This is a genomic window from Kitasatospora sp. NPDC051170 (assembly GCF_044455705.1).
In the GTDB taxonomy this organism is placed as follows: Bacteria; Actinomycetota; Actinomycetes; order Streptomycetales; family Streptomycetaceae; genus Kitasatospora.
The window spans coordinates 240811-298481 of sequence record NZ_JBITFA010000007.1; the positions used below are offsets into that span (position 1 = coordinate 240811).

The 57671-nt window shown below is 75.7% G+C and carries 30 protein-coding genes (2 of these 30 only partly in view); 17 read left to right on the plus strand and 13 right to left on the minus strand.

Translation table 11 applies throughout. The annotated features are described in order from the left end of the window. From ACIBCA_RS17695 to ACIBCA_RS17705, 3 genes are all read right to left on the minus strand, one after another. Positions 1–9169 carry the 5' portion of an SDR family NAD(P)-dependent oxidoreductase gene (locus ACIBCA_RS17695; RefSeq protein WP_396283799.1) on the minus strand. It extends 1454 nt beyond the left edge of the window, so only the first 9169 of its 10623 coding nucleotides appear in the window; it begins with the start codon at positions 9167–9169; its stop codon lies off the left edge, out of view. 91 nt (positions 9170–9260) lie between these two features. Next, positions 9261–10292: a 3-oxoacyl-ACP synthase III family protein gene (locus ACIBCA_RS17700; protein WP_396283800.1), complete on the minus strand. Its 1032-nt coding sequence runs from the start codon at positions 10290–10292 to the stop codon at positions 9261–9263. Between the two features lie 64 nt (positions 10293–10356). After that, positions 10357–10896: a hypothetical protein gene (locus ACIBCA_RS17705; protein WP_396283801.1), complete on the minus strand. Its 540-nt coding sequence runs from the start codon at positions 10894–10896 to the stop codon at positions 10357–10359. A gap of 276 nt (positions 10897–11172) precedes the next feature. Between ACIBCA_RS17705 and ACIBCA_RS17710 the strand changes: the two genes are divergently transcribed. The 3 genes from ACIBCA_RS17710 (at position 11173) to ACIBCA_RS17720 (ending at position 14390) form a co-directional block, all read left to right on the plus strand. Next, entirely contained in the window at positions 11173–12372 is a 1200-nt protein-coding gene (locus ACIBCA_RS17710) for a cytochrome P450 (RefSeq protein ID WP_396283802.1), read from the plus strand. Then, positions 12369–12590 carry a ferredoxin gene (locus ACIBCA_RS17715; protein ID WP_396283803.1) on the plus strand — a complete coding sequence of 74 codons (222 nt, stop codon included), beginning with the start codon at positions 12369–12371 and terminating at the stop codon, positions 12588–12590. Before ACIBCA_RS17710 ends, ACIBCA_RS17715 begins: the two co-directional genes overlap by 4 nt. A 357-nt stretch (positions 12591–12947) precedes the next feature. Beyond that, positions 12948–14390, plus strand: a complete 1443-nt coding sequence (locus ACIBCA_RS17720; protein ID WP_396283804.1) for a DHA2 family efflux MFS transporter permease subunit — start codon at positions 12948–12950, stop codon at positions 14388–14390. Positions 14391–14455: 65 nt separating this feature from the next. Here ACIBCA_RS17720 and ACIBCA_RS17725 read toward each other — a convergent pair whose 3' ends face one another. The 6 genes from ACIBCA_RS17725 to ACIBCA_RS17750 all read right to left on the minus strand — a co-directional run bounded on the left by ACIBCA_RS17725 (position 14456) and on the right by ACIBCA_RS17750 (position 22210). Beyond that, positions 14456–15610, minus strand: coding sequence for an acyltransferase family protein (locus tag ACIBCA_RS17725; RefSeq protein ID WP_396283805.1), 1155 nt, complete (start codon positions 15608–15610; stop codon positions 14456–14458). 225 nt (positions 15611–15835) lie between these two features. Next, positions 15836–16828, minus strand: coding sequence for an aldo/keto reductase (locus ACIBCA_RS17730; RefSeq protein WP_396283806.1), 993 nt, complete (start codon positions 16826–16828; stop codon positions 15836–15838). Between the two features lie 95 nt (positions 16829–16923). Continuing rightward, the gene (locus ACIBCA_RS17735) at positions 16924–17754 is read right to left on the minus strand and encodes a BTAD domain-containing putative transcriptional regulator (protein ID WP_396283807.1); all 831 of its coding nucleotides are present in this window, start codon (positions 17752–17754) and stop codon (positions 16924–16926) included. Between the two features lie 91 nt (positions 17755–17845). Beyond that, entirely contained in the window at positions 17846–19102 is a 1257-nt protein-coding gene (locus ACIBCA_RS17740; RefSeq protein ID WP_396283808.1) for an LLM class flavin-dependent oxidoreductase, read from the minus strand. Between the two features lie 23 nt (positions 19103–19125). Beyond that, positions 19126–20250 (minus strand): LLM class flavin-dependent oxidoreductase, encoded by a 1125-nt coding sequence (locus tag ACIBCA_RS17745; protein WP_396283809.1) that lies wholly within the window; start codon positions 20248–20250, stop codon positions 19126–19128. Positions 20251–20497: 247 nt separating this feature from the next. Beyond that, positions 20498–22210 carry an AAA family ATPase gene (locus ACIBCA_RS17750; RefSeq protein ID WP_396283810.1) on the minus strand — a complete coding sequence of 571 codons (1713 nt, stop codon included), beginning with the start codon at positions 22208–22210 and terminating at the stop codon, positions 20498–20500. Between the two features lie 287 nt (positions 22211–22497). Between ACIBCA_RS17750 and ACIBCA_RS17755 the strand changes: the two genes are divergently transcribed. The 4 genes from ACIBCA_RS17755 (at position 22498) to ACIBCA_RS17770 (ending at position 26153) form a co-directional block, all read left to right on the plus strand. After that, entirely contained in the window at positions 22498–23352 is an 855-nt protein-coding gene (locus tag ACIBCA_RS17755; protein ID WP_396283811.1) for a 2-oxo acid dehydrogenase subunit E2, read from the plus strand. After that, the gene (locus tag ACIBCA_RS17760) at positions 23349–24467 is read left to right on the plus strand and encodes an alpha/beta hydrolase (protein WP_396283812.1); all 1119 of its coding nucleotides are present in this window, start codon (positions 23349–23351) and stop codon (positions 24465–24467) included. Before ACIBCA_RS17755 ends, ACIBCA_RS17760 begins: the two co-directional genes overlap by 4 nt. Before the next feature lie 94 nt (positions 24468–24561). Then, positions 24562–25383, plus strand: coding sequence for a BTAD domain-containing putative transcriptional regulator (locus ACIBCA_RS17765; RefSeq protein WP_396283813.1), 822 nt, complete (start codon positions 24562–24564; stop codon positions 25381–25383). Next, complete coding sequence (locus ACIBCA_RS17770) at positions 25380–26153, plus strand: thioesterase II family protein (RefSeq protein WP_396283814.1); 774 nt, start codon at positions 25380–25382, stop codon at positions 26151–26153. Before ACIBCA_RS17765 ends, ACIBCA_RS17770 begins: the two co-directional genes overlap by 4 nt. Before the next feature lie 72 nt (positions 26154–26225). Here ACIBCA_RS17770 and ACIBCA_RS17775 read toward each other — a convergent pair whose 3' ends face one another. From ACIBCA_RS17775 to ACIBCA_RS17785, 3 genes are all read right to left on the minus strand, one after another. Next, entirely contained in the window at positions 26226–26765 is a 540-nt protein-coding gene (locus ACIBCA_RS17775) for a putative immunity protein (RefSeq protein WP_396283815.1), read from the minus strand. A 241-nt stretch (positions 26766–27006) separates the two neighbouring features. Beyond that, on the minus strand, positions 27007–46200 hold the full coding sequence (locus ACIBCA_RS17780; RefSeq protein ID WP_396283816.1) for a type I polyketide synthase: 19194 nt from the start codon (positions 46198–46200) through the stop codon (positions 27007–27009). A gap of 155 nt (positions 46201–46355) precedes the next feature. Then, entirely contained in the window at positions 46356–46610 is a 255-nt protein-coding gene (locus tag ACIBCA_RS17785; RefSeq protein WP_396283817.1) for a DUF6059 family protein, read from the minus strand. Positions 46611–46847: 237 nt separating this feature from the next. Between ACIBCA_RS17785 and ACIBCA_RS17790 the strand changes: the two genes are divergently transcribed. The 8 genes from ACIBCA_RS17790 to ACIBCA_RS17825 all read left to right on the plus strand — a co-directional run bounded on the left by ACIBCA_RS17790 (position 46848) and on the right by ACIBCA_RS17825 (position 55520). Then, the gene (locus ACIBCA_RS17790; protein WP_396283818.1) at positions 46848–48755 is read left to right on the plus strand and encodes an HAD-IIIC family phosphatase; all 1908 of its coding nucleotides are present in this window, start codon (positions 46848–46850) and stop codon (positions 48753–48755) included. Next, positions 48752–48985 carry a phosphopantetheine-binding protein gene (locus ACIBCA_RS17795; protein ID WP_396283819.1) on the plus strand — a complete coding sequence of 78 codons (234 nt, stop codon included), beginning with the start codon at positions 48752–48754 and terminating at the stop codon, positions 48983–48985. The genes ACIBCA_RS17790 and ACIBCA_RS17795 overlap by 4 nt, the downstream gene beginning before the upstream one ends. 76 nt (positions 48986–49061) lie before the next feature. Beyond that, positions 49062–49601 (plus strand): NADPH-dependent FMN reductase, encoded by a 540-nt coding sequence (gene ssuE, locus ACIBCA_RS17800; RefSeq protein ID WP_396283820.1) that lies wholly within the window; start codon positions 49062–49064, stop codon positions 49599–49601. Between the two features lie 224 nt (positions 49602–49825). Next, positions 49826–49918: an Ms4533A family Cys-rich leader peptide gene (locus ACIBCA_RS17805; RefSeq protein WP_324607629.1), complete on the plus strand. Its 93-nt coding sequence runs from the start codon at positions 49826–49828 to the stop codon at positions 49916–49918. Positions 49919–50064: 146 nt separating this feature from the next. Then, positions 50065–51783, plus strand: coding sequence for an ABC transporter substrate-binding protein (locus ACIBCA_RS17810; protein ID WP_396283821.1), 1719 nt, complete (start codon positions 50065–50067; stop codon positions 51781–51783). Positions 51784–51820: 37 nt separating this feature from the next. Next, the gene (locus ACIBCA_RS17815; protein WP_396283822.1) at positions 51821–52840 is read left to right on the plus strand and encodes an ABC transporter permease; all 1020 of its coding nucleotides are present in this window, start codon (positions 51821–51823) and stop codon (positions 52838–52840) included. Next, positions 52837–53826 (plus strand): ABC transporter permease, encoded by a 990-nt coding sequence (locus ACIBCA_RS17820; protein WP_396283823.1) that lies wholly within the window; start codon positions 52837–52839, stop codon positions 53824–53826. Before ACIBCA_RS17815 ends, ACIBCA_RS17820 begins: the two co-directional genes overlap by 4 nt. Beyond that, positions 53823–55520 (plus strand): ABC transporter ATP-binding protein, encoded by a 1698-nt coding sequence (locus ACIBCA_RS17825; protein WP_396283824.1) that lies wholly within the window; start codon positions 53823–53825, stop codon positions 55518–55520. Before ACIBCA_RS17820 ends, ACIBCA_RS17825 begins: the two co-directional genes overlap by 4 nt. A gap of 58 nt (positions 55521–55578) precedes the next feature. On the opposite strand, the gene ACIBCA_RS17830 is transcribed toward ACIBCA_RS17825, so the two are convergent. Next, positions 55579–56121: a hypothetical protein gene (locus ACIBCA_RS17830; RefSeq protein WP_396283825.1), complete on the minus strand. Its 543-nt coding sequence runs from the start codon at positions 56119–56121 to the stop codon at positions 55579–55581. 149 nt (positions 56122–56270) lie between these two features. On the opposite strand from ACIBCA_RS17830, the gene ACIBCA_RS17835 reads away from it, so the two are divergent. After that, the gene (locus ACIBCA_RS17835; protein WP_396283826.1) at positions 56271–57281 is read left to right on the plus strand and encodes an ArsR/SmtB family transcription factor; all 1011 of its coding nucleotides are present in this window, start codon (positions 56271–56273) and stop codon (positions 57279–57281) included. 174 nt (positions 57282–57455) lie between these two features. After that, on the plus strand, positions 57456–57671 hold the start of the coding sequence (locus ACIBCA_RS17840; RefSeq protein ID WP_396283827.1) for a PQQ-binding-like beta-propeller repeat protein. It continues 1365 nt past the right edge of the window; 216 of the gene's 1581 nt are visible here — the first part of the coding sequence; it begins with the start codon at positions 57456–57458; its stop codon lies off the right edge, out of view.

A 57671-nucleotide genomic window follows, 5' to 3' on the forward strand; every position in this document is an offset into this window, starting at 1 on the left:
CCCGGGCGACCGGCCAGGCGGTGATCGGCGGCAGGGTCAGCGCCCCGCGCTCGAACAGCTCCAGCAGGGCGGCCAGCAGTTCGCCGATCCGCCGGGGGCCGGCCTCCAGCAGGTCGAAGGAGCGGTAGCGCACGCCCGGGTGCTCCTCGGCGATCCGCTCGGGATCGCGGAGGTCGGCCTTGCCCATCTCGACGAAGCGTCCGCCGCGCGGCAGCAGCCGCAGGGAGGCGTCGACGAAGTCCCCGGTGAAGGAGTTCAGCACCACGTCCACCCCGGCGCCGCCGGTGGCGGCCAGGAAGCTCCCCTCGAAGTCGAGGGTGCGGGAGGAGGCCGTGCGGGCCGGGTCGACGCCCAGCGCGGCCAGGGTGTCCCACTTGCCGGGCCCGGCCGTCCCGTACACCTCGGCGCCCAGGTGGGTGGCGAGCTGGACGGCGGCGATGCCGACCCCACCCGCCGCCGAGTGCACCAGCAGCCGCTCGCCCGCGCGCAGCCCGGCCAGGTCGACCAGGGCGTAGTGGGCCGTCAGGTAGGCGGCGGGGACGGCGGCGGCCTGGGCGAAGGTCCAGCCGGCCGGGATGCGGGCCAGCAGCCGGTGGTCGGTGACGGCCACCGGGCCGATGCCCCCGGACACCAGGCCCGTGACCCGGTCGCCGGGCCGGAGGTCCGTCACCTCGGCGCCGACCTCGGTGACCACCCCGGCCGCCTCGGTGCCGAGCAGGGCGCGGTCGGGGTAGACGCCCAGGGTGATCAGCACATCCCGGAAGTTCAGCCCGGCGGCCCGTACGGCGATCCGGACCTCGCCCGGGGCGAGCGGGCGGGCGGCGTCCGGGGCGGGGAGCAGGGCCAGCGCGTCCAGGGTGTCGCCGGTGGGGGCGAGCCGCCAGGGGCCCTCCTCGGGCGGCGCGGTGAGCTCGGGGCGGGCGGGCAGCGGCAGGACGGCCGGGGCGAGCACCGTGCCCCGGCGCAGGGCCAGTTGGGGCTCATCCAGGGCGAGGGCGGCGGCCAGGGCCGTACGGGAGTCGGGGTGGCCGTCGGTGTCCAGCAGGCGGAAGCGGCCGGGGTGCTCGGTCTGGGCGCTGCGCAACAGGCCCCACAGGGCGGCGGCGACGGGCTCGACCGGGCTGTCGGCGGGATCCGCGTGCTGGGCGTCGCGGGTGAGGACGGCGAGGCGGGTGTCGGCCAGGTGGTCCTGGGCGAGCCAGCGTTGGAGGAAGCCGAGCAGGGAGGTGGTGGCGGCGACGAGGTCCGGGTGGTCGGGGAGGGTGAGCGGCAGGACGGCGGTGGCGGGCGGGTCGGTGGTGAACAGGGCTGCGGGGTCGGGCAGTTCGGTTCCTTCGGTGTATTCGGTGCCTTCGGTGCCTTCGGTGCCTTCGGTGCCTTCGGTGCCTTCGGTGCCTTCGGTGCCTTCGGTGCCGAGGCGGTGCTCGGGCAGCGCGGCCCAGGGCTCGGAGGGTGCCTCCGCCGGGGGAACGGGGGTCCAGTCGAGGTGGTACAGGCCCTCGGACCGCCCGGCCGGGCGGGCGGCGGCGGCGAGGGCGCCGGGGGCGAGCGGGCGCAGGGCGATCCGCTCGACGGCGAGCACCGGGCCGCCGAGCGGGTCGGTGGCGGTCAGCGCGACGGAGTCGGCGCCGTGGCGGGTCAGGCGTACGCGCAGGCTGGTGGCGGCCGTGGCGGCGAGGGTGACGCCCGTCCAGGCGAAGGGGAGGGCGGTCGGCTGATCGGTGGTGGCGGCGGTGACCGCAAGCGGGTGGAGGGCGGCGTCCAGCAGGGCGGGGTGGAGACCGTAGCGGGCGGCGTCCGGGCGTGCGGGCTCGGGGAGTTCGACCGTCGCGTAGACCGTGTCCCCGTCGCGCCACAGGGCCTGGACCCCCTGGAAGACCGGGCCGTAGTCGTAGCCGCGCTCGGCGAGGTCCGGGTAGAGGGCCTCCGGCTCCACGGGCGCGGCACCGGGCGGCGGCCAGGCACGGGGCCAGTCCTCCGGGGCGGCCTCCGGTCCGGCCGGGAGGAGCAGGGCGGTGGCGTGCCTGGTCCACGGCTCCTGCGGTCCGGCGGCGGCCGGCCGGGAGTGGACGGCCAGAGCACGGACACCGTCGGCGTCGGGCGGTTGGAGGGTGGTCTGCAGGTGGACGGCTTCGCCGCCGAGCAACAGCGGTGCCTCCAGGGTCAGTTCGGACAGGGCCGGGACGGCGGCCCGGTGGCCGGCGTGCAGCGCGAGTTCGACCAGGGCGGTGGCGGGCAGCAGCGGGACGCCGGTGACGGCGTGGTCGAGCAGCCAGGGGTGCGTACCGGTCGACAGGCGGCTGGTGTAGAGCGCGGTGCCGTCCGGCAGGTCGGTGGTGGCGCCCAGCAGCGGGTGCTCGGCGCTGTGCAGGCCCAGGTGGCCGGGGTCGCTGACGTCCGGGGCGGGGTCGAGCCAGTAGTGGCGGTGCTGGAAGGGGTAGGTGGGGAGTCCGGGTGGGGTGGTGGGGGTGGTGACGGGCCAGGTGAGGCGGTGGCCGTGGAGTTCGACGGCGGCGAGGGCCTGGAGGAGGGGTTGGTCGTCCTCGCGGTTGCGGCGCAGGGTGCCGGTGACGAGGGTGTCGGGGGTTTCGGTGGTGGTCAGGGTGTCCTGGAGGGCGAGGGTGAGGACGGGGTGGGCGCTGGCCTCGACGAAGGTGGTGAAGCCGTCGGCGGCGAGCGCGCGGACGGTGTCCTCGAAACGGACGCGGCTGCGCAGGTTGCGGAACCAGTACTCGGCGTCGAGGGTTTCGGTGTCCAGCGGGGTGGCGGTGACGGTCGAGTAGAAGGGGATCTCGGCCGTCCTCGGCTCGATGGCGCCCAACTGGTCCAGGAGGGTGGCGTGGAGGGATTCGACGTGGGCGGAGTGGGAGGCGTAGTCGACGGGGACCTGCCGTACCCGGACCTCGTTGGCCTCGCCCCAGGCGACGAGTTCGGTGATCGCGGTGGCAGTGCCCGAAGCCACCGTCGAGGACGGGCCGTTGACGGCGGCGACCTCCAACTCCCCGCTCCAGCGGGCGATCAGCTCCTCCACCTCGGACACCGGGAGCGGCACGGAAGCCATGCCACCCTCGCCCGCGATCAGCCGGATCGCCCTGCTGCGCAGAGCCACCACCGCTGCCGCGTCGTCCAGACTCAAGGCTCCTGAGACAGCCGCCGCGGCGATCTCGCCCTGCGAGTGGCCGACCACCGCGTCGATCCGGAGGCCGTAGGAGCGCCACAACCCTGCGAGGGACACCATCACCGCCCACAGCACCGGCTGCACCACATCCACCCGCTCCAACAGAGCGGGATCACGCAGAGCCTGCTCCAACTCCCAGTCCACATAGGGCTCCAGCGCCCGACCCGCCTCCGCCAGAAGCGAGGCGAACACCGGCGACGACTCCGCCAGAGCCACCCCCATCCCCACCCACTGCGACCCCTGACCCGGGAACACCAGCACCACCCCGCCCGGCGAACCCGCCAACCGGCCCGACACCACCGCAGGGTGGTCGGCCAGGGCGCGAAGTGCGGCCACCGCCTCGGCGCGATCGCCCGAGGTGACGGCGGCGCCGTAGCCGTGCCGGGCGCCCCGGGTGAGCGTCCAGGCCGCCACCTCCGACAGGGCGGTCTGCGCGCCCGGGCCCTCCAGCCAGTCCGCGAGCCGCTCGCCTGCGGCGGCGAGGGCCGCCTCGGAGCGCGCCGACAGCAGCACGGGGACCGCCGCCGAGAGCTCGCCACCGGTGGCCGCCGCCGGGTCCACCGGGAAAGCCACGGAGGCCGCGACGGGGGCGGGTTCGGCCGCCGGGCCCGCCTGCGAGCGTGCCGGGAGGGGCACAGGACTCGGGACGGCCGGGGCCTCCTCCAGGATCACGTGCGCGTTGGTGCCGCTCATCCCGAAGGCCGACACGCCCGCGCGGCGCGGACGCTCGCCCGGCGCCCATGCGACGGGCGCGCGCAGCAGCTCCACCGCGCCGCTCCCCCAGTCGACGGCGCCGGTCGGCTCGCCGGCGTGCAGGGTCGCCGGCAGGACGCCGTGCCGCAGCGCCTGCACCATCTTGATGATGCCCGCCACCCCGGCCGCCGCCTGGGCGTGCCCGATGTTGGACTTCACCGACCCCAGCCACAACGGCCGCTCCGCCGACCGCTCCCGCCCGTACGTCGCCAGCAGGGCTTCCGCCTCGATCGGGTCGCCGAGGCGGGTGCCGGTGCCGTGGGCCTCCACCGCGTCCACGTCCGCCGCGCCCAGCCCGGCCGCCGCCAGGGCCGCCCGGATCACCCGCTCCTGCGAGGGGCCGTTCGGCGCGGTCAGGCCGTTCGAGGCGCCGTCCTGATTGACCGCCGTGCCGCGCACCACCGCGAGCACCGGGTGGCCGTTCGCCCGGGCGTCCGACAGTCGTTCGACCAGGAGCAGCCCGACGCCCTCGGAGAAGCCGGTGCCGTCCGCGTCGGCCGAGAAGGCGCGGCAGCGGCCGTCCGGGGACAGCCCTCGTTGGCGGCTGAACTCGATCAGGGTGTCCGGGGTGGACATCACGGTGGCGCCGCCGACCAGGGCGAGGCTGCACTCGCCGGAGCGCAGCGCCTGCCCCGCCAGGTGCAGGGCGACCAGGGAGGAGGAGCAGGCGGTGTCCACCGTCACCGCCGGGCCCTCGAAGCCGTACGTGTAGGCGATCCGGCCGGAGGCCACGCTGCCCGCGCTGCCGGTGCCGAGGTAGCCCTCGGCCTCGGGGGCGGAGCCGCGCACCCGGCCGCCGTACTCGGTGTAGATCAGGCCGGTGAAGACGCCGACCGGGGTGCCGCGCAGCGCGGCCGGGTCCAGGCCCGCGCTCTCCAGCGCCTCCCAGGACGCCTCCAGCAGCAGCCGCTGCTGCGGGTCCATGGCGAGGGCCTCGCGCGGGTTGATGCCGAAGAATGTTGGGTCGAAGTCGGCGGCGCCGGCGAGGAAGCCGCCGTGCCGGGTGTAGGAGGTGCCGGTGTGCTCCGGGTCCGGGTCGTACAGCGCGTCCACGTCCCAGCCCCGGTCGGCGGGGAATCCGGAGATCGCCTCCCGGCCCTCGGCGACCAGCCGCCACAGCTCCTCGGGGGAGCCCACCCCGCCCGGGTAGCGGCAGGCCATCCCGATGATCGCCAGGGGTTCGTCGGCGGCGGCACGGGAGCGGGCGGGCGCGGTGGCGGGCGCGGTGCCACCCCGGCGCAGCAGGTCGCCGAGGTGCTCGGCGAGGGCGCGCGGGCTGGGGTGGTTGAAGACCAGGGTCGGCGGCAGTGTGAGACCGGTGGCGGCGGCGATCCGATCGCGCAGCTGGACAGCGGTGAGGGACTCGAAGCCGAGGTCGCGGAAGGCCCGGTCGGGGTCGAGCTCGGCGGGGGTGGCGTAGCCGAGCACGGCGGCGGCCTCCGCGCGCACCAGCTCCTGCACCCGCCGCGCCAGATCCCCGGCGGGCAGGCCCCGGAGGCGCTCGGCCGAGCCGCTCTCCCCCGCCGTGCGTCCGGCGGCCCGCCGGGCCGGGGTGCGGGTGGGGCGGGCCGGGCCCCGGGAGGCGGGGGCGGTCAGCCGGTCGGCGTCCACCGGGCGCAGCACCAGGGTGTCGACGGTGAGGACGGGCGCGCCCTCGGGGTCGACGGCCCGGACTCGGAGGGTGTCCTGCTCCAGGCGGTCCAGCCGCACGCGGAGCGCGGTGGCGCCGACGGCGTGCAGCGTGAGGCCGTTCCAGGCGAACGGCAGCCGCAGGACGGCGGGGCGCTCCGGCTCGTCTGCGGCGGCCTCGGCCGCGACGTCGGCCTGGAGGGCGGCGTCGAGCAGGGCGGGGTGGAGGCCGTAGCGGGCGGCGTCCGGGTGTGCGGGTTCGGGGAGTTCGACGGTCGCGTAGACGGTGTCGCCGTGCTGCCAGGCGGCGCGCAGGCCCTGGTAGGTGGGGCCGTAGCCGACCTCGGCGGCGGCGAACCGCCGGGCAGCGGTGGCGAGTTCGAGCGGGACGGCCCCGGCGGGGGGCCAGTCGGCGGGGAACTCGTCGTCGGGTTCGGACGGCTCGGCGGCCAGGGTGCCGGTCGCGTGATGGGTCCAGTCCCCGGCGCCGCCGTGCTCGGGGCGGGAGTAGACGTCGAAGGTGCGGCGACCGTCCTGCTCGGCGGCCGGGACGAGGACCTGGAGATCCAGCACCGCCTCGCCGAGGGTCAGCGGCGCCAGCAGGACGAGTTCCTCCACGCCGGACGCCCCGGCGGACTCGGCGGTGGCCAGGGCGAGTTCGGCGAAGCCGGTGCCCGGGAACAGGACGGTCCCCGCGACACTGTGCTCGGCCGACCAGGGGTGGCTGCGCAGGGACAGGCGGCCGGTCAGCACGAGCCCGCCGTCGTCGGCGCGTTCGACGGTCGCGCCGAGCAGGGGGTGGGCGGAGGCGTCCGGGCCGCCGGTGGGGGTGGGGGCGTCGAGCCAGTGGCGGCGGTGCTGGAAGGGGTAGGTGGGGAGTCCGGGTGGGGTGGTGGGGGTGGTGACGGGCCAGGTGAGGCGGTGGCCGTGGAGTTCGACGGCGGCGAGGGCCTGGAGGAGGGGTTGGTCGTCCTCGCGGTTGCGGCGCAGGGTGCCGGTGACGAGGGTGTCGGGGGTTTCGGTGGTGGTCAGGGTGTCCTGGAGGGCGAGGGTGAGGACGGGGTGGGCGCTGGCCTCGACGAAGGTGGTGAAGCCGTCGGCGGCAAGCGCGCGGACGGTGTCCTCGAAACGGACGCGGCCGCGCAGGTTGCGGAACCAGTACTCGCCGTCCAGGGTCGAGGTGTCGAGCGGGGTGGCGGTGACGGTCGAGTAGAACGGGATGTCGGAGGACTTGGGGCGAATGTGGGCCAGCACGTCCCGGATCGTGGTGCGGAGGGCCTCGACGTGGGCGGAGTGCGAGGCGTAGTCCACCGGAACCTGCCGTACCCGGACCTCGTGGGTCTCGCCCCAGGCGACGAGTTCGGTGATCGCTCCGGCGGTGCCGGAAACCACCGTCGAGGAGGGGCCGTTGACGGCCGCGACCTCCAACTCGCCCTCCCAACGGACGATCAGCTCCTCCACCTCCGCCACCGGCAGCGGCACGGAAGCCATGCCACCCTCACCCGCGATCAGCCGGATCGCCCTGCTGCGCAAAGCCACCACCGCTGCCGCGTCGTCCAGACTCAACGCGCCCGACACCGCCGCCGCGGCGATCTCCCCCTGGGAATGGCCGACCACCGCATCCACGTGCAGACCGTAGGAACGCCAGAGACCGGCCAGGGACACCATCACCGCCCACAGCACCGGCTGCACCACATCCACCCGCTCCAACAGAACGGGATCACGCAGAGCATCCGCCAACTCCCACTCCACATAGGGCTCCAGCGCCCGACCGGCCTCCGCCAGGAGCGAGGCGAACACCGGCGACGACTGCGCCAGAGCCACCCCCATCCCCACCCATTGCGAACCCTGACCAGGGAACACCAGCACCACCCGGCCCGGCGAACCCGCCGCGCGGCCCGACACCACCGCCGGGTGAGCCGTCTGCGCGGCCAACGCCCGGAGCCCGGCGAGCAGTTCGTCCCGATCCGAGGCGACGAGGGCGGCCCCGAGCCGGTGCCGGGCGCCCCGGGTGAGCGTCCAGGCCGCCACCTCCGACAGGGCCGTCTCCGCGCCCGGCCCCTCCAGCCAGTCCGCGAGCCGCTCGCCGGCCGCGGCGAGAGCCGCCTCGGAACGCGCCGACAGCAGCACGGGGACCGCCGCCGAGGGCTCGGCCGGAGCCTCGTGGGAAGCCGTCGCCACAACAGTCCGCGCCCCGGGCGGAACCGGCTCCGCCGTCACACCCGCCGGGGCCTCCTCCAGGATCACGTGGGCGTTCGTCCCGCTGATCCCGAAGGCCGACACGCCCGCACGGCGCGGACGCTCGCCCGGGGCCCACGCGACGGGCGCGCGCAGCAACTCCACTCCGCCGGAGGTCCAGTCCACCTCCCCCGTCGGCTCGTCCACGTGCAGGGTCGCGGGCAGGACGCCGTGCCGCAGCGCCTGCACCATCTTGATGACGCCCGCCACCCCGGCCGCCGCCTGGGCGTGCCCGATGTTGGACTTCACCGACCCCAGCCACAACGGCCGCCCCGCCGACCGCTCCCGCCCGTACGTCGCCAGCAGCGCCTGCGCCTCGATCGGGTCGCCGAGGCGGGTGCCGGTGCCGTGGGCCTCCACCGCGTCCACGTCCGCCGCGCCCAGCCCGGCCGCCGCCAGCGCCGCCCGGATCACCCGCTCCTGCGAGGGGCCGTGGGGGGCGGAGAGCTGGCTGCTGGTGCCGTCCTGGTTGACGGCGGAGCCGCGCACCACGGCGAGGACGGGGTGGCCGTTGGCCCGGGCGTCGGAGAGGCGTTCGAGGAGCAGCAGGGCGACGCCCTCGCCCCAGCCGGTGCCGTCGGCACCGGCGGAGAACGCCTTGCAGCGGCCGTCGGGGGAGAGTCCGCGCTGGCGGCTGAACTCGACGAAGGTGTTGGGGGTGGCCATCACCGTGGCCCCGCCCGCGAGGGCGAGCGTGCACTCGCCGGAGCGCAGGGCCTGGGCGGCGAGGTGCAGGGCGACCAGGGAGGAGGAGCAGGCGGTGTCCACCGTCACCGCCGGGCCCTCGAAGCCGTAGGTGTAGGCGATCCGGCCGGAGGCCACGCTGGGCGCGCTGCCGATGCCGACCTGGCCCTCGACGGCGGCGGGCAGCGGGTTGAGCCGCGAGCCGTAGTCGTTGTACATGATCCCGGTGAAGACGCCGACCGGGGTGGAGCGCAGCGCGGCCGGGTCCAGGCCCGCGCTCTCCAGTGCCTCCCAGGTGGTCTCCAGCAGCAGTCGCTGCTGCGGGTCGATGGTGCCGCTCTCGCGGGGGCTGACGCCGAAGAACTCCCCGTCGAATCCGGCCGCTTCGGCGAGGAAGCCGCCGTGCCGGGTGTAGGAGGTGCCGGTGTGCTCCGGGTCCGGGTCGTACAGGGCGTCCAGGTCCCAGCCCCGGTCGGCGGGGAACTCCGCGATGGCGTCCCGGCCTTCGGCGACCAGCCGCCACAGCTCCTCCGGGGACCGCACCCCGCCCGGGTAGCGGCAGGCCATCCCGACGACGGCGATCGGCTCCGTGTACCTGGCCTCGGCCTCTTCCAGTCGCAGGCGGGTGTCCTGGAGGCTGGCGCTGACCCGCTTGAGGTAGTCGCGGAGCTTCTCGTCGTTCGACATGGCGTGCTCTGCCCTTCGATGGCTCGGGGAGGGTGGCGGGGCGGCGGGGCCGGCGGGGGCCGGGGGCTGGAGGGCCGGGGGGCCGGTGGGGTCAGACCCGTTCCAGGGCGAACCCGGACTTGATCCACTTGCTGGACTCGACGGCGATGGCGGCGGCGCGGTCGCCCGGGGCGAGCTCGGGCAGGACCTGTTCGAGTTGGAAGAAGACCAGGGCGTTGCCGGTGTTGGCGGTCTCGCCGACGCAGCTGATCTCCTCGGCGTGCTCCAGCCCGAGCCGCTCGACGATCCGGGCGGTCATCCGGGTGGACAGCTGCGGCGGCAGCAGGTGCGTCACCTCGTCCTCCCGCCAGCCGGTTTCGGCGAGCAGCCGGTGCAGGATCTGCTCCGCGAACAGCGGGACGGTCTCCTCGATCGCCTTGTAGTCCTCCCGCGCCGAGGACCGGTCGCTGTGCCGGTCGACGGGGCCGAACCACTCCAGCACCTGGCCCGGGGCCCTTCCCCGGCCGGAGAGTTGGACGAAGGAGGCGCGGACGGCGGTCGGGCCTGCCGCCGGGTCGGCGCTGAGCACGGCGGCCCCGGCGGCGTCGCCGAAGAGCACGTAGTTGACCAGTTCGGCCGGGGGGACGGCGCGCAGGTCGGCCTCCAGGTCGTAGTGCTTGGCGATGACGTCGCCGCCGAGCACCAGGGCGGTGCGGTGGCGGCCGGTGGAGAGCAGCTGCCGGGCGACGTCGATGGCCTGGACGGCGCCGGAGCAGCCGGACTGGAGCTGGTAGGTGGCCACGTCGTCGATGCCGAGCCGGTCGGCGACGACGTTGACGGTGGCCGGCATCAGGGTGTCGGGGGTGGCGGTGCCGAGCACCACGAGGTCGATGTCGGCGGGGTCGGTGCCGGCCGCGGCGAGCGCGCGCGCTCCGGCGGTGGTGCCGAGGTCGGCCAGGGTGTCGCGCTGCTCGCCGCTCTCCAGGTCGAGGGCGAGGTGGCGGGTGCGGGTGCCGATGAAGGCGTCCACCCACTGCTCCCAGAGCGCGTCCATGCCGAAGCGGCGGCCCAGGGCGGCGTTGTCGATGGGCGGGCCCGGCAACGCGGTGCCGGCCGCCAGGAGGCGGATCTCTGCGGGGTCCATCTGCGGTCTGCTCCCAGGCGCGTCTAGGGCGTGTCGGCCGAACGGCGGTTCGGCGCGGGGGTGTTCAGCTGCGGTAGAGGACGATCGCCGAGGCGTAGGACTTGTGGGTCTCGACCGGACGGAACTGGCGGAACCCGACCGCCCCGCGCAGCGGGCCGGCCACCGCGACGGCCTTGATGGTCTGCTGCTCGCCGAGGGTCAGCCGGGCGTCGTCGACGACGCCGCCGGTGCGGATGACGTTGCCGTCGAGCAGCCGGATCTCCTCCGAGAAGTAGCCCAGGAACTGGCCGTCCGGGCCCTTGCGCAGCATCCGCCCGTACCCGTTGGTCGTCCCGACCAGCGCGCCCTCCTGGTCGCGCAGTTCGTACCGGACGTGGGCGATGTCCTCCAGCGTCGGGGTGGCCCCGCTGAAGTCGGAGTTGGAGGAGTCGTAGCTGACGAGGGTCTCGGCGAGGTCGGTCAGGTAGAGCAGGTTGGCGGGCTCGCCGACCCGCGGGTTGGGGCCCTTCGGGGCGAGCGGCGGCACCGCCAGTCTGGCGAGCAGCCAGCCCCGCAGGGCGTCCGCGGCGGGGGCCAGCGGGCCGGGGAGGGTGATCGATGCCATGCTGCGACTCCGTTTCGGAACGGGAACGGGAGGACGCCGGGGAACGGCGTTCCGATCACGCTAGGCAACGGAGCTAAACCGGCTCGGCGCGTCCGCTGAACCGCCCCCGCCGCCGCGCGAATGCGCCGCTGAATCCGCGACAAACGACCGTTGAATTCCCACGGATTTCCGCCGGAACCGCCGTGGCCCGCGCCCGGGGAACGGAACTAGCATGCGCCGGAGCAAGTGGAATTCCCCCCCGGAAATGATTCCGGGTCATCCGACCGGGAGGCCGCGTTGTCCGCCAGTTCCGCCGAAGCACCGTCGTTCCCGGTGCGCCGCACCTGCCCCTACCAGCCGCCGGACGTGTACCGGGAGATCAGCGACCGGGGCCCGATCAACCAGGTCACCCTGTGGAACGACCGCCGGGTGTGGCTGGTCACCGGCTACGAGGAGGCCCGCCGGCTGCTCGCCGACGACCGGCTGTCCTCCGACCGCAGCTACGACGAATACCCCACCATGGCCCCCCACCTGGGCGCGCCCGCCGCCCGCAAGCTCGTCCTGGTCGGCGAGGACCCGCCGATCCACCGCCACCACCGGCGGCTGCTCAACCCCGAGTTCAGCCTCAAGCACGCCCGGGCGCTGCGCCCCGACATCGAGCGGATCGTCAACGGACTGATCGACGGGATCGAGGAGCTCGGTGCCCCCGCCGACCTGGTGGAGCACTTCGCGGCGCCGATCCCCTCCCTGGTGATGTCGGCGCTGCTGGGCATCCCGTACGAGGACCACGCCTTCTTCCAGTCCGCCACCGCCGGGGTCATGCAGGGCCGGGACCCGGCGCACACCGAGGCGTCCGCCGCCGAGCTGGTCCAGTACCTGGACCGGCTGGTGACGGCCCAGGAGCGCGAGCCGGACGAGAACCTGGTGGGCCGGCTGGTGGCCCACGTGGAGAGCGGCGAGCTGAGCCACGACGAGGTGGTGCAGCTGGCCATGGTGCTGCTGATCGCGGGCCTGGAGACCACCTCCTCGATGATCCCGATCAGCGTGCTGGCCCTGCTGGAGCACCCGGAGCAGCTGGCGGCGCTGCGCGACGGCGAGGTGCCGGCCTCCGTCGCGATCGAGGAGCTGCTGCGGATCACGGCGGTGACGGACTTCGGCGGGGTGCGCTGGATCACCGACGACATCGAGATCGACGGCCTGGTGCTGAAGGCCGGGGACGGTCTGGTGGTCTCCTCCACGATGACCAACCGGGACGAGCGGGTGCACGCCGAGCCGTACGAGGTGGACCTGGCCCGGGCCAGCCGCCAGCACCTGACCTTCGGTTACGGCATCCACCAGTGCCTGGGGCAGAACCTGGCCCGGCTCCAGCTGGAGATCGCCTTCGAGACGCTGGTGCGCCGGCTGCCCGGGCTGCGGCTGGCGGTGCCGGCCGAGGAGCTGGTGATGCGCCGCACCGGCACCATGCAGAGCGTCGAGCGCCTGCCGGTGGCCTGGTGAGCGCCGGGGTGCGGGTCTCCACCGACCGGGACCGCTGCATCGGCGCGGGCCTGTGCGTGCTGACCGCGCCGGACGTGTTCGAGCACGACGACGACGGGCTGGTGACCCTGCTGGAGCCCGAGCCCCCGGCCGAGCGGGAGCAGGACGTCCGGCTCGCCCACCAGCTCTGCCCGGCGCGGGCGCTGACCGTGGATCCGGCCGGGCCCGAGCCCGCCTGACCCGCCGCCACCTAAAGCCGCCGGGAACCCTCCCGGTTCCCGGCCGGCGGGGAAGAACCGCAGGTCACCGATGCCCGGCCGGCGGCCGGACGCCCCGCCGAAGGCCGTCGGCCCGCATTCCGGGCCGGCGGCCTTAACGCCGTCTAAGGAACGATGGCCGACGACCCTCACTTGTTTATACGCTCTTTCAGCACGCCGGTGTTCTGGACGCCGGCCTTCCCGCACGGCGGGCGCTCGGACGTCGGTGATCATTCGCCGCTCCTCCCGGACGGCCCTCCGCATTTCCGCGGCCACGGACGAACGCGAATTCGCGCCCCCTCGCCCGCCTCTTCTCCCCTGCTATCGCTAAGGAATGAAATGACGCAATCGGCCGAGAATCGGCTGGACGGTCCGCTGGTCAAGCTGATCGTCGTCATGGCGCTCGCGTCGGTCACCGCGACGCTGAACGCGACCATCGTCGGGGTCGGGCTGAGCCCGCTCGCCGACAACTTCGACACGACGCTCACCACGGCCGAGTGGGTCATCACCGGCTACCTGCTGGCGGTGGCCGCGACCATCCCGGTGACCGGCTGGGCCGTGGACCACTTCGGCGGCAAGAAGGTCTGGGTCTTCGGGCTGGTGCTCTACACCCTGACGGCCGTCGCCTCGGCGCTGTCCTGGAACATCGCCTCGCTGATCACCTTCCGCATCCTCCAGGGCGTGGCCGCCGGCATCATCGAGCCGGTCATGATGACGCTCACCGCCCGCGCGGCCGGCCCGGCCCGGCTGGGCCGGGTGATGGGCCTGCTGGCCCTGCCGATGACGCTCGGCCCGGTGATCGGCCCGATCCTCGGCGGCGTCATCGCGGACAACCTGCACTGGAGTTGGCTGTTCCTGGTGAACGTGCCGATCGTGCTGGCGGCACTGGTGTTCTCGTTCAAGGTGGTGCCCGCCGACGTGCCCGCCGAGGGCGAGCGCGCGACCTTCGACGTGCTCGGCACGGTGCTGCTGAGCCCCGGCTTCGCGATCCTGGTGTACGGGCTGTCGCAGACCGCCCACGAGGGCTTCGGCTCGGCCACGGTGATCGTCTCGCTGCTCATCGGCGCCGCGCTGGTCGCCGGGTTCGTGGTGCACGCGCTCACCACCCGCCGCACCCCGCTGATCGACGTACGGCTGCTCGCCAACAAGGGCTTCACGGCCGCGGTGGTCGCGATGGCGCTCACCGGCGCGGCGGTGTTCTCGCTGTACGTGCTGCTGCCGCTCTACCAGCAGCAGGTGCACGGGCAGAGCCTGATGGCCAGTGGGCTGCTGCTCGCGCCGTTCGGCGTCGGCACCTTCCTCGGGATGCCGCTGGCCGGGCGGCTCAGCGACAGGCTCGGCGCCAACCTGCTGGTGCCGGTCGGCGCCGCGCTGGTGGTGCTCGGCACCCTGGGCAACGCGCTGTCCTCGGGGAGCACCAGCCAACTGGTGCTGGGTCTGTACGCCCTGGTCTCGGGCATCGGGCTCGGCTGCGTCGGCGCGCCGACGCTGGCCTCGCTGTACCGGACCGTTCCGCTGGAGAAGACCTCGGGGGCGACGAGCACGATGCTCTCGCTCAACCAGGTCGGCGGCTCCTTCGGCGTGGCGCTGGTGGCACTGCTCGTCCAGCGGGGCGTCGCGAACGGCGAATCCGTCCGGAACGCGTTCTCCACCACCTTCTGGTGGGAGCTGGCGATGACCGCGGTCATCGTGGTCGTGGGTCTGCTCCTGCCCGGCCGGCCGAAGGCGTTCGAGGCCGGCCCGGTGGTGGAGGAGGTCACCGGCGAGCCGGTGACCTCCTGACCGCTCGACAGCCCGACAGCTCGAACCGCTCGACAGCTCGACAGCTCGACAGCTCGACCCGAAGGTCAGCCCGTACGCCCGCCGGTGGGCACCCGCTCCGGCCGCTCCCCGCGAGCGGCCGGGCGGCTCCACCGGCGCATCGCCGGGGCCTCCACGAGGCGGTGGACCAGCCAGGACACCCCGATGGTCACGGCCAGCAGCACCACCCCCAGGCCCGCGAGTTCCGGCACCGACCAGACCCTGCTCTCCCCGAGGGCCAGCCGGACGTAGTGCAGCACCAGGTGGTGCGTCATGTAGAAGGCGAAGGAGATCTCGCCCAGCCACACCGCCGTCGCACCCCGGAACGGCGAGCGGCCGCCGGTCGTGTCCGCCCGGGCCGCGGCCGCGACGAACAGGGCCAGCGGCAGCGCGAGCGTGGCGGAGAGCCCGTACACCGTGGGCACCAGGGCCAGTTGGGCCGCCGCCCCGGCCGCGACCAGCAGCCCCGCGCCCGGCATGCCGAGCCCGATCCAGCGGCCGGCCAGCACGATCCGGGCCAGCAGGATGCCGAGGACGAAGTCCAGGGCACGCACGGCGGGCAGCGCCACCAGGAACCAGTTCTGCGTCAGCGTCATCTCCAGCCCGGGCAGCCGGGGCTCGGAGGGGAACAGGTGGTCGGCGGCGAACGGGAGCAGCGCGATCGCTCCCGCCACGCCCCCGACCCAGGCCCAGAGCCGCTCCGGCCGGATCCGCCGGATCAGGGCGTGCAGCCAGGGGAAGGCCAGGTAGAAGGCCAGCTCCACGCTGAGCGACCAGCTGGGCAGGTTGACCGCCCGCATCACGTCCAGGTCCGGGACCCAGGCGTTCAGCAGGAAGAAGCTGGGCAACAGCCGTGCGGTGGTGAGCAGTTCGCCGGCGGCGAGGGCCAGCAGCAGCGCCGCCAGCCAGGTCGCCAGGTGGGTCGGGAAGACCTTCACCAGCCGGCGGCGCCAGAACCGCGTAGCGCTGTCGCCGGGCCGGGCCGACCAGGTCATGACGAATCCGCTGAGGATGAAGAAGAACTCCACTCCCAGCCAGCCCAGGCCGAAGGCGTAGCGGAACACCGCCCCGGTCGGGCCGGGGGCGAGGTAGCCCTCGACCGAGATGTGGGTGAAGTAGACGAGCAGGGCGGCGCCGAAGCGCAGCCCGGTGAGGGACGGCAGGCGCGGGAACGCGGTGCGTCTGTCGAGGGGTTCGGTCATCGCGAATCCTTGCGGGAGGACGGACGGAACGGGCGGTGACCGCCGGTGCGGCCCCGCCCTGGTCCCGTCAGCCTCCATGGGGCGCCTAAACCCCTCCTGCCCCAGGAGCTAAACCTGCTGCCGCCGCCGCCTTGCCGTGCCCTCGCCGTGCCCCTGCCGTACCCCTGCGGACGGACAGCCGTGCGCACCGGACGGGGGCCCCGTCCGGTGCGCACCCGCAGGCCGTCAGAGGTCGACGAACTGCCGGCTGAATGCGGTGAGCCGGTCGCCGGCGACCTGCCCGGCGGGCACCGCCGCCTCGATCGCGGCCAGTTCCTCGGGGCCGAGGGGCAGCGTCGCGGCGGCGAGGTTCTCCTCCAGGTGGTCGATCCGCCGGGTGCCGGGGATCGGGACCACGTCCTCGCCCCGGTGGTGCACCCAGGCGAGTGCCAACTGGCCGACGGATACGCCGAGTTCGATGGACAGCGGCTCCAGCCGGTCGACCAGGGAGAGGTTGCCGGGGAAGTTCTCCGGGGTGAATCGCGGCTGGGCGACGGTCCGGAAGTCCTCCGGCCCGAACACCTCCGCGGCCCGGTAGCGCCCGGTCAGCAGGCCCCGGGCGAGCGGCGCGTTGGGCACGATGCCGATGCCCAGCTCCCGGGCGAGCGGCACGACTTCGCTCTCCAGCTCGCGGGAGAACAGGGACCACTCGGTCTGTACGGCGGCCAGCGGGTGCACGGCGTGGGCCCGGCGGATGGTCGCCGGGGCGGCCTCGGAGAGCCCGATGTACCGGACCTTCCCGGCCTCGACCAGCTCGGCCAGCGCGCCGACCGTCTCCTCGATCGGCACCGAGGGGTCGATCCGGGCCGGGTAGAAGAGGTCGATGTGGTCCAGGCCGAGGCGCTGGAGCGAGGCGTCGGCGGACTGCTTCACGTAGGCGGCGTCGCCGCGCACCGCCTGCCCGATCCCGTCACCGGTGCGCACCACGCCGAACTTGGTGGCCACGACGGCCTCGTCGCGCCGGCCGGCCACCGCCCGGCCGACCAGCTCCTCGCTCAGCCCGTGCCCGTAGACGTCGGCGGTGTCGATCAGGGTGACCCCCAGGTCGAGCGCCCGCCGGATGGTGGCGACGGCCTGCTCGGGGTCGGTAGGGCCGTAGAACTCGCTCAGGCCCAGGGCGCCGAGCCCCTGGGCGCCGACTTCGAGGCCGCCCAGGCGGCGGGTGGGGACATCGTTCACGCGAATCGCTCCGTCATCGCTCGGGGTTCCGGTTCGGCCTCCCCCAGCCTGCCGAAGGGGGCTAAACCGCACCCAAACGGCCCCGTGACGGCGGATCAGGCGCGGGCGGCCACGGCCGTGGGCACGGGCGCGCGCCGGGCACCGCCCTCTCCCCGGCCCTCACCCCGGCCCTCACCCCGCGCCTCGCCGCGTACCTCCAGGATGGTGCGCTGCAGGTTGCGCAGCCAGCAGCCCGGCTCCAGGCCCAGCTCCCGGTTGAGGGTGTCCCGAGCGGAGTGGTAGACGCCCAGGGCCTCGGCCTGCCGGCCGGAGCGCCACAGGGCCAGCATCAGCTGGGCGTAGAAGGTCTCCTGGAGCGGGTGCTCACGGATCAGGCAGCGCAGCTGGGGGACCACCTCGCGGTCCCTCGAGAGCATCAGCTTCGACTCCACCAGCAGCTCGCTGCACTCCAGTTGGAGCTCCTGCAGCCAGGCCGCGAAGGTGTTGACCACCGGCCCGGCCTGAAGGCCCCCGAGCACCGGGCCGCGCCACAGGGCGACGATCCGCTCCAGCAGCTCGCACGCCTCCTCGTAGCGCCGCTCGCGCATCATCGCCCGGGCGGTCGGCAGCTGTTCCTGGAGGGTCTGGAAGTCGACGGCCTGCGGCGGCGTCCACAGGACGTAGCCGGGCGCCCGGGTGATGACCGGATCGGGCTCGCCGAGGCGGCTCAGCAGCTTGCGCAGCTGCGAGACGTACACGTAGACGGCGTCCCGGGCGCGCTGCGGCGGATCGGCGGGCCACAGCTCGCGCACCAGGTCGTCCACCGAGACGACCTGGCCCATCCGGGCGAGCAGGACGGCCAGCACCGCCTCGGTCTTGCGGGAGCCGATCGCGACCGGGCCGTCCGCGTCGCTGACCCTGAGCGGGCCGAGTACCTCGTACCTCACCGGTGCTCCTCCTCCGCGCGCGTCTGCCGCACCCGTCGGCGCAGCCGTCGTTCGACGGCCTGTCAGGGCGTCAACGGCGCACGGCGGAGGGCTATTCCCGCCGTGGCGGCGGATCCGACGGACCGTCGGGCAGGCCGAGGTTCGCCCGCAGCGTAGCGCCGTCGCGGTACCCGGTGCGCAGCACTCCGCGTTCCTGCAGGTGCGGGACCACCCGGTCGGTGAACTCGTCGAAGCCGACCGGGTTGAGGTGGCCGGCCAGGATGTAGCCGTCGGCGGCGCCGCTCTGCACGTTCGCGTCGATCCGGGCGGCCACCTCGGCGGGCGTGCCGACGAAGGTGTGCCGCAGCAGGGTGCGGATCGCCAGTTCGCGCAGGGACAGGCCCTCGGCGAGCGCCCGGGCGTGCAGCGCCGCGGCGGGCGAGCCGGGCGGGGCGGCGGGTGCGGGCGGCGGGTCGTCGGGGTCGCGGCCGGACAGGTCGGCGCCCCACAGCTGGCCGATCCGGGTGAGCGCGATCGCCGGGGTGATCTGGCGCAGCGCCACCTCGCGGGAGCGTTCGGCCGCCTCCTGCGCGGTGTCGCCGAGGATGAACCCGGCGCCCGGCATCACCTTGAGCGCGTCCGGGTCCCGCCCCAGCGCGCGGGCGCGGGCCCGCAGGTCGTCCCGGAAGCGGCGCCCGGCCTCCGGCTGATCGTGCAGGCCGAAGACGACGTCGGCGTGCCGGGCCGCGAACTCGCGCCCCTCCGCCGAGTCCCCGGCCTGCACCAGGACGGGGCGGCCCTGCGGGCCCGGCGGCAGGGTGAAGCGGCCCTCCAGGTCGAAGTGGGCGCCCCGGTGCCGGTAGGGCGCGAGTCCCCCGCGCCAGAGCGTGTCGGCGGCCCGGACGAACTCCTCGGCGCGGGCGTACCGGTCGGCGGGGGCGAGGAAGGCGCCCCGGCGGAAGTTGACCCCGGCCTCCGGATCGGCGGTGGTGACGATGTTCCAGCCCGCGCGGCCGCCCGAGAGGTGGTCCAGGGAGGCCAGCTGCCGGGCGAGTTCGTACGGCTCGTTGTAGGTGCTGCTCATCGTCGGGACGAGCCCGATGTGCCGGGTGACGGCGGCCAGGGCGGACATCAGGGTCGGGCTGTGCGGGCGGCCGGCCACCTCCAGGTCGTCCAGCTTCCCGGCGTGCTCGCGCAGCCGCAGGGTCTCGGCGATGAGGAAGAAGTCGAACCGGCCGCGCTCGGCGGTCCGGACGGCGTGCCGGAAGGAGGCGAAGTCGATCTGGCTGCCCGAGCGGGGGTCGTCCCAGACCACCCAGACGCTGTGCGGGAAGGTGGCCGCGAGCAGCACCTGTCGGCGTGGGGGCATCGCGCCGTTCTCCTGGGGGGCCATCAGTTCAGGTGTCCGACGGGGAGGTCGCCGGGCAGGTCGCCGGGGGGCTCGCCGGGCAGGCTGCCGGGGAGCTTGCCGGGGTCCGGCAGGCCGAGGCGGGCGCGCAGGGTGGCCCCCTCGTAGCGGCGGCGGAAGACGCCGCGCGCCTGGAGCTCGGGCACCAGGCCCCGGACGATCCCCGGCAGGTCCCGCTCGGGCGCGGCGGGCAGCAGCCGTACGCCGTCCAGCCCGGCGGAGCGCCAGGCGAGCAGCGAGTCGGCGAACGCCTCCGGGGTGCCGGCGAAGGAGCCGGGGCCGGCCGGGGTACGGGCGAGGGCGCGGCGCGGGTCGGTGTCCAGCGCCACCGGGCGGTCGGCGAACAGCAGCAGCGGCGGCCCCGGGCGCCGTACCTCGGCCTCGGCGGCGCGCAGGGCCTCGACCTGGGCCCGGGCGTCGTCCCGGTCGGCCGCCGTCAGCAGCGCGAGATCGGCGCACCGGGCGGCGAGGCGGCGGCTGTCCTCGTCGCGCACCGCGACCAGGACGGGCGGGCGCCCCTGCGGCGGGCGCGGGGTGATGGACGGGCCCCGGACGGCGAACCGGCGGCCCCGGTGGTGGATCGGGCGGACCCGGGAGCGGTCCAGGAAGCGGCCGGTGGCGGCGTCGCGGATCTCCGCGCCTTCCTCCCAGCTGTCCCACAGGGCGCGGATCACCTCGACGGCCTCCTCCGTCTCCGCGAAGCGCTCCGCCCTGCCCGTGGGGAGGCGTCCGGCGTTGCGGTCCTCGGCCCGGTCGAGCCCGGGCCGCACCAGGGCGGCGGCGCGGCCGGTGGTGACGAAGTCCAGCGTGGCGAGCCCGGTCGACAGGTGGAAGGGCTCGGCGTGGGTCGGCGTGACGGTCGGGGCGATCCCGATCCACCGGGTGGACGCGCCCAGGGCGGCGGCGAGTTGCAGCGCCTCCGGCCGGGGCCCTCCGTCCGGCGCGGGACCGTGGGCGTCGTCCAGCGTCAGCAGGTCCAGCAGCCCGCGTTCGGCCTCGGCCGCCAGCGCGCTCCACGCCTGCGGCGGCAGCGGTCCCTCCCGGACGGGCCCACCGCCCGGGACGCCGTCCAGGGCCACCGCCAGCCGCAGCGCCGCTCCCGCCGTCATGTCACACCACCGCACTCTCCCCCGCCCCCGCTCGGGCGGGCCCGCCTCCACCGCCCGCCCCCGGCGGGGACGGGCCAGGCACGGGACGCTAGCCGCGGCCCGGCGGGGGCGGCAATCGCCGCCCGGCCCGGGTTCAGGACCGGTTCAGGCCCGGGTCAGCGGCGGGTCGGCGATGGGTCGGCGATGGGTCGGCGGCGGCGGTGCCACGTGTCACGAGACCCGGCCCGGGCGCGGGCCCCGGCCCCGGTCACGCCACCCGGCTGTGCTCCTCGACCACCAAGCGGACCAGCGCCGCACGCGAGCCGATTCCCAACTTCCGGTAGGTGCGGGCGATGTGCACCTCGACCGTCCGGGCGCTCACCCCGAGGCGGTCGGCGATCTCGCGGCTGCGCAGGCCCGTGCCGACGAGTTCGGCGATCTCCCGTTCCCGGCCGGTGAGCAGGTCGAGGGTCGGGCCGCCGGGCGAACCGGCCGCGGTCGGCTCGCCCGGCGCGGGCGGCGCGGCGGCCGCCGGGGCGCGGGTCGTCCGGGCCGGGGCGTGCGCCTGCTGGGGCGTCCGCTCGGCCGCGGCCCCGTCCGAGCGGTCCCCGCTCCCGAGTTCGCCGCCACCGAGGCGCGCCGTCGCCTCGGTGAGCAGGCGCCGCGATCCGGTGCGGGCCGCCACCTCGTCCGCCGCGGCCAGCAGCCGGCGGGCCACCCCGCCGTCGGCCGGGCCCTGGCGCCCGAACGCGCTGAGGGCGGCGCCGAGCCAGTGCACGGCCAGGTCCGTGTCCCCGGCGCGCAGGGCCGTCCCGGCCGCCTCGGTGAGCACGGCCGCGTCCCTCGGGTCCAGCCCGGGGGTGGAGCGTTCGATGTGCGGGGCGATCCGGTCGGCGGGCGCGCCCCGGGCGGTCAGGACCCCGATGGCCCGGCGGTGGGCGTCGACGCGCCAGCAGTTGTCGGTGCCGTCGTAGACCAGCCACCGCACCAGCGGGTGGCGGAAGCCGCTGTGGGGGCTGCCGGCGAGCGGTCGCAGCAGGTCCAGGCGGCGCAGTTCGTCGAGGGTGTGGCACGCCTCGTCCTCGGTGGTCCCGGCGACGGCGGCGACGCCGGGCGAGTCCAGCTCGGTGCCCAGGACCGAGGCCGCGGCCAGGACGAGCCGCTGGCGCGGGCCCAGGGCGGCGAGTTCGGTCACCAGGTGGCGGGCCAGACGGTCGGGCAGGGCGGCGTCCGGCGGCAGGCCGCGCAGGTCGGCGAGCGAGCCCTCGGGGCGGCCGGAGAGCCGGCCGGGGCAGATCCGGGCCAGGGCCAGCAGGTAGAGCGGGTTCCCGTGGCCGTCCCGGTGCAGGGCGCGCGTCCGGGGGTCGGTGGCGGGCAGGTCGAGCAGTTCGGCGGTCCGGGCGAGGTCGAGCCGGCCCAGTTCGATCCGCCGGGTGGTGCCGAGCTGGCTGCCGCGGGCCAGGGCGGTGCGCAGCCGCTGCGGGGACTGGCGCGGCCGGTGGGCGACGACCATCGCGAGCGGGGCGCGGGCGGGCCAGCGGATCAGCCCGTCGAGCAGCGCGAGCGAGCCGGGGTCGGCCGCGTGGACGTCGTCCAGCACGATCAACAGGCCCCGGCAGGTGTGCTGTTCGAGCAGAGCGCGCAGCCGGTCCGAGGTCGGGCAGCCGTCCGCCTGGACGTCCACCGACTCGGCGATCCGCCGGAGCATCGCGATGAGTTCGTCGCGCAGCCCGGCCCGGTCGGCGAGGCCGATCCAGCCGCGCAGGATCTGGACGAACAGGCTTCCGGGCACGTGCTGTTCGGCCGGGTCGGCCAGCGCGCGCAGGACGGTGAAGCCGCGCACGGACGCCTCCTCGGCGAGCGCGGTGAGCAGCCGGGACTTGCCGCTGCCCGGGTCTCCCGCGAGGTCGACCATCCGCTGGTGACCATGCATCACCTCGTCGAGCACTGCGTGGAGTTGGTGCAGTTCCGCGCGTCTCACGGTGTCCGTGCGGGCACGGCCACGGATCGCGACGCGGGCTTCTCGGTCTTCTCGGCCTTCTCGGGTCTCCTGGAACGTGAACACGGTTGCTGCCCCTCCCCCGTGACGGGCGAAACTGGCGAATCCCCCCAACCACGATCGATCGTATCTTCGAACGGCGATCAACCCGGTTGACGAAACAAGGAATTCACGAATCCCGCGACCGCCTCCGAGCTCACGTTTCAGGCCGCGTTTGGCGCCGTACGCCAGGCTCGGCCCCTCGACCGACCCGACCCGAGGGGCGCGTGATGACCAGTCCGACCGGAGCCGAGCCGCGGCTCGCACCGCCGGCGCGCGAGCGGCGGCACACCCTGTACTTCCTGGAGGCGATCCGGGACTTCTCGCCGGTCTTCCTGGACACCGAGGTGGACGCCACCCGGCTGCTCGCCCACCGGGCCGCGGCCCGCGAAGCTGGGCAGCGCCGCTCGGTGGTCGGCTACCTGCTGGTCGCCGCGGGCGAGGTCCTGGCCCGGCACCCCGAGGCCAACTCCGCCTACCGGGGCGGCCTGCGCCCCCGGGTGGCCACCTACCCGACGGTGTCCGGGAAGGTCACCCTCGACCGCACCCTCGGCGGCACCCGGGTCGTCCTGTCCACCGTCGTCCCCGAGCCGCACACCGCGGGCCTGGCCGAGGTGCAGCGCCGGCTGGACCGGGTGCTGGACGGCGACCCGGCCGAGCTGCCCGAGTTCGCCGGAGTCCGGGCCCTCCACCGGCTGTCCTGGCTGCGCGGCCGGCTGCGCTTCGCCCGCGCGGCCCGCGACCTGCGGCTCCGCCCGCTGATCACCGGCACCTTCGCCGTCACCTCGCTCGGCCACCGGCCCGTCGACGGCTTCCACTCCGTGGGCGGCACCACGATCACCCTGGGCCTCGGCCGGATCGCCGACCGCCCGGCGGTGCGGGACGGCGAGATCGTCGTCGCCCCGGTGTTCCGGCTCAGCCTCGCCTTCGACCACCGGGTCGTCGACGGCGCGGAGGCCGCGGACGTCCTGGCCGAGATCCGCACCGCGCTGGAGGAGTGGCCCGATCCCGAAGCGCTCGAGCCCGGCGAGTCCGACGAGTCCGGCGAGTCCGACGAGCCCGTCGCCTCGGAGGTGACGGCATGACGTCCCTGGCCCCGGCGAACGACCTCGCCGAACTCAAGCGCTTCGTGGTCGCGCAGGCCACCTCCCAGGGCATCACCCCCGCCGAGTACGGAGCCGTCCTGGACGGCGTCGTGGACGACGGAGACGGCGGCCCCGGCTCCTGGGTGCGCCGCTGGAGCGAGGCCGGCGAGCGGCTGGAGCGCGAGGGCAGACTGCTGGAGGCCGGGCGCTACTACACCATGGCCCGCTTCCCGTACCCGTCCGGCTCCGCCCGCCGCGAGGCCGAGGCGCGCGCCCGCGAGGTCTTCGCCCGCTGGGCCGCCGACTTCCCCGGCATCGAGCGGATCGAGGTGCCCACCGCGGCCGGCCCGGTCGCCGCCTGGGCGGGCGGGCTGTCGGCGGGCGGACCGTCGGCGGGCGGGCTGTCGGCGGACGCCCCCAAGCCCCTGCTGCTGATGTCCGGCGGGATCATCAGCCTCAAGGAGCAGTGGGCGCCCGTCCTGCTCCAGCTGGCCGAGTTCGGCCTGGCCGGGGTGGTCACCGAGATGCCCGGCGTCGGCGAGAACCCGCTGCCGTACGACCTGACCGCGCCCGCGCTGCTGCCCGCCGTCCTCGACGCCGTCGCCGACCGCGCCGACACCACGCGGACGTTCGCGCTGGCGCTCAGCTTCAGCGGCAACCTGGCCCTGCACGCCGCCCTCGCCGACCCGCGCATCCGCGGCGTGGTCGGCGCGGGCCTGCCGGTGCACGACTTCTTCACCGACCGGGCCTGGCACGCCACCGTCCCCCGGGTCACCGTGGACACCCTCGCCCACCTGGCCCGCACCGACGCCGGATCGGTCTTCGACGCCCTCGCCCCGCTCGCCCTCGGCCCGGACCGGCTCGGCGCCGTCGACGTCCCCGTCGCCCTCGTCGCCAGCGCCCGGGACGAGATCATCCCGCCCTCCGACACCGACCGGCTGCGGCGCTCGCTGCGCAGCCTGCGCCTGCGGGTCCACGACGACGTCCACGGCTCGCCCCGGTTCTTCCCCCAGACCCGGCTCTGGACGCTGCTCACCGTGCTGCGGATGAGCGGCGGCCCGCTCGACCGGCGCCTCGCGCTCGGCGCCCAACTGCGCGCGCTGGACCGGCTTTAGCCGCTCTTGGGCCGTCCGTACGTAGTTCCGCTGATGTGCGGACGGCCCCGGTGGGACAACCTGAGCCGGACGACAAGCTCTCAGGAGGCCCACTGTGAGGTACCAGCTGCTCGGAAGCCTGCACGTCACCACGGAGCACGGCACCTCCGCCGTCAAGGCCCGGAACATGGAGGTGCTGCTGGCCACCCTGCTGATCCGCGCCAACGAGGTGGTGCCCATCCCCCAACTCGGCTTCGAGATCTGGGGAGACGCGCCGCCACGGCGCCACCTCGCGGCGATCCACGTGTACATCTCCCGGCTGCGCAAGCTCCTCGCCGACGACCGGCCGGAAAGCGTGATCGCCACCCAGTCCCCCGGGTACGTCCTGCGCCTGGGCCCCCAGGACCGGCTGGACTCCGACGAGTTCCAGCAGCTGATGCAGACCGGCCGGGCCGCCGCCCGGGACGGCCGCACCGAACAGGCCGCCGCCGCCTTCGAGGAGGCCCTCGCCCTGTGGCGCGGCCCCGCCCTCGGCGACCTGCGCTCCGGGCCAGTCCTGGAGGGCTTCACCACCTGGGCCGAGGAGGCCCGGCTGGAATGCGTCGGCATGCACGTCGAGACCGGGCTGGCCACCGGACGCCACCGCGAACTCATCGGCAAGCTCTACTCGTTGGTCGCCGAACACCCCTTGCACGAGGCGTTCCACCGACAGCTGATGATCGCCCTCTACCGCTCCGAACGGCAGGCCGACGCCCTGCGGGTCTACCGCGCGGCGCACCGCACCATCACCGCCGAACTCGGCATCGAACCCGGACGGGCCCTGCGCGAGGTGCAGCGGGCGATCCTGCTCTCCGACCGGCGGCTCGACCTGCTCCGCCCGCAGTGGGGGGACCCCGCGGAACCCGCGGACCGCGCAGGACAGCAGGCCGCCGCATGAGCGCCGCCGAAAGCTCCCTCTGGGTCCGCCGGTTCCCCGAACCCGCCGCCACCGCCGCCTCCGGCTCCCCGCTGCGCCTGCTCTGCCTGCCGCACGCCGGCGGCTCCGCCTCGGCCTTCCGGTCCTGGGCCGCCGCGGCCGGGCCGGACGTCGAGGTGCTGGCCCTGCAGTACCCGGGCCGCCAGGACCGCTACCGGGAACCCGCCGTCGCCGACCTGGCCCGGCTGGCCGGCCTCGCCCTGCCCGCCGTCCGCGCCGCCGTCGGCGAGGGCCGCTACGCCCTCTTCGGCCACAGCATGGGCGCCCTGCTCGCCTTCGAACTCACCCGCCGCCTCGAACGCGAGGACCGCCCCCCGGAGTTGCTCACCGTCTCCGGCCGCCGCGCACCCTCCACCCGCCGCGACGGCGAGTTCGCCCACCTCACCGACGACCGCGCCCTCGCCGCCCACCTCGGCAGCCTCAGCGGCACCGACCCGCGGCTGCTGGCCGACGAGGAGGCCCTGGGGATGATCCTCCCCGCCGTCCGCGCCGACCTCACCGCCGTCGACACCTACCGCCCCGGCCCGGACGCCCTGGTCGCCGCACCGATCCTCGCCCTCACCGGCGACGCCGACCCCTGGGTCACCCCCGCCGAGGCCGCCGCCTGGCAGCACCACACCACCGCCACCTTCGAGCTCCGCACCTACCCCGGCGGCCACTTCTACCTCGACGGCCGCCAACGGGAGCTGCTCGCCCTCCTCGACGACCGCCTCACCCCTGCCCGCCACTGACCACCGGCCCAGGAAGTCGGCCCCGCCGACTTCCTGGGCCGGCCCTGCTCGACCGTCCTCGGAGCGAGCTCCTCAGCGCGAAGCGCGCAGGGAGGCATCCAAGGTGCTCATGAGCTGGGCGACGCGGCCCTTGCCCGTCGGCGCGAGCGGATACCGGCCGAGAACATCGATCAGAACCGGCGTGGCGCGTCGCCTCGCCCGCTCGATGAGCCGGTCCGCGACATCGGGATCCTCCTCCGCCAGCAACTCGGCCACACGCACCGCGCATGCGGCCCCACGCAAGATGTGACCCACCTGGGTGGCCTTCGCGATGGGGTGCAGATATGCGGCAGCCGCGGCGTCTCCCGCGGCGCGCGCAGCAAGTCGTGCGGTCTCGGTCCCCGCTTCCCGCGCGGCGCGGTGTGCGTCCAGCGCGGCAACGCGCTGCAGCTGGGTCCTCCTCGCGCCGTTCACGAACTCCCAGGCCGCATCAACGGCCGCGCGAGGCCGAGGATCACCGGGAACAGCCTCCTCGTACATCGGGAGGACTTCCTGGGCGCTCTCCACCACGTAGCGTGCCACGACGCGCAGCTCATCCATGGTCAGCCCGAAATCGCCGGCTCCGTTCGTCATCGCCCGATCCTCCCATCCCCGCGACGGCCGCCGATGATACAGAAGCCGACGCCACCGCTCGCGAGGAGCGGATCCATGCGCCCCCAACGGCCTTTCCCTACACGTTCCAGAGCGCTGAGACACCGGGCGAGAGCGACAGCCGAAGCTGACCACCCCACGCGACCACCACCCCCGCTGACGGCTGGAGCAGGAAGTCGGACCCGCCGACTTCCTGCTCCAGCCCCCTTGCGTCCTCGCCCCGCTACAAACCGAGCTGCTCATCGAGGAGGTCGAACAACTCGTCGCCGTCGGCGTCCTCCAGGCGGTCGGCGAAGCCGCCGCCCTGCTCTGCGCCCCGGGCGGCGCGCACCTGGTCCAGGGCGGACTGGAGGCGGGCCGCCAGCTGGTCGAGCTCGCCCGGGTCGTGGTCCTGTGCGACCAGGTCCGCCAGGGCCGTCTCCACTGCGGTGAGCTTTCCGAGTGCGGGCGGGGCCACCAGGCCGGTGAGGTGCCGGGCGAGGGCGGCGGCGGTGGGGTGGTCGAACAGGAGGGTGCTGGGCAGCCGCAGGCCGAGCAGGGTGCCCAGGCGTCCGCGCAGTTCCACGGCCGTCAGCGAGTCCAGGCCCAGGTCCAGCAGCCCCCGGTCCACCGGCAGGGCGGCCGGATCGGCGTGGCCCAGGACCTCGCCGACCGAGCGGCGCACCAGGTCCAGGACGGCCCGGTCGCGCTCCTGCGGGGCGAGCCCGGCCAGCGTGTCGCGCTGGTCCGGCAGGGCGGGGGTGAGGGCCGGGGCGGCGGGCGTCGCCCGGTGGCCGAGCAGCGCGCGCAGTGCGGGCGCCGGGCCACCGCCGGGTCCGCCGGCGCCGGGTGTCGCCAGCCGGGCCGCGACGGCCACCGGACGACCGGCTGCCAGGGCTTCGTCCAGCAGGGCGAGGGCGCTCCCGGCGGGCAGCGGTGCGATCCCGATCCTGGCGATCCGGGCCCGGTCGGCGGCGCTCAGCGCCTCCCCCATGCCCTCGCCCTCCCAGAGCCCCCATGGCAGGGACAGCGCGGGCAGACCGAGTGCGTGCCGGTGCTCGGCGAGCGCGTCGAGGAAGGAGTTCGCGGCCGCGTACGAGCCCTGCCCCGGAGTGCCGAGCACCCCGGCGACCGAGGAGAACAGCACGAAGGCCCGCAGGGGCAGCCCCGCCGTCGCCTCGTGCAGAGCCCAGGCGCCGTCGACCTTCGGCCGCAGCACGGCGGCCACCCGCTCCTGCGTCAGGCCCTCCACCAGCCCGTCGTCCAGCACACCGGCGGCGTGCACCACCCCGGTGACCGGAAGGCCCCCCGGCGCCTGCGCCAGCGCGGCCCGCACGGCCCGCGGATCGGCCACGTCCCCCGCGGCCGGCACCGCCTCGGCCCCCAGGGCCGCCAGCTCCTCCACCAGCCCGGGCGCCACCCGCCCACTACGGCTCAGCAGCACCAGTCCGCGCACCCCGTGAGCCTCCACCAGGTGCCGCACCAACACCGCCGCCAGCGCCCCGGAGGCACCGGTCACCAGGACACTCCCGGTGCCGAACGCCCCGGGCGTCTCCGCCGCCTCCGCCGGGGCCGCCGGGGCCGCCACACTCCCGATGCCAACCGCCTCGGCCTCCGCCACAGCGCCGGCCGAGGACACGGCACCCCCGGCACCGACCGGCCCGGCCTCTGCCTCGCCGCCCGTCGGGACCGCAGTCGGACGCGCGGCCTCGACGCCACCGGCACCTGATGCGCCGGCCGCCGCCACAGCCCCCGGCGGGGCCGCTGTCAGGCGCGGGGCCAGGATGCGGCCGGCGCGGACCAGCAGGTGGGGTTCGTCGTCGGGCCAGGTGACGGGGGGCAGGTCCGTGAGGCGGTCGGGCGGGAGGTCGGTGTCCACCAGGAGGACGCGGCCGGGGTGTTCGGCGGCGGCGGAGCGGATCAGGCCGCCGGCCGCTGCGGCGGCGAGGGTCTGGGGGCCGCCCTCCGGTGCGGCCGGGAGGAGGACGGCGAGGCGGGACGCCTCGTACCGGGGAGCGGTCAGCCAGGTGCGCAGGGTCGTGAGGGCCCAGGTGGTGGCGTGGGCGACCTGTTCGGGCACGGGGCGGTCGGCCGGAAGGGGCGGCAGGGGTAGCAGGACCACCGGCGGTACGGGGTCGGGGAGTTCGGAGAGGTCGCTGACCGGGGTGGGCCGTTCGGGCGCCACGGGCAGGGTGAGCGGGCGGGTGTCGGGGAGGAGCAGCGGGTCGGCGGGGCGGGCGGCGCTGAAGCGCTCGGCGGGTACGTCGGCGAGTTCGAGGGCGCCGGCGTGCAGCAGTGGGGCGCCGTCGGGGCCGTAGAGGGTGACGGCGGCGCGGTGCTCCCCGTCCGGGGTGATCCGGGCCCGCAGCGGCCCGGCGGGCACGGGCCCGTGGGCCCGGACGTCGCGCCAGGCGACGGGCAGCCGCAGGGTGGTTCGGTCGTCGGTGGGCAGGCCCGCGTGCGCCCAGGGGTGGAGGGCGGCGTCGAGGGCTGCGGGTGGCACGACGAAGCGCCGGTCGGCGTCGCGGGCGCCTTCGACGGGGCCGGCGAGTTCGGCCCACAGGCTTCCGTCGGACTGGCCCCAGGCGGCGGTGACGGTGCGGAAGGCGCCGCCGTAGCCGAGGCCGTGGGCGGCGAGGGCCGTGTACAGCTCCTCGGCGTCGACGGGCCGGGCGCCGGGCGGCGGCCAGCTTCCGGCGGCCGGGGCCTGCGCCGCCGCCCCGGGAGCGAGCACGCCGGCGGCGTGCCGGGTCCAGGGCTCCCCGTCCGCGCCGTTCTCGGACCGGGCGTGGATGCGGACGGCCCGTTCGCCGTCGCCGTCCGCCTGCTGCAGCGCGACCTGGAGCAGCAGCGCCCCGTCGGCCGGGAGCAGGAGCGGGGCTTCCAGGTCGAGGGAGGCGACCACGGGCAGGCCCGCGGTGCGGCCCGCGTGGAGGGCGAGGTCGAGCAGCGCCGTGGCGGGGAGGACGGGGGCGCCGGCGACGGTGTGGCCGGTGAGCCAGGGGTGGTCGCGCGGGTCGAGGCGGCCTGTGAGGACCGTTCCGGTGCCGTCGGCGAGGTCGACGGCGGCGCCGAGGAAGGGGTGGTCGGCGGTGGTGGGCGCGGTGGTGGGCGGGGCGTCGAGCCAGTGGCGGGTGCGCTGGAAGGGGTAGGTCGGCAGGTCGGGGCCCGGGGCCGCGGGGGCGCCGAGGACGGCGGGCCAGTGGACGGTGCCTCCGGTGGTGTGCAGGGTGGCGGCGGCCCGTAGCAGGGTCGCGGCCTCGCCGTGGCCGCGCCGCAGGGCCGCCACCGCGGTGACGGGCTGCGGTTCCTCGGCGAGGACGTCCTGGACGAGGGTGGTGAGCAGGGTGTCGGGTCCGATCTCCAGGTAGCGCACGGTGCCGAGTTCGCGCAGGGCCCGGACGCCGTCGGCGAAGCGGACGGTCCCGCGGACGTGGCGGGCCCAGTAGTCGGGTGAGGCGGTCTCCTCCGGGTCGGCCGGGCGGCCGGTGAGGTCGGAGACGAACGGGATGGCGGGGCGGCCGAAGGTGAGACCGTCGAGGGCGGCGCGGAACTCCTCGAGCACCGGGTCCATCAGCGGGGAGTGGAAGGCGTGGCTGGTGGTCAGCCGCCGGGCCTTGGTGCCCGTGGCGGCGAGCCGGGCGGCGACGGCGAGGACGGCGTTCTCCTCGCCGGAGACGACGGTGGCCCGAGAGCCGTTGACGGCTGCCACGGAGGCCAGGTCGGTGTGCCCTTCGAGGGCGGCGAGGACCTCCGCCTCGGTGGCCCGGAGGGAGAGCATGGCGCCTCCGGCGGGCAGTGCGTCCATCAGCCGGCTGCGCGCGGCGACCAGGGTGACGGCGTCCGCGAGGGTGAGGATCCCGGCGGCGTGGGCGGCGGCGACGGCGCCGATGGAGTGCCCGAGGACGGCGTCGGGCCGGACCCCCCAGTGGGCGAGCAGGCGCAGGAGGGCGAACTGTACGGCGAACAGGGCGGGTTGGGTGTAGGCGGTGCGGTCCAGCAGGCCCGTCTCCTCGAACAGGACTTCCCGCAGCGGCCGTTCGAGGTGCGGGGCGAAGGCGGCGCACACCTCGTCGAGGGCGGCCGCGAACTCCGCGTGGGTCTCGTACAACTCCCGTGCCATTCCGACGCGCTGGCTGCCCTGGCCGGTGAAGACGAAGGCCGTACGGCCGCCGAGGGCACTGCCGCGCAGCAGGCCCGGGGAGTCCGTTCCGGCGGCCAGCGCCCGCAGCCCGTCGAGGAGTTCGGCGCGCGAGCCGCCGAGCACCGCCGCGCGCTGTTCGAAGGCCGTCCGGGTGGTGGCCAACGCGGCCCCGGCCCCCGCGAGTCGCTCCTCGGGCAGGTCGGCGGCGAGGGCGAGCAGCCGCTGTGCCTGGTCCCGCAGGGCGGGTTCGGTGCGCGCCGCGACGGGCCAGAGCACCGGCCCGGACGGCGACGGCGTTTCGGGCGCGTCGGCCGCCGGGGCCTGCTCCAGGATGACGTGCGCGTTGGTGCCGCTGATCCCGAAGGAGGACACCCCCGCCCGACGCGGACGGCCCAGCGAAGGCCAGTCCCGCGCCTCGGCGAGCAGTTCCACCGCCCCGGCCGTCCAGTCCACGTGCGGCGAGGGCGCGTCCAGGTGCAGGGTCGCGGGCAGGCGGCCGCGCCGGATGGCCTCGACCATCTTGATCACGCCCGCCACGCCCGCCGCCGCCTGGCTGTGGCCGATGTTCGACTTGATCGAGCCCAGCCACAGCGGCCGCCCGGCCGGGCGCTCCTGCCCGTACGTCGCGAGCAGCGCCTGGGCCTCGATCGGGTCGCCGAGCCGGGTGCCGGTGCCGTGCGCCTCGACGGCGTCCACGCCGTCCGCCGTCAGCCGGGCGGAGGCCAGCGCGGCCCGGATGACCCGCTGCTGGGCGGGGCCGTTCGGCGCGGTCAGCCCGTTGGACGCGCCGTCCTGGTTGACGGCCGTACCGCGCACCAGGGCCAGCACCGGGTGCCCGTGGCGCCGGGCTTCGGAGAGCCGTTCGAGGACGAGCACGCCCGCGCCCTCGGCCCAGCCGGTTCCGTCGGCGCCGGCCGCGAAGGGCTTGCAGCGGCCGTCGGGGGCCAGCCCGCGCTGGCGGCTGAACTCGACGAAGGTGGCGGGGGTGGCCATCACGGTGACGCCGCCGGCCAGGGCGAGGGTGGCCTCGCCGCTGCGCAGCGCCTGCGCGGCCAGGTGGAGCGCGACCAGCGAGGAGGAGCAGGCGGTGTCCACCGTCACCGCCGGGCCCTCCAGGCCGAGCGCGTAGGAGATCCGCCCGGAGGCGACGCTGCCGGCACTGCCGCTGACCAGGTAGCCCTCGTAGCCGTCGGGCGCCTCGGGGGCCTGGCTGAGCCGGGAGCCGTAGTCGTCGTACATCACGCCGACGAAGACGCCGGTCCGGCTGCCGCGCAGCGTCCCCGGGTCGATGCCGGCCCGTTCGACGGCCTCCCAGGCCGTCTCCAGCAGGATCCGCTGCTGCGGGTCGGTGGCCAGCGCCTCGCGCGGGCTCATGCCGAAGAAGGCGGGGTCGAAGTCGGCGGCGTCGTAGAGGAATCCGCCCTCGCGGGCGGCGGAGGTGCCGGGCCGCTCCGGGTCGGGGTGGAAGAGGCGCTCCAGGCGCCAGCCGCGGTCCTCGGGGAACGGGCCGACGGCGTCGACCCGGTCGGCGACGAGCTGCCACAGGTCGGCGGCGGAGCGCACCCCGCCGGGGTAGCGGCAGCCGATGCCGACGATCGCGATCGGGTCCTCGTCGGTGGCCGCCTTCGGCTGCGGCGGCTGGTCCTCACCGGCGCTGCGCAGCGCCGGCAGCAGGGTCTCGCCCAGGTGGGCGGCGAGGGCCGCCGGACTGGGGTGGTCGAAGACCAGGGTGGCGGAGAGCGCCAGGCCCGTGGCCGCGTTGAGCCGGTTGCGCAGGTCGACGGCGGCCAGGGAGTCGAAGCCCTGCTCGGTGAAGGGGCGCTCCTCCTCCACGGCCTGCGATCCGCTGTGGCCGAGCACCGCGGCGGTGGCGGTGCGGACCAACTCCCGCAGCAGCAGCCCGCGTTCGGCTTCCGGCAGCGCCGCCAGCCGCTCGGCGAGCGGGGTGGCACCGGGCGAGGCCGCCCGGGCGGCGTCGGCCGCGCGGCGCGGGGCCGGGCGGCGCGGGGCCGGGCGGGCCAGCGCGCGCAGCGGCGCGGCCAGGGGGGTGCCGGTGGCGGCGGGTGTGGCGAGGTCCAGTCGTACGGGGGCGAGCAGCGCGTGCGGCGAGGCGAGCGCCTCGTCGAGCAGGGCGAGCGCCTCGGCCGGGGGCAGCGGGGCGATGCCGGTGCGGGCCAGCCGCGCCAGGTCGGCGGCGGAGAGCCGGCTGCCCATGCCCTCGCCGTCCCAGAGCCCCCAGGCCAGGGACTGGCCGGGCAGGCCGAGTTGGCGCCGGTGGGCGGCGAGCGCGTCGAGGAAGGAGTTGGCGGCCGCGTACGGGCCCTGTCCGGCGGTGCCGAGCAGCCCGGCGACGGAGGAGAAGAGCACGAAGGCGCGCAGGGGCAGCCCCGCCGTCGCCTCGTGCAGCGCCCACGCGCCGTCGGCCTTGGGCCGCAGCACGGCGGCCACCCGGTCGGCGGTGAGCCCCTCGGTCACGCCGTCGTCGACCACCCCGGCCGCATGCAGGACGGCGGTGACCGGCAGCCCGGCGGGCGCCTGGGCCAGGGCGGCCCGCACGGCCCGCGGGTCGGCGACGTCGGCGGCGACGGTCGCCACGGCGGCTCCGGCCTGCGTCAACTCCTCCACCAGGCCCGGTTCGACGGTGCCCCGGCGGCTGATCAGGAGCAGGCCCCGGACGCCGTGGGTGTGCACCAGGTGGCGGGCGACCAGCGCGCCGAGAGCGCCGGAGGCGCCGGTGAGGAGGACCGTCCCTTCGCCGAAGTCCGGCTGACCGTCCGGGCGTTCGGTCCGGGTCAGCCTCGGGCGAAGCGCCGTCTTCCGACGGATCGTCAGTTCTGGTTCCCGGTCCGACGGGAGGGTCTCCGGCGTCAGCCGTTCACCCTCTCCGATGTCCACCAGGCCCACCCGGCCCGGGTGTTCGGCGGCGGCCGAGCGGAACAGTCCGCGGACGGAGGCGGCGGCGAGGTCCCGCACCGGGTCGTCCGCTCCGGTGGTGACGGCTCCCCGGGTGAGCAGGACCAGCCGGGAGGCGGCGAAGCGCGGCTCGGCCAGCCACTCCTGGAGCACCGGCAGCAGGACTGCGGCGGCGGCGCGGGAAGCCTCCGCCGGGTCCTCGCTCTCCGCCGGGGTGGTGTACGGGAGCAGGACGGTCGGCGGCGCCGGGTCCGGGAGCTCGGCCAGGGCCGTCACCGGGGCGGCGGCGGGCAGCGGGTCGAGGTCCGGCCGCTGCCCGGCCGGGAGGAGGACGACGGCGGTTGCGGCGGTGGTGTCCTCGGCGGCTGCGGCGCTTGCGGTGCCCTCGGGAGCCGTGGCCGGTGCGGGTTCCCAGGTGAGCGCGTACAGCGAGCGGTCGGCGGTCACCCGCAGGCTGCGGGCCAGCGCCTCCGGGGCGACCGGTCGCAGGTCGAGCCGGGCGACCTCGGCCAGCGACTCGCCCCGGCCGTCGGCGAGGGCGAGCCGGTAGCCGCCGTCCACGGGCCGCAGCGCCACCCGGGCGGCGACGGCGCCCACCGCGTGCACGGTGACGCCGTTCCAGGCGAAGGGCAGCAGCAGCCCGGGCTGTCCGGCCCCGGCGAGCAGGTGCAGCGCGGCGTCCAGCAGCGCCGGGTGGAGCCCGTACGCCCCGGCGTCGGCCGCCGGGCCCTCGGGCAGCTCGACGTCGGCGTAGAGCGTGCCGTCGGCGGATCGCCAGGCGGAGCGCAGGCCCTGGAAGGCGGGGCCGTAGCCGTAGCCGTCGGCGGCGAGTCGGGGGTACAGCGCCTCCGTGTCCAGCGCTTCGGCGCCGGCCGGGGGCCAGGCCCGCAGGTCGGCGGACTCGGCGGACTCGACGGACTCGACGGACTCGGCGGCTACGGGGGTGTCGGGCGCCAGCGAGCCGGTGGCGTGCCGGGTCCAGGGCGCGTCCTCCTTCCCCGCCGGTCGGGCGTGCACGGCCAGGGGCCTCCGGCCGTCCGGCCCCGAGGGGCCCACGGCGAGCTGGAGTTGTACGGCGCCCTCGGCGGGCAGCGGCAGCGGTGCCTCCAGGGTCAGCTCGGCCAGGTGCGGGGCACCGGCGCGCTCCCCCGCCCGCAGCGCGAGCTCGACCAGGGCGGCGCCGGGCAGCAGCGGGGTGCCGAGGATCTCGTGGTCGGCGAGCCAGGGCTGCGCGGCCGGGGACAGCCGGCCGGTGAGCAGCAGGCCACCGCTGTCGGGGAGTTGGAGCTCCGCGCCGAGCAACGGATGGTCGGCCCGGTCGAGGCCCACCTCGCGCGGGTCGGCGGGGGTGGCCTCGGCGTCGAGCCAGAAGCGGCGGTGCTCGAACGGGTAGGTGGGCAGTTCGGGTGCGTCGGCGATGCGGCCGGTCACCCCGGTCAGGGCCGGCCAGTCGACCGGGGTTCCGGTGACGGCCAACCGGGCGAGGGCAGTCGCCAGCGTCCGCGCCTCGGGGTGCTCCCGGCGCAGGGCGGAGGCAGTGACGGCGAGTGCCTCCGTGCCGAGGGAGGCTTCGACGAGCGGGGAGAGGACGGCGTCCGGTCCGAGTTCCAGGTAGCGGGTGACGCCCTGGTCGTGAAGGGTCCGGACGACGTCGTGGAAGCGGACGGCCGAGCGGATGTGCCGCGCCCAGTACGCCGGTTCGGCCAGCTCCCCGGCCGTGGCGAGGCGGCCCGTCAGGTCGGAGACCACCGGCAGCAGCGGCTCGGCGAACTCCACCCCGGCCACGACCTGGGCGAACTCCTCCAGCACGGCGTCCATGTGCGGCGAGTGGAAGGCATGGCTGACGGTCAACCGCCTCACCCGACGCCCGCGTTCACGCCACAGCTCGGCCAGTTCCAGGACGGCGTCCTCATCGCCCGAGAGCACCACCGAACGCGGCCCGTTCACCGCCGCCAGCGACACCGACCCCTCCCGGCCCGCCAGTTCGGGCAGCACCTCCTCCTCCGTGGCCTCCACCGCCACCATCGCCCCACCCGAACGCGCCGACTCCATCAACCGCCCCCGGGCCGCCACCAGCACCGCCGCGTCCTCCAGCGAGAACACCCCCGCCACATGGGCCGCGACCACCCCACCGATCGAGTGCCCGGCCACCACCTCCGCCGACACCCCCGCCGACACCACCAGCCGGTACAGCGCCACCTCCACCGCGAACAACGCCGGCTGCGTGAAGGCGGTGCGGTCCAGCAACTCCCCACCCTCGAAGACCACGTCACGCAGCGGACGGTCCAGATGAGGATCGAAGGCCGCGCACACCTCGTCGAACGCCGCCGCGAACACCGGGAACGCCTCGTACAACTCCCGCCCCATGCCCACCCGCTGGCTCCCCTGCCCGGTGAACACGAACGCCGTACGGCCGCCGGAGGCCACCCGGCCCAGAACGGTCGCGACGCTCTCCTCCTCCGAGGCCAGGGCCCGCAGACCGTCGAGCAGTTCGGTGCGGTCGGCGCCGACCACGACGGCACGGTGGTCCAGTGCGCCACGCGTCCGGGCGAGCGCGAACCCGAGGCGGGCCGCGTCCGGTTCCGTACCGTCCTGGGCGAAGGCCAGCAGCCGCGCGGCCTGCTCGCGCAGCGCCGTCCCGCTGCGCGCCGACAGCGGCCAGGCCACCACCTCCGGCTCCACGGCCACCGGGCGGGCCACCGCCTCAGGCGCCTGCTCCAGGATGACGTGCGCGTTCGTGCCGCTGATCCCGAAGGAGGACACCCCGGCCCGGCGCGCCCGGCCCACCTCCGGCCACTGACGCGCCCCGTCCAGCAACTCCACCCCACCGGAAGCCCAGTCCACCAGCTCCGACGGCTCCCCGGCGTACAAGGACCCCGGCAGCACCCCCTCCGCCAGCGCCCGCACCATCTTGATCACACCGCCGACACCCGCAGCCGCCTGGCTGTGGCCGATGTTCGACTTCAACGACCCCAGCCACAGCGGCTGTTCGGGCGATCGGTCCTGACCGTACGTCGCCAGCAGCGCCTGCGCCTCGATCGGGTCACCGAGCCGCGTCCCCGTCCCGTGCGCCTCCACCACGTCCACGTCCGCCGTGCCCAGACCGGCCGCCGACAGCGCCGCCCGGATCACCCGCTCCTGCGAAGGCCCGTTCGGCGCCGTCAACCCGTTCGACGCACCATCCTGGTTCACCGCCGAACCCCGCACCACCGCCAACACCCGATGCCCGTGCCGCAACGCATCCGACAGACGCTCCAGCACCAGCACCCCCACTCCCTCCGACCACCCCGTCCCGTCCGCACCCGCCGAGAACGACCGGCACCGACCGTCCGCCGACAACCCCCGCTGCCGACTGAACTCCACGAAGGTGTCGGGCCGGGCCATCACGGTGACACCGCCGGCCAGGGCGAGGGTGGCCTCGCCGCTGCGCAGCGCCTGCGCGGCCAGGTGCAGGGCGACCAGGGAGGAGGAGCAGGCCGTGTCCACCGTCACCGCCGGGCCCTCCAGCCCGAAGGTGTAGGCGATCCGGCCGGAGATCACACTGGAGGTGTTGCCGGTCAGCAGGTACCCCTCGTAGCCCTCGGGGGCGCGCTGGAGCCGGGAGCCGTAGTCGCTGTACATCACCCCGGCGAAGACGCCGGTGCGGCTGCCGCGCAGCCCGGCCGGGTCGATGCCCGCCGACTCCAGTGCCTCCCAGGAGGTTTCGAGCAGCAGCCGCTGCTGCGGGTCCATCGCGGCCGCCTCACGCGGCGAGATCCCGAAGAACTCGGCGTCGAAGTCGGCGGCGTGGTGCAGGAATCCGCCCTCGCGGGTGTAGGAGGTGCCGAAGTGGTCGGGGTCCGGGTGGTAGAGCGCCTCCAGGTCCCAGCCACGGTCGGACGGGAACGTGGAGATCGCGTCCCGCCCCTCCACCACCAGCCGCCACAGGTCCTCCGGCGACCCCACGTCGCCCGGATACCGGCAGGCCATCCCGACGATCGCCACCGGCTCGTCCGCCGCTCCTCGCGCGGCGGGCGCCGCCGGGGTCGCGGTCCGGGTGACGTCCAGTTCGGCGAGCAGGCGCCGGGCGAGCGCGGCCGGGGAGGGCTGGTCGAAGACGACGGTGGTGGGCAGGCGCAGGCCCGTCGCGGTGTTGAGGCGGTTGCGCAGCTCGACGGCCGTCAGCGAGTCCAGGCCGAGGTCCTTGAAGGCCCGGTCGGCGGCGACGGTGTCCGCGCCGCCGTGCCCGAGCACGGCGGCCACGGCTGCACGCACCAACTCCTCTACGGTCCGAGCGCGTTCGGCCTCGGGCAGGGCGGCGGTGCGCTCGGCCCAGCCGGTGCCGCCCGCCGCGCCTCCGGTCCGGGCGGCGGCGCTGCGGCGTGCGGGCACGCCGACCAGGCCGCGCAGCGGGCCCGGCAGCGGGCCCTCGGCGGCGCGGGCGCGCAGCGCGGCCCGGTCGATCCGGGCGGGCACCAGTACCGCGTCGGGCACGGACAGCGGGGCGGGCCCGGAGAGCGCCGCGTCGAGCAGGTCCAGCGCGGCCGGGGTCTCCAGCGGCGGCAGTCCGCTGCCGCTCCAGCGGCGCAGGGCCTCGGCGCCCAGGGCGCCGGCCATGCCGTCCTGCTCGGCCCAGAGCGACCAGGCCAGGGAGAGCGCGGGCAGGCCGTGGGCCCGTCGGTGCTGGGCGAGCGCGTCCAGGAAGGTGTTGGCCGCCGCATAACCGCCCTGCCCCGCGGTGCCGGTGATGCCGGAGACCGAGGAGAAGAGGACGAAGGCGGCGAGGTCGAGGCCCGCGGTGAGCTCGTGCAGGTGCCAGGCGGCGTCCGCCTTGGGGCGCAGCACTCGGGCGATCCGGTCGGCGTCGAGTCCGCCGAGGGTGGCGTCGTCGACGATCCCGGCGAGGTGGAAGACGGCGCGCAGCGGCCGGTCGGCGGGCGGTTCGGCGAGCACCCTCGCCAGTGCGGCCCGGTCGCCGGTGTCGGCGGCGGCGAAGGCCGCCTCGGCGCCGTGCGCGGCCAGTTCGGCGGCCAGCTCCTCCGCCCCGGGGGCGTCCGCGCCTCGGCGGCTGACCAGCAGCAGCCGTCGGACGCCGTACCGCTCGACCAGGTGGCGGGCGAGCAGGGCGCCCAGGCCCCCGGTTCCGCCGGTGATCAGGACGGTGCCCCCGGTCAGGTCCAGCACGGTGCCGGCCTCGGCATCGGCGGCGGCGGCGGCGGTGGCGGCATCGGCGGCGGCGGCGCGGGCCGGCACCGGCTGGAGCACGGGCCGCAGCACCGTGCCCGCGCGCAGGGCGAGTTGGGGCAGGCCCGTGGCCAGGGCGGCCGGGAGCGCGGCGGCCGAGGCCGGGTCATCGTCCAGGTCGACGAGCTGGAAGCGGTCGGGCTGCTCGCTCTGGGCGCTGCGCAGCAGGCCCCAGACGGCGGCCGCGGCCGGGTCGGGCGCGGTGTCCTCCGTGGCGACGGCAAGGGCGCGGCGGGTGAGGACGGCGAGCCGGGTGTCCGCCAACCGCTCGTCGGCGAGCCAGTGTTGGGCCAGTCGCAGCGCCTCGCCGGTCAGCGCTCGGGCCGCCTCGGGCTGATCGCCTCCGGAGGGCGGGAGCACGGCGAGGACGGTGTCGGGCGCGGGTTCCCCCGCGTCGAGCGCGGCCCGCAGGCCGTCCAGGCCGTCCAGGCCGGCGAACGCGGGCAGGGCGGGCAGCGCGGACAGGCCCTGCGGTGCGGGCCCGAGCAACAGCGCTCGCGCAGCAGCGGGTTGGGCTCCGAGCGGGACCGGGCGCCAGTCGAGGCGGTGCAGGGCGCCGAGTTCGGCGGCCGGGTCGGGGGCGGCGGCCGGGCTCGCCGTGCGCAGAGCGAGCGAGCCGAGGGACAGGACAGGTCGGCCCTCGACGTCGAACGCCTCCAGTGCCGTTCCCCCGGCGCCCGTCGTCCAGCGGACCCGCAGGTGGGCCGCGCCCTCGGCGTGCAGCCGGACGGCGCCGAAGGAGAACGGCAGCGGCAGGCCACCCCCGGTGCCCTCCCGGTCGGCGGTCTCGGCGTCCACCAGCGGGTGCAGCGCGGCGTCCAGCAGTGCCGGGTGGATGCCGAACTGAGTGGCGGAGTCCGCCTGTTCCTCACTCAGGGTGAGTTCCGCGAACAGCTCCGGTCCGCGCCGCCAGGCCGCACGAACGCCCTGGAAGGCGGGGCCGTACGCGTACCCCCGGGCGAGCAGCCGGGCGTACAGCGCGTCCGTGTCCAGCGACTCGGCGTCGGCCGGGGGCCAGGCGCCCGCCGACGCCGATGCCACCGGCAGGACCTCGGCGAGCATCCCCTCCGCGTGCCTGGTCCAGCCTTCGGTGTCCTCCTGGCCGGGGCGCTGGGGGCGGGCGTGGATGGCCAGGGGTCGACGGCCGTCGGCGTCCGACGGGCCGACGGCGAGCTGGAGTTGGACGGCGCCCGAGGCGGGCAGCGGCAGCGGCGCGTGCAGGGTGAGGTCCTCGACGCCGGCGGCGCCGGTCCGGGCGGCGGCGGCCAGGGCGAGTTCCAGGAAGGCGGTGCCGGGCAGCAGCGGGGTGCCGAGGATGTCGTGGTCGGCGAGCCAGGGCAGGGCGGCCGTGGAGAGCCGGCCGGTCAGCAGCAGTCCGCCGTCCTCGGCGGTGCCGACGGCGGCCGCCAGCAGGGGGTGTCCGGCCTCGGCCAGTCCGAGGGCGGCGGCGTCGACGGCCGGGCGGGGCGCCGACCAGTAGTGGGTGTGCTGGAACGGGTAGGTGGGCAGGTCAAGCCGGACGGCGGGGCCGGGCAGCAGCGGCCGCAGTATCTCGACCGGGGCCCCGGCGGTGTGCAGCCGGGCGAGCGCGGCGGCCAGGGTACGGACCTCCGGCCGGTCCCGCCGCGCGAGCGGGACGACGGTGCGACCGGCCTCCTCGTCCAGGGCCTCCCGGACGAGCGGGGTGAGGACGGCGTCGGGCCCGAGTTCGACGACCGTGGTCACGCCCTGGTCGTGGAGGGTCCGGACGACGTCGTGGAAGCGGACGGCGGAGCGGATGTGCCGTGCCCAGTACGCCGGTTCGGCCAGCTCCCCGGCCGTGGCGAGGCGGCCCGTCAGGTCGGAAACCACCGGCAGCAGCGGCTCGGCGAACTCCACCCCGGCCACCACCTGCGCGAACTCCTCCAGCACGGCGTCCATGTGCGGCGAGTGGAAGGCATGGCTGACGGTCAACCGCCTCACCCGACGACCGCGTTCACGCCACAGCTCGGCCAGTTCCAGGACGGCGTCCTCGTCGCCGGAGAGCACCACCGAACGCGGACCGTTCACCGCCGCCAGCGACACCGACCCCTCCCGGCCCGCCAGTTCGGGCAGCACCTCCTCCTCCGTGGCCTCCACCGCCACCATCGCCCCACCCGAACGCGCCGACTCCATCAACCGGCCCCGAGCCGCCACCAGCACGGCCGCGTCCTCCAGCGAGAACACCCCCGCCACATGGGCCGCGACCACCCCACCGATCGAGTGCCCGGCCACCACGTCCGCCGTCACCCCCGCCGACACCACCAGCCGGTACAGCGCCACCTCCACCGCGAACAACGCCGGCTGCGTGAAGGCGGTGCGGTCCAGCAACTCCCCACCCTCGAAGACGACCTCACGCAACGACCGCCCCCACAGCGGGTCGAAGGCCGCGCACACCTCGTCGAACGCCGCCGCGAACACCGGAAACGCCTCGTACAACTCCCGTCCCATGCCCACCCGCTGGCTGCCCTGCCCGGTGAACACGAACGCCGTACGGCCGCCGGCCCCGGCGGAGCCGGTCACCAGCCCGGGGGCGTCCGCACCGACGGCCAAAGCCCGCAAACCGTCCAGGAGTTCGCCACGGTCGTCGCCGAGCACCACCGCCCGCCGCTCCAGGGTGGACCGGGTGGTGGCCAGGGCCCGGCCCAGCACACTCGCGTCCACCTCCGGGTGCTCCTCCGCGAAGGCCAGCAGCCGCGCGGCCTGCTCGCGCAGCGCGGCCTCACCACGTGCCGAGACCGGCCAGGCCACGACGCCCGCCCGAGCCACCTCCGGCTGAGCCACGACCTCCGGCGCCTGCTCCAGGATGACGTGCGCGTTCGTCCCACTGATCCCGAAGGAGGACACCCCCGCCCGACGCGGACGGCCCGCCTCCGGCCACTGACGCGCCTCGGCCAGCAACTCCACCCCGCCCGAGGACCAGTCCACCAGCGAGGACGGCTCCCCCGCGTGCAGCGAAGCGGGCAGCACCCCCTCCGCCAGCGCCCGCACCATCTTGATCACGCCACCGACACCCGCAGCCGCCTGGCTGTGGCCGATGTTCGACTTCAACGACCCCAGCCACAACGGCTGTTCAGCGGAACGCTCCCGCCCGTACGTCGCCAGCAGCGCCCGTGCCTCGATCGGGTCACCGAGCCGCGTCCCCGTCCCGTGCGCCTCCACCGCATCGACCTCCGAGGCACCCAACCCCGCAGCCGACAACGCCGCCCGGATCACCCGCTCCTGCGAAGGCCCGTTCGGCGCCGTCAACCCGTTCGACGCACCGTCCTGGTTCACCGCCGAACCCCGCACCACCGCCAGCACCCGATGCCCGTGCCGCAACGCATCCGACAGACGCTCCAGCACCAGCACCCCCACCCCCTCCGACCACCCCGTCCCGTCCGCACCCGCCGAGAACGACCGGCACCGACCGTCCGCCGACAACCCCCGCTGCCGACTGAACTCCACGAACATGCCGGGGCTCGCCATGACCGTCACCCCGCCGGTCAGGGCCAGGTCGCAGTCCCCGGTGCGCAGCGCGGCGGCCGCCTGGTGCAGCGCGACCAGCGAGGAGGAGCAGGCGGTGTCCACCGTCACCGCCGGGCCCTCCAGGCCCAGGGAGTACGCGACCCGGCCCGAGATGACGCTGGTGGTGCTGCCGGTGAGGACGAAGCCGTCCGCACCGTCCGCGCCCTCGGAGAGCCGGGGGCCGTACTCCATCGCGGTCGCGCCGACGTAGACGCCGGTGCGGCTGCCGCGCAGCCCGGCCGGGTCGATGCCCGCCGACTCCAGCGCCTCCCAGGAGGACTCCAGCAACAGCCGCTGCTGCGGGTCCATCGCGGCCGCCTCACGCGGCGAGATCCCGAAGAACTCCGCGTCGAACCCGCCCGCGCCGTCGAGGAATCCGCCGTGCCGGGCGTAGCTGGTCCCCGGGTGGTCGGGGTCCGGGTGGTACAGCGCCTCCAGGTCCCAGCCACGGTCGGACGGGAACGTGGAGATCGCGTCCCGCCCCTCCACCACCAGCCGCCACAGCTCCTCCGGCGACCCCACCCCGCCCGGGTACCGGCACGCCATCCCCACGATCGCCACCGGCTCGTCCGCCGCCACCCGCGCTGCGGGCGCCACCCGCTCGTCGCCGCGCAGGTGCTCGGCCAGGGCTTCGGGGGTCGGGTGGTCGTAGACGACGGAGGCGGGCAGGTCGAGGCCCGTGGCGGCGGCCAGGCGGTCCCGCAGTTCGACGGCGCCCAGCGAGTCGAGGCCGAGGTCCTTGAAGGTCCGCCGGCCGTCGAGGCTCCCCGGGGTCGGGTGGCCGAGCACCACGGCGGCCTGGGCCCGGACGAGTTCCAGCAGGTCACGCTCGGGCCGCCGCCGCACGGGCGCCTCGGGCAACCGCACGGCCGTCTCGGGCAGCGCGACCGGTTCGACCTCAACGGCGGCGGCGGTGTCCGTGCCCGAGGGCCAGTACCGCTCCCGCTGGAACGCGTACGTCGGCAGCGCGACCGCCCGTGCCGCCGGGCCGCCCGCGCCCGGCCCGAAGGCGCCCGACCCGACGTACGCGGCCCAGTCGACCGCCCCGCCCCGGGCGTGCAGCAGCCCGACCGCGCCGAGCAGGCTCGCCGCCTCCGGGCGCCCCCGGCGCAGCAGCGCCGCCCCGGCGACCTCCGCGCCCAGCCCGTCGGCCGCCGCCGTGTCCCGGGCGAGCGCGGTGAGCACCGCGTCGGGGCCGAGCTCGAGGTGGGTGCGCACGCCGAGGCCGTGCAGGGCGCGCACCCCATCGGCGAAGCGGACGGCCTCACGGGCGTGGCGCACCCAGTGCGCCGGGTCGGCCAGGGTGTCGGCCCCGACCGGCCGCCCGGTGAGGGTGGAGACCAGCGGCAGCCTGGGCGGCGCGTACGACAGGCCCTCGGCGACGGTACGGAAGCGGGCGAGGGCCGGTTCCATCAGCGGGGAGTGGAAGGCGCGGCCGACCCGCAGCCGGCGGGTGCGCCGGCCGAGGGCGGCGAGTTCGGCGGCGACCGCGAGCACGGCCGCTTCGGCGCCGGAGAGGACGAGGGCGCGCGGGCCGTTGACGGCGGCGATGCCCACCTCCGCCTCCCGGCCGGCCAGGTGCTCCAGCACCTCCGCCTCGGTGGCCTCGACCGCCACCATCGCGCCGCCGGGCGGGAGTTCGGCCATCAGCCGGCCCCGGGCGGTGATCAGGGCGGCGGCGTCGGCGAGGGTGAGCACCCCGGCGGCGTGGGCGGCGGCGATCTCGCCGATGGAGTGCCCGGCCACGGCGTCGGGGGTCACGCCCCAGGAGCGCAGCAGGGCGTGCAGCGCGGTGCCGAGGGCGAACAGGGCCGGCTGGGTGTACTCGGTGCGGTCCAGCGACTCGCCTTCGGGGCTGCCCGGTTCGGCGAACAGGAGGGCGCCGAGCGGCTGGTCCAGGTGCGGGTCGAGGGCGGCCAGGGTCTCGTCCAGGGCGGCCGCGAACACCGGGAAGCGTCCGTACAGTTCGCGTCCGGCGCCGGGGCGCTGACTGCCCTGGCCGGGGAACAGGAAGGCGACGGCGCCCGCGGTTCCCGCCGTGCCGGTGACCGTCCCGGGCCCCTCCTCGCCGGCGGCCAGCGCGTCCAGGGCGGTGATCAGCGCGGCCCGGTCCTCGGCGACCAGGACGGCCCGGTCCTCGAAGGCCGTCCGGGCCAGGGCGAGCGGACCGGCGAGCTCGGCGGGGCCGAGCGCGGGGTGCGCCTCCAGGTGGGCGCGCAGGGCGGCGGCCTGGCCGGACAGGGCCGGGCGTCCGCGCCCGGAGAGCAGCACGGGCGCGGGCAGGGCCGCGGCGACCGGGGCCGCCCCGGTCGCCGCGGGGGCTCCGGTCAGCACCACGTGGACGTCCGTGCCGCCCATGCCGAAGGAGCTCACCCCCGCCAGCCGGGCCGCCGTCGCGGGGCCGGGCCACGGGGTCCGCTCGGTGGTGACCCTCAGCCGCAGCGCCGTCAGGTCGACGGCCGGGTTGGGAGTGCGGTGGTGCAGGGTCGGCGGGAGCTCACCGTGGTGCACCGCGAGCACCGTCTTCAGCAGGCCGACCAGGCCCGCCGCACCCTCCAGGTGGCCCACGTTGCTCTTGGCCGAACCGACCAGCAGCGGGGCGTCCTCGGCCCGCCCGGCGCCCAGCACCCGCCCGAGGGAGGCCGCCTCGACCGGGTCCCCGACGGCCGTCCCGGTGCCGTGCAGCTCGACGTACCGGACGGCGGCCGGGTCCACCCCGGCCCGGCGGTAGGCGGCCGCCAGCACGGCGGCCTGTCCGTCGGCGCCGGGGACGGTCAGGCCGTCGGTGGCGCCGTCGTTGCCGATGGCGCTGCCGAGCAGCACCCCGTACACCCGGTCGCCGTCGGCCAGGGCCCGGTCCAGCGGCTTGAGCAGGACGGCGACGCCGCCCTCGCCGCGGGCGTACCCGTCGGCGTCGGCGTCGAGGGGGCGGCTGCGCCCTTGCGGGGACAGGCCCCCGAAGCGGGCCGCGCCGAGGGTGCTGTCCGGAGCGGCGATCAGGTTGACGCCGAGGGCGAGGGCGAGCTCGGACTCGCCGCGGCGCAGGCTCTCGCAGGCCAGGTGGACGGCGGCCAGGGCGGAGGACTGGGCGGTGTCCACGGTCAGGCTCGGGCCGCGCAGGCCCAGGTGGTACGAGAGCCGGTTGGCGATCATGCCCCGGTTGAGGCCGGTCAGGGTGTGCCGGTCCACCGCGTCCGGGCCGCGCCGGTGCACCAGCGCCGCGTAGTCGTCCAGGAAGGCGCCGACGAACACGCCGGTACGGCTGTCGCGCAGCCCGGCGGGCAGGCGCCCGGCGTCCTCCAGCACCTCCCAGCCGAGTTCCAGCGCCAGCCGCTGCTGCGGGTCCATCGCGGTGGCCTCGCGCGGGGAGATCCCGAAGAAGCCCGCGTCGAAGGTGTCGATCCGCTCCAGGAAGGCCCCCGCGCGAGGCACGCCGGGGGTGTCCGGCGGCCAGCGGTCCGCGGGCGGCTCGCCGACGGCGTCCCGGCCCTCGCGCAGCAGCTCCCAGAACGCCCCCGGGTCGGGCGCGCCGGGCAGGCGGCAGGCCAGGCCGACCACGGCGACGGCGCCGGGCGGCACCTCGGCGGCGGGGACGGCGGGGCGGACGGCGGGGCTCTCGGGCTTGGCGGTCATCGCGGGGAACCTGCTCCTCGTCGAGGCGGTGGCGGGGTGTTGTGGCGGCGGCGGGGTGCCGTGTCAGCGGTGCCGGGAGGTCACCCCGGCGGCTGAACGGCAGCGCCAGGGCGGAACGGTCAGGTCGGTCGGGGCAGTCAGGTCAGTCGGGGCGGTCAGGTCGGCCGGCCCAGACGCGCCCACAGCTCCCGCTCGACGGGCGTGGGCGGAACCCCGGCCACGAGCCGCTCGGGATGCCCGGCCGGCGGGCCGGTACACGGCGACCGGAGCGGCGGGGTCCACTCCGTACCGTCGCAGCCGGGCATCGGCGCCCAGACGAGGGTGAGCCAGCGCATCGGCAGCAGGAGGTGGCGCAGCGCCCAGGCACCGGCCCGGTGGCGGAGCGCCGGTCGGAATTGCGGAACGTCCATGCCGGTACCTCCCGGGGTGCGGGATCAGGGGTCGCAGAGAGCCACCCACTCTCCGGGGTCCCTCGAAAGCAGCCCTGAACCGCCCCTGAACCCGCCGGGCCCGCACAGGGATTCAGGCCCGGTTCAGCCCGTACGGCCAGGATGGCCGGGCAGCCCGGCTCCCCGGCCCCGCGCCCCCGCCGGGAGGAACCGCGAACGAGCACGACCGACCGCGAAGAACCGATCGGAGAGCCCCCGTTGGAAACGACCGCCGCCGACCCGGCCCCGGCCCTGCTCGACCTGCGCCGCCGGGGCCGCCTCGCAGCCGAGTACCCCGCCGTCCGAACCCTGCTGGCCGAGGCCGACACCGCCCGGACGGCCCACGCGGGCCGGATCCTGGCCGGGCTGGACCCGGCGGAGGTGCTGGCCGCCCACCCGGGCACCCCCGCGCTCACCGTCGCCGTCCTCGGGCACGGCACCGTCGGCCCGCTGGTCGCCCCGCTGACCGGCGAACTCGCCCGTCACGGGCTGCTGTTGCGCCCGTACGTGGGCGCTTTCGACAGCTGGGTCTTCGAGCTGTCCGACCCCGGCAGCGCCCTCTACGCCGCCGATCCGGACCTGACGCTCTGCCTGCTCGACCCGGCCGTGGTCTTCGACGAGGTCCCGCTGCCCTGGCGACCGGAGGACGTGGCCCGGGTGCTGGACGGGAAGGTCGAGCTGATCGCGGGCCTCGCGGCCCGCTACGCGGCCACCGCCCGCGGCGTCCTGGTCCTCAACACCCTGCCTCTGCCACGCCGTTGGACCCACCAGCTGGTCGACCACCAGTCCCGGGCCCGGCTCGGCGCGCTCTGGCGGGAGGCCAACGCCCGGCTGCTGCGGCTGGGGGAGGAGAACCCCTCGGTGGTGGTCGTCGACCTCGACCCGCTGCTCGCCGAGGGCGTCCCCGTCACCGACCCCCGGCTCGACGCCTACGCCAAGGCCCACCTGTCCGAGCCGCTGCTCGCCGCCTACGCCCGCGAGGCCGGGCACCTGGCCCGGCACCTGGCCGGGCTGACCCGCAAGGTGCTCGTCCTGGACCTGGACCAGACGGTGTGGGGCGGCATCCTCGGCGACGACGGCCCCGAGGGCGTCGAGGCGGGCGGCACCCCGCGCGGCGAGGCGTTCCGGGGCTTCCAGCAGGTGGTCAAGCAGCTGGGCTCCCAGGGGGTCCTGCTCGCCGCCGCCAGCAAGAACGACCGCGAACCGGTCCTGGCCGTGCTGCGCGACCACCCCGAAATGACGCTGCGCGAGGCGGACTTCGTCCGGGTGACGGCCGACTGGCGCCCCAAGACGGCCGGGCTCACCGACCTCGCCGAGGCCCTCAACCTGGGCACCTCCGGCTTCGTCTTCGTCGACGACTCGCCCTTCGAACGCGGGCTGGTCCGGCGGGAGTTGCCCGAGATCGCGGTGGTGGCGGTGGACGAGGAACCGGCCCTGCACGTCCAACGACTGCTCTCCGACGGCTGGTTCGACGTCCGCAGGCTGACCGGCGAGGACCGCAGGCGCACCGAGCTCTACCGGGGCGAGGTCGCCCGCAGCGACTTCCTCCAGGGCTTCGACTCCCTGGCCGACTACCTGGAGGAGCTGGACGTCACCGTCCGGCTGCGCCCGCTGGCCGCCGAGGAACTCCCCCGGGTCTCCCAACTCACGCTGCGCACCAACCAGTTCAACCTGACCACCCGACGCCTCCAGCCCGCCGAGGTGGCCGCCTTCGCGGCCGCCGAGGGCAGCGGGGTGCTCACCGTGCGCTCCGCCGACCGCTTCGGCGACAACGGCCTGGTCGGCGCGGTCTTCCTGGCCCGCGAGGGCGGCGCCCTGCGGATCGACAACTTCCTGCTGAGCTGCCGGGTGTTCTCCCGGGGCATCGAACAGGCGGTGCTCTCCGCCGTCCTCGGCCTGGCCGCCGGCGCAGGCCTGCGCGAGGTCACCGGCCACTACCGGCCCAACCCGCGCAACGGGACGGTCAAGGACCTCCTCCCCCGGTACGGCTTCGCCCCCGCCGAGGGGTCGGCGCCTGCGGACGGAAGCCTCGCCTTCCGCCACGACCTCGGCACCGAACTGCCCCCGCCCGGCCACCTGCGCCTCGACGCCGACCTGGCCGGCCTCCTGGAAGGAACCCCCGCATGAGCGCCCCCGTCGGCCTCACCGAACTGATCGCCGTGGCCGCCACCGAACTGGGCCTGCCGCTGGGCCCCGAGGACGCCGACGCGGACTTCGACGACCTCCCCGGCTGGGACTCGCTCCACCTGCTGAGCCTGCTCACCGCCCTGGAGGGCCTCAGCGGCCGCCGGCTCTCGCTCCCCGACCTGCTCGGTGCCCGCACCCTCGCGGAGATCCACCGGATCGCCACCGGCTGAGCCGAACCGCACACCCGAACCGCATACCCGAACCGCACACCCGACCCACCCACCGCACCACCCGAACGAGGTTCCCATGGCACGCATCCTCACCCTCTCCGGCAGCCCGTCCCCCGTCTCCCGCACCGCCCGCCTGCTCGGGGTGGCCGCCCGGCAGCTCGAAGCCCGCGGCCACCAGATCACCGCCCTGGAGGTGCGCCTGCTGCCCCCGGAGGTGCTCACCGGCGCGGACGTGAACCACCCCGCGATCCTCGAGGTCGCCGACCTGCTGCAACGCTCGGACGGGGTCGTGGTGGGCACGCCCGTGTACAAGGCGGCCTACTCGGGCCTGCTGAAGTGCCTGCTGGACCTGCTCCCGCAGTACGCCCTGGCGGGCCGGACGGTGCTGCCGCTGGCCACCGGCGGCTCTCCGGCGCACGTCCTGGCGGTGGACTACGCCCTGCGGCCGGTGCTCACCGGCATGGGGGCCGCGCACGTCACCCAGGGCTGGTTCGTCCTGGACCGCGACATCCTCACGGCCCAGGACGGCGGCACCGAGCTCGCTCCCGCCGCCGCCACCGCCCTCGACGCCGTGGTCACCGGCTTCGCGGACGCCCTGCGGACCCCCGTCGGCTGAAAGCCGAACGCCGGAAGCCGAACGCCGGAAGCCGGAAACGGCTACGGCGGTGGCCGCGCACCGACGGTTCCCGGTGCCCGACATGGCGACGATCGTAGGTCGGATACGTCAATGACCTGGGTTTCGAAGCCCGCTGTTCATGAGCACGCAACGCCTCGCAACAGTGGGCCATCCTCCCGACCGAACCTTTGACTTTCCGCCGACAGTCCTCCAGTGTTCTCGCCATGTCCGAGCCGAACCCGATCGAGTGCGCCGCCATCGAGCTGGCGCTGATCGGCGTGGCCTCGCACTGCGTCGCCGACAACCTCTGTCGCTGACGCAGGCCCGCCCCGCCGCGTTGCGCCGAGCGCTGCCCCGGGACGTCCGCCCCCTCCTGCCGTAAGAGCGATGCCGCGCGTGCTCCGGCACGCCCCGGCACGCCCTGGCACGCACGCCCGTCCCGGTACCGAAAGGCTCCCCTGCCATGTCTCGAACGACCTTCACCCCGCGCCGCCTCGCCGCGGCGACCGTCACCGTCGCCCTGGTCGTCGGACTCGCGGCGTGCGGCCCGAAGGCCGACGGCGGCGCGAGCCCCGCCAAGGACGCGGCACCGAAGCCGGGCGGCACCCTCACCGTCCTCAACCAGAACCCGCAGGACCAGTTCGACCCCGCGCGGCTCTACACCTCCGGCGGTGGCAACGTGCCCTCGTTGGTCTTCCGCACCCTCACCACCCGCAACCGGGTGGACGGCGCGGCCGGCACCAAGGTCGTCCCGGACCTCGCCACCGACACCGGCACCCCCTCCGAGGGCGCGTCGGTGTGGACGTACCACCTCAAGGACGGCCTGAAGTTCGAGGACGGCTCGCCGATCACCACCGCCGACGTCAAGTACGGCATCGAGCGCTCCTTCGCCCCCGAACTATCCGGCGGCGCCCCCTACCTGAGGGACTGGCTGACCGGCGCCGCGGACTACCAGGGCCCGTACAAGGACGGCCGCGGCCTGGACGCCATCCAGACCCCGGACGAGAAGACCATCGTCTTCCACCTGAACAAGCCCGAGGGCGACTTCCCGTACCTGGCCACCCAGACCCAGTTCGCCCCCGTCCCCAAGGCCAAGGACACCGGCACCAAGTACCAGGACCACCCGGTCTCCTCCGGCCCCTACAAGGTGGTCAAGAACGAGAACGACGGCGCCCACCTCGTCCTCGAGCGCAACCCGAACTGGTCCGCGGCCACCGACGACCAGCGCAAGGCGTACCCGGACACCGTCGACGTCCAGTCCGGCCTCGACCCGGCGGTGATCAACCAGCGGCTCTCCGCCGGCACCGGCGCCGACGCGGCCGCCGTGACCACCGACACCAACCTCGGCCCCTCCGAACTCGCCCAGGTGAAGGACGACAAGGCCCTCGCCGCCCGCGTCGGCACCGGCCACTTCGGTTACGTCAACTACCTGGCCTTCAACCCCAAGGTGAAGCCCTTCGACAACCCCAAGGTGCGCCAGGCGATCGCCTACGCGCTCAACCGCACCTCGGTGGTCAACGCCGCCGGCGGCTCCTCCCTCGCCGAGGCCGCGACCACCTATCTGCCCCAGCAGGAGAGCTTCGGGTACACGCCCTACGACCCGTTCCCGGCCGGCGCCACCGGCAACCCCGAGAAGGCCAAGGAGGCGCTGAAGGAGGCCGGTTACCCCGACGGCCTGACCATCACGCTCACCCACTCCACCGAGTCCGGCAAGGGCTACGGGCCGAACCTCGCCACCGCCGTCCAGGACGGCCTGAAGGCGTCCGGGATCACCGTCCGGCTCGAGGCCCTGGACTCCACCAAGTACTCCAAGACGATCCACACCGTCACCACCGAGCCCGGCCTGTTCCTCTCCGGCTGGGGCGCCGACTGGCCCTCCGGCGGCCCGTTCCTCGCCCCGATCTTCGACGGCCGGCAGATCGTCACCGACGGCTACAACTTCAACTCCGCCCAGCTGAACGACCCTTCGGTCAACGACGAGATCGACCGGATCAACAAGGTCACCGACCACGCCGAGGCCGCCAAGCTCTGGGGCGCCCTGGACAAGCGCATCGGCGACCAGGCCCTGACCGTCCCGCTGTTCCACCCCGTCTACAAGCGGCTGTACGGCAAGGACGTGCACGGCATCGTCATCAGCGACTGGACCGGGGTGCTCGACATCTCCCAGGTCGCGGTCAAGTAGCCGAGGGCGAAGGAAGGATCGGATCGGTCCGACGACCATGGCACCACCGCAACCCCTCACCGGGGAGGCCCCCGCGGCCTCCCCGGCGCCCCCGGCCGCCGGGAGGCCGCGGATCCGGCGGCGGCTGCTCGCGCGGCGCGCCGCCGTCGCGGCCGGCCTCGTCCTCGTCCTGCTCGTCCTCGTCGCGGCGGCCGCACCGCTGCTCACCGCGATCGAGGGCCAGGATCCCACCAGCTACCACAACGAGCTGCTCGACTCCGCGGCCGGCGGAGTGCCCACCGGCACCCTGGGCGGCATCAGCGCCGACCACTGGCTCGGCGTCGAACCGGGCACCGGCCGGGACGTGTTCGCCCGCCTCGTCCACGGCGCCCGAATATCCCTGCTCGTGGCCGTCGGCGCCACCCTCGTCCAGGTCACCATCGGCGTCCTGCTCGGCCTCGCCTCCGGCCTCGGCGGGCGGCTGCTCGACCAGGTCATCGGCAACACCACCGAGGTGTTCCTCGCCCTGCCCTCGCTCGTCCTCGCCATCGCGCTGATGGCCGTCGTCCCCGTCGACTTCCCCCGCCCGCTGCTGCTGACCCTGGTCATCGGACTGCTGGGCTGGTCCGGCACCGCCAGGGTGGTCCGGGCGCAGACGCTCAGCCTGAAGCAGCTCGACCACGTCGCCGCCGCCCGCCTCGCCGGCGCCGGTCCCTGGCGCATCGCCCGGCGGGAACTGCTGCCCGCCCTGGCCGCGCCCGTCATCACCTACGCGGTGGTGCTGCTGCCGACCAACGTGATCTCCGAGGCGGGGCTCTCCTTCCTCGGCGTGGGCGTCAAACCCCCGACCTCCTCCTGGGGTCAGATGCTCTCCAACGCGACCACCTGGTTCCGCGCGGACCCGACGTACGTGCTGCTCCCCTCCGCGCTGCTGTTCACCACCGTGCTCGCCTTCACCGTGCTCGGCGACGCCGTCCGCACCGAGCTCGACCCCCGCGCGGCCTCCCGGCTGCGGGTCGGCACGGCGCGCGGCGCCACCCCCGCCGACCGGGCGCCCGTCGAGGAGCCCACCCCGTGACCCGCTTCCTGCTCCGCAAGGCCCTCGGCACCCTCGGCGTGCTGCTCGCCATCTCCGTGATCGTCTACGCGGTCTTCTACATCGCCCCCGGCGACCCGGCCCAGCTGGCCTGCGGCGAGAAGTGCAGCCCCGCCCAGGTCCACCAGGTGCGCGAGCGCCTCGGCCTCGACGCACCCGTGTACCTGCAGTACGCCCACTTCCTCCAGGGCGTCCTCGCCGGCCGCGACTTCAGCGCCGGGACGGGCATGATGCACTGCCCCGCCCCCTGCCTGGGCATCTCCTACCGCAGCGGCGAACAGGTCACCGACATGATCACCGCCCGGCTGCCGGTGACGGCCTCGCTCGCGTTCGGCGCGATGGTGCTCTGGCTGGTCCTCGGGGTCGGCGCCGGTCTGGTCGCCGCGCTGCGCCGGGGCCGGCTCAGCGAGCGCCTGCTGACCGCGGTGACGCTGGTGGGCATCTCCGTCCCCGTGTTCGTCACGGGCCTGGTGCTGCTGATCGTCCTGTGCGCCCAGCTCCAGTGGCTGCCGTTCCCGGCGTACGTGCCGCTCACCGAGGACCCCCAGCAGTGGTTCTGGGGCCTGCTGCTCCCCTGGATCTCGCTCGCGCTCCTCGAGTCCGCCAAGTACGCCCGGCTGACCCGCTCCTCGATGCTGGAGACCCTGGCCGAGGACCACATCCGGACCTTCCGGGCCTACGGCGTCAGCGAACGGCGGCTGGTGACGCGGCACGCGCTGCGCGGCGCGCTCACCCCGGTGATCGCGCTCTCCGCCCTCGACCTCGGATCGCTGTTCGGGTCCGCCGTGCTGACCGAGTCGCTGTTCGGCCTCCCGGGCCTCGGCAAGCTGCTCGTCACCTCCGTCGGCCTGATCGACCTGCCGACCGTCGTCGGGCTCACCCTCGTCACCGGGTTCTCCGTCGTCCTCGCCAACGTCATCGCGGACGTGCTCTACGCGGTGACCGACCGAAGGGTGGTCCTCGCATGAGCCCCGAGCCCCTGGGCCCCGTCCTGGTGGGCCCCGTCCTGGCCGAGGTCCGCGACCTGGTCGTCGACTTCCCCGTCGGCGACGGCCACCTGCGCGCCGTCGACGGCCTGGGCTTCACCCTGACGGACGGCCAGGCCCTCGGCATCGTCGGCGAGTCCGGCTCCGGCAAGAGCACCGTCGCCCACGCCCTGCTCGGCCTCCACCGGGGCACCGGCGCCCGCGTCGGCGGCTCGGTCCGGATCGCCGGCGTCGACGCCGTCACCGCCGAGGGCGAGGAACTGCGGCGCCTGCGCGGCGGGTTGGCCGCCATGGTCTTCCAGGACCCGCTCTCCGCCCTCGACCCGTACTACGCCGTCGGCGACCAGATCGCCGAGGTCGTCCGGACGCACCGGCCCGTCTCCCGCCGGGCCGCCGGGGCCCGGGCCGTCGAGGTGCTGGAGCGGGTCGGCATCGCCGACGCGGCGCGGCGCTCGCGCTCGCGCCCGCACGAGTTCAGCGGCGGGATGCGCCAGCGGGTGCTCATCGCGATGGCTCTGGCCTGCGAACCGCGGCTGCTGGTCGCCGACGAGCCGACGACCGCGTTGGACGTCACCGTCCAGGCCCAGATCCTCGACCTGCTGCACGAGTTGCGCGCCGAGACCGGGGCCGGACTGGTCCTGGTCACCCACGACCTGGGCGTGGTCGCCGGGAGCGTCGACCGCGTCCTGGTGATGAAGGACGGCCGCGCGGTGGAGCACGGCCCCGTCACCGAGGTGCTGGGCGCCCCGCGCGAGCCGTACACCCGCGCCCTGCTCTCCGCCGTCCCCCGCGTCGACGCGCCGGCGGCCCACGAAGGCCCGAGCGGGCCCGCCGAGGGCGAGGTCCTGCTCGAAGCCACCGACCTGCGCCGGGAGTTCGCCACCCGGGGCGGTCTCGCCCGGCGCGCCGCCCCGCTGGCCGCCGTGGACGGCGTCTCGCTGACCGTGCGGGCCGGCGAGACCCTGGGCGTGGTCGGCGAGTCCGGCTCCGGGAAGACCACCCTCGGGCGGATGCTCGTCCGGCTGCTGGAGCCCACCGGCGGCCGCCTCCACTACCGCGGCCGGGACATCGGAACCCTCGGGGAGAGGGAACTGCGCCCGCTGCGACGGGAGTTGCAGATGGTCTTCCAGGACCCGGTCTCCTCCCTCAACCCGCGCCGCACCATCGGCGAGTCCGTGGCCGACCCGCTGCGCGTCGCCGGCGAACGCGACGAGCGCCGCATCCGCGCCCGGGTCGGCGACCTCCTCGAACGCGTGGGCCTCGACCCCGACCGGTACCACCGCTACCCGCACGAGTTCTCCGGCGGCCAGCGCCAGCGCGTGGGCATCGCTCGGGCCCTGGCGCCCCGGCCGCGCCTGATCGTCTGCGACGAACCCGTCTCGGCGCTGGACGTCAGCACCCAGGCCCAGGTGATCGAACTGCTGGGCGAACTCCAGCGCGACCTCGGCCTCGCCCTGGTCTTCATCTCCCACGACCTCGCCGTGGTCCGAGAGGTGAGCCACCGCGTCGCGGTGATGCGCGCGGGCCGGATCGTCGAACAGGGCGAGGCCTCCGCCGTCTACGAGGCGCCCCGGCACCCGTACACCAAGGCCCTGCTGGCCGCCGTCCCCGTCCTCGACCCCACCGAGGCCACCACCCGCCGCCACACCCGCCTGGCGGCCGCCGCCCGCGACTGACGGGCCGGGGCCGGCCGCCCGCACCCCCGTGGCGGGCGCCCGGCCCCGGCGCGGGGCGTCAGGCGAGGGTCTCGCAGAGGTTCTCCACCCGGTTCTGCGCCAGGACCTGGACGTTCTTGTCCGGGTGCACCAGCAGGGCCGCACCGCCGCTGAAGACGAAGGCGCCGGGCGCGTGGTACGGGTTGCCGGGGTGGATCCTGGTGGAGATGTGGGAGTCGCCCGGCACCTCCCAGACGGTGCTGCCGTCGGGCAGGCGGTACTCGGTGGCGTCGCCGCTCTGGTCGCGTACGGTCTCGGCGCCGGTGTCCAGGTTGGTGTAGCGCAGGAAGAGCGGGCCGCGCCACAGGACCTCCGCCGGGGAGCCGTCGGGGTAGCGGGCGACGGTCCTGGTCTCCTCCCCCTCCAGCACGTGGGTGATGTGCAGGTGGAACGAACAGACCGTCCCGGCGGGCGCGTCGGTGTCCTGACCGTGGTACGGCACCCAGCCGTCGTCGGAGCCGGAGCCGGCCGCCTGCGCGGCCGGGGCGGCCAGCAGCAGGACGGAGGTCGCGAGGGCCGCCGCGAGGGCGGCGGGGCGGGTGAGGTGCGGGCGCAGGCGCATGGGAAGCCTCCAGGACGTCGGGGCGGCCGCGTGCGGGCCCACTGCCCCCGCGGCCGTGCACCGGTTATCGTCGGGCCGGAGCCGCGCCGGCGCGATGCTTTCGGCCCCAGCCGAAAGGCCCGGGCGCACGGGGAGGGGTGGGAGGGGGCGTGGTGCTGCGCATCCACTTCACGGCCGAGGACCTGCTCGGCACCCGGTTCGCGGACGCCCCGGCGCCGCTGATGGAGCTCGAACTGGCCGTCGCCATGCTCCAACGCCGCGACGTGGGCCCGGAGTTCGCCCGCCGCCACCGGCTGCTCGGCGCCGCGGCCGCCCGCTCCGTCGCCCCGCTGAACGAACTCGTCCCGCCCAGCGGCCGAGGCCCGTTCTTCCTCGACCCGCTCACCCCCGGCCTGGAGCACGGCCTGGAGGCCGTCCGCTCCTCCGCCAACACCCTGGTGCGCAGCGAGCTCACCCGCATCCACCGCAACGGACTGCCCGTCACCGCCCTGATGCGCGCCCTCGCGGACGAGGACCGGCAAGCCTGGCAGCACCTGGAGCGCAGCCTGCGCGCCTCCCACGCGGTGCTGATCGACGAGGCCTGGTCCCGGCTGCGCCTCGGCTTCGACACCGACCTCGCCTGGCGCTGGCGCGTGCAGCGCGAGCAGGGGCTGCGCGGAATGCTGGCGGGCCTGTACCCGGGCAGCCGGTGGCGCGAGGGCACCCTGGAGATCGCCGTCGCGCGGCAGGCCGACTACCGGCTGGAGGGCGGCGGCGTGCTGCTGATGCCGTCCGCGCAGTGGACCGGGGAGCCGCTGTGCGGCCTGCTGCCGAACGGGGAGCTGCTGCTGCTCTACCCGGCGCTCACCCCGCTGCCCTACCTCGCCGAGGAGTCCCCCGCCCCGGGCGCCGACCCGGACGAGCCGGTGGCGGCCCTGCTCGGCCGGACCCGCTCGGCCGTCCTGCGCCTGACGCTGCGCGAGCCGACCACCGGTCAGCTCGCCCGCGAGCTGGGCATCTCGGCGGCCAGCGCCTCCGAGCACGCCCGGGCGCTGCGCCGGGCCGGGCTGGTGAGCACCGTACGGGCCGGGCGCGCGGTGCGGCACAGCTGCACCCTGCTCGGCCACCGGCTGCTCTCCGCGGCGGCGCCGACGGCCGGGCGCGCTGCTCCCCTCGCATGAAGCTGTCGCCGCGTCGCGCCGCAGGTGCGCGGCCGATCGACGGAGCGTCATCACAATGGGCCCTCGGCCGGACTCGGCGTCCACGGCAAACCGGAGACCAGGGCGGATCACATGACGCGACTCAGTTCACCCACGCACCGGCGAGGCGGAGAGGGGAGGAGGAGGACCCGGGTGATGCGCCGGCTGAAGCCGGGGGCCGCCCTGGCGGCGGGCCTGATGCTGCTCGGCTTCGCGGCACCGGCGCAGGCCGTCGACCCCACCGTCTCGATCAACAACAAGCGCACCGGATGGGACGCGAGCGAGCCGAACCTCTCCCCCTCCAAGGTCTCCTCCTCGGCCTTCGGCCAGCGCTGGTCCACCCCGGTGAACGGCGCGGTGCTGGCCCAGCCG

Bases quoted from the DNA above. Each gene is read 5' to 3' on its own strand.
- ACIBCA_RS17700 (WP_396283800.1), bottom strand. From the start codon at position 10,292: ATGGACCCCGCAGAGATCCGCCTCCTGGCGGCCGGCACCGCGTTGCCG.
- ACIBCA_RS17705 (WP_396283801.1), bottom strand. From the start codon at position 10,896: ATGGCATCGATCACCCTCCCCGGCCCGCTGGCCCCCGCCGCGGACGCC.
- ACIBCA_RS17720 (WP_396283804.1), top strand. From the start codon at position 12,948: ATGACGCAATCGGCCGAGAATCGGCTGGACGGTCCGCTGGTCAAGCTG.
- ACIBCA_RS17725 (WP_396283805.1), bottom strand. From the start codon at position 15,610: ATGACCGAACCCCTCGACAGACGCACCGCGTTCCCGCGCCTGCCGTCC.
- ACIBCA_RS17740 (WP_396283808.1), bottom strand. From the start codon at position 19,102: ATGCCCCCACGCCGACAGGTGCTGCTCGCGGCCACCTTCCCGCACAGC.
- ACIBCA_RS17745 (WP_396283809.1), bottom strand. From the start codon at position 20,250: ATGACGGCGGGAGCGGCGCTGCGGCTGGCGGTGGCCCTGGACGGCGTC.
- ACIBCA_RS17755 (WP_396283811.1), top strand. From the start codon at position 22,498: ATGACCAGTCCGACCGGAGCCGAGCCGCGGCTCGCACCGCCGGCGCGC.
- ACIBCA_RS17760 (WP_396283812.1), top strand. From the start codon at position 23,349: ATGACGTCCCTGGCCCCGGCGAACGACCTCGCCGAACTCAAGCGCTTC.
- ACIBCA_RS17770 (WP_396283814.1), top strand. From the start codon at position 25,380: ATGAGCGCCGCCGAAAGCTCCCTCTGGGTCCGCCGGTTCCCCGAACCC.
- ACIBCA_RS17775 (WP_396283815.1), bottom strand. From the start codon at position 26,765: ATGACGAACGGAGCCGGCGATTTCGGGCTGACCATGGATGAGCTGCGC.
- ACIBCA_RS17780 (WP_396283816.1), bottom strand. From the start codon at position 46,200: ATGACCGCCAAGCCCGAGAGCCCCGCCGTCCGCCCCGCCGTCCCCGCC.
- ACIBCA_RS17785 (WP_396283817.1), bottom strand. From the start codon at position 46,610: ATGGACGTTCCGCAATTCCGACCGGCGCTCCGCCACCGGGCCGGTGCC.
- ACIBCA_RS17795 (WP_396283819.1), top strand. From the start codon at position 48,752: ATGAGCGCCCCCGTCGGCCTCACCGAACTGATCGCCGTGGCCGCCACC.
- ssuE (WP_396283820.1), top strand. From the start codon at position 49,062: ATGGCACGCATCCTCACCCTCTCCGGCAGCCCGTCCCCCGTCTCCCGC.
- ACIBCA_RS17805 (WP_324607629.1), top strand. From the start codon at position 49,826: ATGTCCGAGCCGAACCCGATCGAGTGCGCCGCCATCGAGCTGGCGCTG.
- ACIBCA_RS17810 (WP_396283821.1), top strand. From the start codon at position 50,065: ATGTCTCGAACGACCTTCACCCCGCGCCGCCTCGCCGCGGCGACCGTC.
- ACIBCA_RS17815 (WP_396283822.1), top strand. From the start codon at position 51,821: ATGGCACCACCGCAACCCCTCACCGGGGAGGCCCCCGCGGCCTCCCCG.
- ACIBCA_RS17825 (WP_396283824.1), top strand. From the start codon at position 53,823: ATGAGCCCCGAGCCCCTGGGCCCCGTCCTGGTGGGCCCCGTCCTGGCC.
- ACIBCA_RS17830 (WP_396283825.1), bottom strand. From the start codon at position 56,121: ATGCGCCTGCGCCCGCACCTCACCCGCCCCGCCGCCCTCGCGGCGGCC.